This window comes from Ruegeria sp. BC1, assembly GCF_056539305.1.
Map to the genome: position 1 here is coordinate 56527 of NZ_JBQFUT010000002.1, position 56207 is coordinate 112733.

The window sequence follows — 56207 nt, forward strand, 5'->3', positions numbered from 1 at the left end:
GAAGGACAGGATCAGCCACAGCACCGAGTGCACGGGCTGGCGGCTGATCACCGTGAACAGCCCTCCGGTGATGGCGCTGATGGCAAACAGATAGAAGGCAAAGACGGTCATTGATCCTCATCCTCGTTATCGCCCATGACCTCTTGCGCCAGATCCAGAGCGCGGGTCATGGCCGGGATGCCGGCAAAGACCGACATCTGACCGATCGTTTCCACGATCTCTTGTTTTTTGGCGCCAGCCTCCAGTGCGTGACGCACAGTCTGGCGCACCGCCGCATCCGCCTGAGCACCCTGACAGGTCAGCCCCGCCAGCGTCAGCAGAAGGCGCGTCTTGGCATCCAGCCCGTCCTTGTTGACGGTGTTGCCGAACATCATCTCCATGACCTCTTTGGGCATGGTCGGCCACAATGCCTCGAACCCCTTGGGCGAGAAGTTTTCCATCGCCGGGTTCATCGCCTTGGCCATGTCCTGAGCCTGCTTCATCATCAGCTCAAACGGATTTTGGGGCGTGTCGTTCATCGGTACGGCGCGTCCATTTCCAGATTGCGGGCGATTTCGGCTTCCCAGCGTTCACCGTTATCCAGCAGTTTTTGCTTGTCGTAGAACAGCTCTTCACGGGTTTCCGTGGCGAATTCAAAGTTCGGGCCTTCGACAATGGCATCAACCGGGCAGGCTTCCTGACAGAAACCGCAATAGATGCACTTGGTCATGTCGATGTCATAACGCGTGGTGCGGCGGCTTCCGTCCTCACGCGGTTCGGCGTCGATGGTGATGGCCTGCGCCGGGCAAATCGCTTCGCACAATTTGCAGGCGATGCAGCGTTCCTCGCCATTCGGGTAACGACGCAGGGCGTGTTCCCCCCGGAACCGCGGGGACAGAGGGCCCTTTTCGTGCGGATAATTCACGGTAGCCTTGGGGGCGAAGAAATACTTCAGCCCCAGCTTCATGCCGACCCAGAAGTCCTGCAGAAGGAAATACTTGGCCGCGCGGGTATAGTCGATGTTTGCCATATCAGCCTCCTACGCTCCAACGGGCGAACGCGCCCCAGAACCAGTCGAATTTTGCCGCAAAGGCCACGAACACCACCCAGGCCAGCGAGAACGGCAGGAAGACTTTCCAGCCCAGACGCATCAACTGGTCATAGCGGTAGCGGGGCGTGATTGCCTTGACCATCGCGAATAGGAAGAAGAAGAACGCCATCTTGGCGACCATCCACAGCACGCCGTCGGGCAGACCCGGGATCGGTGATAGCCAGCCACCGAAGAACAGCAGCGTGGTCAGCGCGCACATTAGGAAGATAGCGATGTATTCGCCCGCCATGAACAGCAGGAAGGGCGTGGCCGAGTATTCCACCTGATAACCGGCAACCAGTTCGGATTCCGCTTCGGGCAGGTCAAACGGTGGGCGGTTGGTCTCGGCCAATGCCGAGATAAAGAACAAGAAGACCATCGGGAAATGCGGCAGCCAGTACCAGTTGAACAAGCCCAGATTGCCGTCTTGTGCGTGCACGATGGCCCCGAAATTCATTGATCCGGTCGAAATGATCACCCCGATGATGATCAGGCCGATGGACACTTCGTAGGAAATCATCTGCGCGGCAGACCGCAGCGAGCCTAGGAACGGGTACTTTGAGTTCGACGCCCAACCGCCCATGATCACGCCATAAACTTCAAGCGAGGAGACCGCGAAAACATAGAGGATGGCGACGTTGATATCCGATAGAACCCAGCCATCATTGAATGGAATGACCGCCCAGGCGATCATTGCCAGAACAAAGGACGTTAACGGTGCCAGGATGAACACAGTCCGATCCGCCCCGGCGGGAATGACCACTTCCTTAACCACATATTTCAGCGCGTCGGCTACCGATTGCAGCAGGCCATAAACGCCAACCACGTTGGGACCGCGGCGCATCTGGACCGCCGCCCAGATCTTGCGGTCGCCATAGACAAGGAACAACAGCGAGATCATCACAAACGCAACAACAGCAAGCACTTGCGCCAGAATGATGATGGCTATTCCGCCTGGGGTGTTAAAGAAATCAGCCATTGGTCCTCACACCGTGGGTATTCCGTTTTCCGCGAGCGCTGCAAAGGCCATGTGCCTGCGCAAACTGCGGCTGGGTCGGCGCGTTGCTGTAAACAGCATACGCTGCCAAAGCGCCACCCTTATTGTTGAGTTTCACGCGCTTTTCCGTGGCGTGCGCGCCACTTGGTGCAATGCGTGCATCACAGAGCGATATGAAACAAGTCTGGTTCATTCGGCCGCAATCTTCTCGGCCTTGCGCGCCTGCGCCTGAGCGGACAGTTCCGCCATCAATTGCGAAGCGCGTGCGATCGGGTTCGTCAGGTAGAAATCCTTAACCGCGTTGCGGAACGTGGCCTGCCCCAGCGCGCCGGCGTCCAGCGGTTGAACCTCGTTCTCGACCACTTCGTCAATACGGGCCAGATGCGGCACCGCCTCGATCAGCGCGGAGCGCAGTTGCGCCAGCGAGTCAAAGGGCAGCGTGGCCCCCAATTCGGCAGACAAAGCGCGCAGGATTGCCCAGTTTTCCTTGGCCTCACCCGGGGCAAACCCGGCACGCATGGCCAGCTGCGGACGGCCTTCGGTATTCACAAACAGACCGTTTTCTTCGGTATAGGCCGCACCCGGCAGGATCACGTCGGCACGATGCGCGCCCCGGTCACCGTGGCTGCCCTGATAGATCACAAAGGCACCTTCACCGATCTCGACCTCATCCCCGCCCAGGTTGTAGATCACGTCAGCGTCGCTGACAGCGTCCATTCCACGGTCATTTGTCGCGTCCACATCCATCGCACCGACGCGCGACGCGGCGGTATGCAAGACAATCAGCCCACTTTCGGTATTGGCAGCAACGGTTTGCGCAGCAGCCAATACCGCAGCGCCATCCGCCTCCTGCAATGCGCCCTGTCCCACAATGACCAGCGAGCGCTTGCCCTTAATCTCATCATCGCCGCCCATGTCCACGACTTTTTGCAGCGCCGAACGGTCGTCGCCCACGTGGTGATAGTCATAGGTCAGATCGATAGCCGGTCCGACCAAAGCCACCTCTGCCCCGTGTGCCCACGCCTTGCGGATACGCGCGTTCAGAACCGGAGCCTCATCACGCGGGTTGGTCCCGATCAGCAGGATGCGCTCGGCAGTGTCGATGTCTTCGACGGGGGCAGTCCCGGCATAGGCACCACGGTTGCCCGCAGGCAGTTTGGCCCCATCGGTTCGGCACTCAACAACGCCGCCCTGCCCTTCGATCATCTGCTTCAGCGCAAAGATCGCTTCGACGGGAGCCAGCTCACCGGCGATACCAGCAGGTTTCTCGGCACCTTTCAGCGCTTCGGCGGCTTTCGTCAGCGCCTCGGGCCAAGTGGCCGGGCGCAGTTTGCCGTTTTCGCGGATGTAAGGCTTGTCCAGACGCTGACGGCGCAGGCCGTCCCAGACAAAGCGGGTCTTGTCGCTGATCCACTCTTCATTCACCCCGTCATGGTTGCGCGGCAGGAAGCGCATCACTTCACGGCCCTTGGTATCCACGCGAATGTTCGAACCCAGAGCGTCCATCACGTCGATGCTCTCGGTCTTGGTCAACTCCCACGGACGGGCGGTAAAGGCATAGGGTTTCGACGTCAGCGCTCCAACCGGGCACAGGTCAATGATATTGCCTTGCATGTTGGAATCGAGCGTCTGGTTCAGGTACGAAGTGATTTCCGCATCCTCACCGCGCCCGGTCTGCCCCATCTGGGCAATTCCGGCCACCTCGGTGGTGAACCGCACACAACGAGTGCAGCTGATGCATCGGGTCATCGCGGTGCCGACCAGCGGGCCAAGATCCAGATCGTCAACCGCGCGTTTGGCTTCCTTAAAACGCGAGCCCGACATGCCATAGGCCATCGCCTGATCCTGCAGGTCGCATTCGCCGCCCTGATCGCAGATCGGGCAGTCCAGCGGGTGATTGATCAGCAGGAACTCCATCACCCCTTCGCGGGCCTTCTTGACCATGGGCGAATTTGTCTTAACCACCGGCGGCTGACCTTCAGGTCCGGGACGCAAATCACGCACCTGCATCGCGCAGGAGGCCGCAGGTTTCGGCGGACCGCCGACAACCTCAACCAGACACATCCGGCAGTTCCCGGCGATCGACAAACGCTCGTGATAACAGAAGCGCGGCACCTCGACCCCGGCTTGCTCACAAGCCTGAATCAGGGTCATCGCGCCATCGACTTCGATTTCCTGCCCGTCGATATTGATCTTGCGGAGGTCAGACATGGTCTAGTTCGCCCTCAAATACACGCCGATGGCGCTGTTTCTTTCGATCTCTGCCCGCCCAAGCGTGCAGAAGGAATTGGGATTTTCGTAAGAGACACCATGCTGGGACAGATATGCCTCGCCCTTGGCGCGCATCCGGTCCTTTTCGGCATCAGATTCCACGTACGAGCGGATTTCACTGTCCGAATACCCCAGTTTATTCGCTTTGGACCGCAGCCCCCACATCACACCGATCGCCTTCATTCGCCGCCCGCTGATCGACGGGCAATATTCCGAAATCTCGTTTGCGATGGCGATGTAGTAGAGTTCGTTGTCGATCTCTTTGACATCCCTCAAGGGTGGTTTCGCCTCAGCAACCGCAGGGACTGTCAGCACCGACAACAAAGCAAGCGTTTTCACACCAGACATCATCATTCCTTTCGTCTTGGGAAACCCAAGACGAGCGGCGGTCGGGGCGTTATGCAATAACATCCCGATTGCCCTGCCGTGATATGCGAAAACCCGCGTCATGGTCTCTGGCAGGTTCCGGCAAAAGTCAGTTTATCATCGCTGATGCGCAGATTCTGCGGCTCAGTATCTGGGCCAACCTTCCAGGCAATTTTCGACGAGCCGAAATTTGAGATGCAAAACTTAGTTCCCTCGTATCGCCCGGCTTCGCGCGCCCCGTCCAGAGAAGCGGACACCCCGTTCACAACCACGGTAAACTCGGCCGGGGCCTTTTTCTTGTCGACAGGCTTTGCCTTGGCGCGGAAGTACTGACCATCAAAAACCACGCGGTCAGCCGAAGGCTGTACGATGCCGCAGGCCGAGACAAAAACGGCTGCAGCCAACGCGCCCAAAAATGCGCTGCGCGTGCCCGCACGACGGAAACCGACGCTGAAGTTCTCTATGCGCAGTAACATTAGAAAGCTGCCACCAGCGCCATAAGGCCCATCACGAACATGCAGGCCCAACCGGCAACATAAAGAACCGATCGTAAACCGCTGTGGGGCTTGCCAATTCCACGAATATGGACAAGCAGCATCGCCAGTCGCGAGACCAACACAACCGATGCAAGCAGGTTCACCCAGAACGGACTGACACCCATCAGGATCGCGGCGATAACGACCGCAGCAAAGGCCGGCAACGTCTCGGTCCCATTCAGATAGGCCCGGTTCAGCCGATACGCCTTGTCGGAATAGTCCTGCTCGGGCGTCGCGCCCGGAGCCAACCCCTTACCTGCCTTAGCAAGTGCCGAAAATGGTGCCAGGAACAGGATAATCAGTGTGAAAACCATCAACGAGGCTATTGCGTGACCGTATTCTGCAAACACATCCATCAGATTTACTCCGCTGCCATCGCACCCATACGGCCCGATTTCTGAGCCTTGATGCGGTCTTCGATCTCTTCCCGGAAGTTGCGGATAAGGCCCTGGATCGGCCAGGCCGCAGCATCGCCAAGCGCGCAGATTGTGTGGCCTTCGACCTGCTTGGTCACATCGAACAGCATGTCGATCTCTTCCAATTCGGCCTCGCCCCGCACCAGCCGGTCCATCACACGCATCATCCATCCCGTGCCTTCGCGGCAGGGCGTGCACTGACCGCAGCTTTCATGCTTGTAGAACTTCGACAGGCGCCAGATGGCTTTGATGATGTCCGTGGACTTGTCCATCACGATCACAGCCGCCGTCCCCAGACCCGAGCCCAGATCGTTGCGCAGATGATCAAAGTCCATGATAGCATCGCGCATGTGCTCGCCCCGCACACACGGTACAGATGAGCCGCCGGGGATAACTGCCAACAGATTGTCCCAACCGCCGCGAATGCCGCCGCAATGGGTTTCAATGAGTTCCTCGAACCCGATCGACATCGCCTCTTCGACGACGCAGGGGTTGTTCACATGACCCGAAATCGCAAACAGTTTGGTACCAGCGTTGTTTTGGCGGCCAAAGCCCGCAAACCAATCCGCGCCACGGCGCAGGATGGTCGGTACAACTGCAATGGATTCTACGTTGTTCACCGTGGTCGGGCAGCCATAAAGACCCGCACCCGCCGGGAAAGGTGGCTTCATCCGCGGCATGCCCTTCTTGCCCTCAAGGCTTTCGATCAGAGCGGTTTCTTCCCCGCAGATATAGGCCCCTGCCCCATGATGCAGGAACAAATCAAAATCCCAACCCGACCCGGCTGCGTTCTTGCCCAGAAGGCCCGCTTCATACGCCTCGTCAATTGCGGCCTGCAGCGCTTCACGCTCGCGGATGTACTCACCGCGCAGGTAGATATAGCAGGTATGTGCGTTCATCGCGAAAGACGCGATCAGGCAGCCTTCGATCAGCGTATGCGGATCATGGCGCATGATCTCACGGTCCTTACAGGTGCCGGGTTCGGATTCATCCGCGTTTACCACCAAATAGGCCGGGCGACCATCGCTTTCCTTTGGCATGAACGACCATTTTAAACCGGTCGGGAACCCCGCGCCACCACGGCCACGCAGTCCCGAGTCCTTCATGGTTTGGATGATCCAGTCACGCCCCTTTTCGATCAGGCCAGCTGTGCCGTCCCAATGCCCGCGGGCTTGTGCGCCTTTCAGCGTACGCTCATGCATCCCGTAGATGTTGGTAAAGATCCGGTCCTGATCCTTCAGCATCGTGTGTTACCTTCAGCTGTCCTGACGCATGCGCCAGAGTTGAAAAATGTTGACGCCCGCATAGATGAACCCTGCCAAAGCGGCAAAATCAAACAGCAGCGCATAGCGCCCCGGCAATCCCAGCGCGGGGCCGATAAACAGTGTCATGGCAAGCCAAATCACCATCGTCACAGCGATGACGATGCCGATATGTCGGCCCTTGCGGGCTATGGCCTGTTCCTTGTCCTTATCCATCTCACCCAGATGCCCCGGACGGGCACCTTCAATTAATCTTCGTAAGTTCCGTCTTCCTTGGCACGTTTGGCGAATTCGGTTTCCTCACCCGCCGCGAGTTTGGACGCCTGTTCGATCCAGCCATCACGCTCGATCCGGCCTTTGAACTTCAGCCGGGCATCCACCCAAGCCACCTGCTCAGGCGTCCACTTTGCGATCTGGTCGTAGTGATAGAAGCCAAGCTCATTCAACGTCTGTTCCAGCTTTGGGCCGACGCCTTTCAGCATCTTCAGGTCATCCGCTTTGCCATCCCGAGCTGCGGTCAGCGTTTCAGGTTGATCTTCCTTGGCGGCCTTCGCCTCCGCGGCCTGCTTCACAGCCGGTTTGGCCGGTGCCGGAGCTTTCGGAGGTTTCGGAGCCGCCTTTGTCGCCGCCGCCTTGCCATCCTTACCCAGCCAAGGGGTCAGGATCGGAACTTCGGTGCCGTCGATCCGCTTGACCGTGTCGCCAATATCCTTCGCCAACTCGACGCTGGCATTGTACTGCGGCTTGCCTGCCTCATGCTCTGTCAGGCTGCTGAGCCCTTTCAACGGCTCAGCGGCATAGCGCCCGTTCTGCGGACCCGGAGTCGGCACTTTGCCAGCGGCCAGATCGTCGATGATCTTCCCAAAACTCGCGGCGGTCAGATCCTCATAGTAGTCCTTGCCGATCTGAGCCATCGGCGCGTTGGTGCAGGATCCCAGGCATTCGACCTCTTCCCAGCTCAACTTGCCGTCAACCGACAGTTCATGCGGTTTCGTCGCGATCTTTTCCTTGCAGACCGCGATCAGATCCTCAGCCCCACAAATCATACAAGAGGTCGTGCCGCAGACCTGAATGTGCGCCACCGAGCCAACCGGTTGCAGCTGGAACATGAAGTAAAAGGACGCAACCTCGAGCACGCGGATATAGGCCATACCTAGCATATCGGCGACAGATTCAATCGCCGGGCGGCTCAACCAGCCCTCTTGTTCTTGCGCACGCCATAGCAGCGGGATTACCGCGCTGGCCTGACGGCCTTCGGGATATTTGGTGATCTGCGCTTCGGCCCATTGCTGGTTGGCAGCGGTGAAGGCAAAGCTTTCGGGTTGTTCGGGGTGGAGGCGGCGGAGCATTAGCGGTCAATCTCTCCAAATACGACATCCATGGTGCCGATGATGGCCGCAACATCGGCCAGTTGGTGGCCTCCGGCGACGTGGTCCATGGCTTGTAGGTGCAGGAACCCGGGCGCGCGCAGTTTGGCGCGGTAGGGTTTGTTGGTGCCGTCGGCGACGAGATAGACACCGAATTCACCCTTGGGGGCCTCGACGGCGGCATAAACCTCGCCTGCTGGCACGTGGAACCCTTCGGTGTACAGCTTGAAGTGATGAATCAGGCTTTCCATCGAGGTCTTCATGTCCGACCGCTTCGGCGGGGTGATCTTGCCCCGCGCCAGAACGTCCCCGGGACACTCGCGGATTTTTTCGATCGCCTGACGGATGATCAGCAGCGACTGGCGCATCTCTTCCATGCGGACGAGGTAGCGGTCATAGCAGTCGCCGTTCTTACCAACGGGGATCTGGAATTCGAACTCGTCATAGCATTCATAGGGCTGCGCGCGGCGTAGATCCCATGCAAGGCCAGAGCCGCGCACCATCACGCCCGAAAAGCCGTATTTCTGAATGTCTTCTTCGGTCACAACACCGATGTCGGCATTACGCTGTTTGAAGATGCGGTTTTCGGTCAGCAGCCCGTCAATGTCGTCCAGAACGGCGGGGAACTCGTGGCTCCACGCCTCGATATCGTCCAGCAGTTCCGGCGGCAGGTCCTGATGGACACCACCAGGGCGGAAATAGGCAGCGTGCAGGCGCGCACCGCAGGCACGCTCATAGAACACCATCAGCTTTTCGCGTTCCTCGAACCCCCACAGAGGCGGCGTCAGCGCACCGACGTCCATCGCCTGCGTGGTCACGTTCAGCAAGTGGTTCAGGATGCGCCCGATCTCGGAATACAGCACACGGATCAAAGAGCCGCGGCGCGGCACTTCAACACCGGTCAGTTTTTCGATGGCCAGACACCAGGCATGTTCCTGATTCATCGGCGCCACGTAATCCAGGCGGTCGAAATACGGCAGGTTTTGCAGATACGTCCGGCTTTCCATCAGCTTTTCGGTGCCACGGTGCAGCAGGCCGATATGCGGGTCGCAGCGCTCGACGATCTCGCCATCGAGCTCAAGCACCAGACGCAAAACCCCGTGCGCCGCAGGGTGTTGCGGGCCGAAGTTAATGTTAAAGTTGCGGATCTTCTGTTCTCCGCTCAGCGCGTCCGTGCTGCCGTCATCGTATCTTGAGCCGTCCATCAACGCCCTCGTTTCTTCTTCGCTTCGGCCCGAACCCGGACCTTTTCCGCCTCAGCCGCTTTGGCCGCGGCCCCTGCCAGCAGGACCCCCAGCACACCAAGTGCGATCAGTTCCCCCAGCATCATCATCTCAGCGGCGCTCCAGTTCCTGTAACTTGAGGCCAACCCACCACAGCAACGCGATCGTGCCAAAGGGGACCAAGCAGAGAAGGCACCAATATTTGTTAATCCCGAAAAACGGCAGAATCTTCACCATCGGTATGATGGTCAGCGCAGACAGGATCAGCCACCAGATGCCTCCCATTATTCAGCCTCCTGTTTCTCATCCCCCGGCAGAATGTAATTCGCGCCTTCCCACGGGGACATGAAATCAAACTGACGGTATTCCTGCACCAAACTGACGGGTTCGTAGACCACGCGCTTTTGCGCTTCGTCATAACGGACTTCGGTGTAGCCCGTGGTTGGGAAATCCTTGCGCAACGGGTGCCCACGGAATCCATAATCCGTCAGAATACGCCGCAGGTCCGGGTGGCCCGAGAACAGGATGCCGAACATGTCGAACACCTCACGCTCGAACCAGTTGGCCGACGGGTGGACGTCAACAATCGATGGGACCATGTCCTCCTCGCGGACCGAAACCCGCAGACGAATGCGGTGGTTCTGGTACATCGACAGGAAGTGATAAACCACGTCGAACCGCTTGGCGCGTTCAGGGTAGTCAACGCCGGTGATATCCACCAATGTCGAGAATTTGCAATTTTGGTCGGACTTCAGGAATTCGACAAATTCCACCAGGTTCGACGGCGCCACATCGACATTCAGCTCACCGTGGGTGACGTCCCAGGACAGAACGCAATCCGCCCGTTTCAGTTCCAACTGGGCGCCGAGTTCCTTGAGTGTTTCGCTCATCAGATCTTTCCTCAGCGTACGATGGTGCCGGTGCGGCGGATTTTACGTTGCAGCTGCATCAGACCGTACAGCAGCGCCTCTGCCGTTGGCGGACAGCCGGGAACATAGATGTCCACGGGAACGATCCGGTCGCATCCGCGCACGACGGAATAGGAATAGTGATAATAACCGCCGCCATTCGCACAAGAACCCATCGAGATCACATAGCGCGGCTCGGGCATCTGGTCGTAAACCTTGCGCAATGCCGGGGCCATCTTGTTGGTCAGCGTACCGGCCACGATCATCACGTCGGATTGGCGCGGGGACGCACGGGGCGCAATGCCGAACCGTTCGGCATCGTAACGCGGCATTGAGGTGTGCATCATCTCAACCGCGCAGCAAGCCAGACCAAAGGTCATCCAGTGCAGCGAACCGGTGCGAGCCCAGTTGATGATGTCTTCGGTCGAGGTCAGCAGGAAACCCTTGTCCTGCAGCTCGGCATTCAGGGCCTGGGTGGCGACTTCCTTGTCGACGCCGGCAGTGTTTGCACCCGTCATCACTCCCATTCCAGGGCCCCTTTCTTCCATTCATAGGCAAAGCCGATGGTCAGCACTGCCAGGAACACCATCATGGACCAGAAACCCACATCGCTGATGTCCTTGAAACCCACGGCCCAAGGGAACAGGAAGGCAATTTCCAGATCGAAGATGATGAAGAGAATCGAAACCAGATAGAATCGGACGTCGAATTTCATCCGCGCATCGTCGAAGGCATTGAACCCACACTCATATGCGCTGACCTTTTCGGGGTCGGGATTGCGGACGGCCAGAACCACAGCGGCCAGAATCAGGACGATTCCAAGGCCCACAGCAACGGCCAGAAACACCAGGATCGGGAGATATTCCCGCAACAGGTCTTCCACGAATAGCTCCTTTCCTGCGCATACCCCAAGAGGGAGCGCCGTCAATTGGCGTGTTGACTGGACATTCTCTATCTCTGCGGGGTCAGAGGGTCAACCGAACACAATCGCGCAGGGGCCTAATAATCCACTTGCTATTAAAACGTGGAATTCAAAGGCAAAGCGAATCTGCCGATACACCGTCTCGAGCTAAACATGACGATTCCATGCAGGTTTGCGCTTGTCGAAGAAGGCGCTGATCCCCTCGCGCGCCTCGTCCGTTTCCCACCGTTCGACCAGCGCCCGGATGGTCTGGTCGATCACCGCATCGTCAATCTTCGGCCCCAGTTCCCGGACCAGTTCCTTGGCCGAGGCAACCGCACCCGGTGCACAGGACAGATAGGGTAGAACCTCGGCCTCAACGGCATCGGCAAGATCCGCTGCGGGAACGCGTTTCGCCAGCAAGCCAAGCTCCACCGCTTCTGCCGCATCAAATACCCGGGCCGACATGAACACGCGCCGGGCCCGAGCTGCTCCCATTCGGGCAATGACATAGGGTCCAATCGTGGCCGGGATCAGACCCAACCGCGTTTCGGTCAGTCCCATTTTTAGCGTGTCAGCGCCGACGGCTACATCGCAAACTGCCGCCAATCCTACCCCGCCGCCGAATGCGTTACCCTGCAACGCTCCGATCAGCGGCTTTTGCATCGTGTTCAGCGCTTGCAACATCTCGGCCAGTTTTCGGGCCTCGGAAAACCGTGTTTCGGGATCTGCCGCCATCTGGTCCCGCATCCAGCCCAGATCTCCACCAGCGCAAAAACTTTTGCCTGCACCGGTCAGAACCACAACCCGAACCGCGTCATCACTGCTCAATCGTTCCGCCGCGAGGGTCAGTTCGGAGATCATCAACGCTGACATTGCATTGTGCTTTTCGGCACGGCTCAAAGTCAGAGTGGCTACGCCACGCCCATCCGTGACGACAGAAATCGTTTCATACATATCCGTCTCTCACATTTGTCTCATGGCAGAGGCCATCCGCGCCGCTTCTTCCACAATTTCCAGATCAAGCCCAGTATCATACCCAAGCCGTTCCAGATGCGCCGCGACGGTTTCGGTAGCCACATTGCCAGACGCGCCTGGGGCGTAGGGGCACCCGCCCAGACCACCAACCGCAGCGTCAAACGTCCGCACACCCAGCGCCAAGGCCGCATCGATATTTTCGATGGCCCGCCCATTGGTATCGTGGAAATGCCCCGCCAGCCGCGTGACTGGCACCCGTTCACGCACGGCAAGCAGCATATGCGCGATCGTATCTGGTGTTCCCTGCCCGATCGTGTCGCCCAACGAGACCTCATAACAACCCAGCGAAAACAGCTTGTCAGCCACTTCGGCCACTTTCTCGGGCGGCGTCGGACCGTCATAGGGGCAGTCGGTCGCACAGGACACATACCCGCGCACCGGCAGATCAATGTGGCGCGCGGCCTCAAGGATCGGAGTGAACCGTTCAATGGATTCCTCAATCGTGGCGTTGATATTGGCCTTCGAAAACCCTTCAGATGCCGAGGCAAACACAGCGATTTCATCGGCCCCTGCCGCAAGCGCATCGTCGTAGCCACGCATATTCGGCGTCAGCGCGGCATAGCGCACACCCTCAGCCCGCGTAATCCCGGCCAGCACCTCCGCACTGCCTGCCATCTGTGGCACCCACTTAGGAGAAACAAAGCTGGCTACTTCGATCCGGTTGAACCCGGCGCGGCTGAGGCAATCAACCAGAGCCACTTTGTCGGCCACCGGGATCTCATGCTGTTCGTTTTGCAGGCCGTCGCGCGGACCTACTTCAAAGATTTCGACCCGCTCGCCCATTACAGCGTTCCTCCCGGCGTCTTCTCATTTAACAATCGGATGATCTGACTGTGCCACGCAATGCGTCGCACGAACAGGTTACACCTCTTCCAACCGAACCAGTGCAGCGCCTGCCTCGACCTGAGCACCCTCATCCGTCAGTACTTCGGCCACCACCCCGTCACGCGCGGCCAACAGGGAATGCTCCATCTTCATCGCTTCGAGCACTGCCAACCGGTCACCTTCCTGCACCGCCTGCCCGACCTGCGCAAAGACCGCCTTGACCAGACCGGGCATCGGCGCCTCTATGATATTGGTATCGCCGGTGGCGCTGGCATCGCGATCCAGCGGATCAATCATGTCAAACGCCTGCCCGTAATTCTCGAACACGGTAATCCGGTTATCTGCCACGACGACACGCGGCATGGCGGCACCGCCTATAGACCACCCTCCGGCCAAACGCTCGGCGAGGATGGTTTCCCGCCCGACCTGCCAAATCTGGCGTTCCGGGCCTTGCACCTGAACATCCAGATCAATGACGTCCCCGGCCTGCAACTGAACCGCCCGATGCAGAGGAGCCCAAAGGGAAAACCCAGTGACGTCGCCGGTTTCGACTAGACCAAGGGCTGACATCGCGGCAGCCACACAAACCGCGGCCGAGACCGGCCCCTCATGTGTCAGCGCATCCAGATTTCTCCCGATTTGCCCGGTATCTACATCGCCATTGACGAAGCCCCCATGTCTGGTGAGCGCGCCTAAAAACGCAAGATTGGTAACGGTGCCAGCGACTTCGGTGTTTTGCAGGGCGCGATGCAACTGCTCCAAAGCAACAGCTCGGTTTGGACCATGAACAATAATCTTGGCGATCATTGGGTCATACCAGGGGCTGATCGTATCGCCGGCCCTCACGCCACTGTCGGCCCGACAACTGGACGGGAATTGCAGATGGGTCAGAGTGCCTGTTGCAGGCAGGAACCCTTTAGGAACGTCCTCAGCGTAAAGGCGGGCCTCAAACGCATGACCGTTGATCGAAAGCTGGTCCTGGGTTTTCGGCAGAGCCTCGCCCGCCGCGACACGCAATTGCCATTCGACCAGATCGACGCCAGTAATTGCCTCGGTCACCGGGTGTTCCACCTGAAGGCGCGTGTTCATTTCCATAAACCAGAACCGGTCAGGGCGCAGCCCGTCCGTGGCATCCACAATGAACTCGACCGTGCCTGCGCCCTTGTAGCCAATGGCCTCAGCCGCGCGCACACCCGCCTGCCCCATCGCCTCGCGCATCTCAGACGTCATGCCGGGGGCCGGGGCTTCTTCGATCACTTTCTGATGGCGGCGTTGCAAAGAACAGTCGCGTTCGAACAAATGCACCGCGTGGGTACCGTCCCCAAAGACCTGCACTTCGATGTGGCGGGGTTTGGCCACGAATTTCTCAACCAGAACCGCGTCATTGCCAAAGGCAGTCCGAGCCTCGCTGCGCGCACTGTCTAGCGAAGATGAGAAATCCTCGGGCCGCTCAACCAACCGCATTCCTTTGCCGCCACCGCCCGCGACCGCCTTGATCAGAACCGGATAGCCGATGGCTTCAGCGGCTCCGGCCAAGTGCTCAGGGTCCTGATTGTCGCCGTGATACCCCGGCACCACGGGAACGCCTGCCTGTTCCATCAGCACCTTGGCCGCGTCTTTGAGACCCATCTTACGGATGGCATCCGCCGAGGGGCCGATGAAGATCAGGCCAGCCGTCTCAACCGCATCCACGAAATCCGGGTTTTCGGACAAAAACCCATAGCCCGGATGGATCGCCTGCGCGCCCGTGTCCAGCGCTGCCTGAATGATCACATCGCCCTTCAGATAGCTTTCAGCGGGAGCCGCACCCCCAATATGCACTGCCTCATCGGCCATCTGCACATGCTTTGCCGTTGCGTCCGCATCGGAATAAACCGCAACGCAGGAAACGCCCATTTTCTGAGCGGTTTCCATCACCCGGCAGGCGATCTCGCCCCGGTTTGCGATCAGGATTTTGTTAAACATTGTCCCGGCTCCATTTTCGGATCGCGTTGTTAAGATGCCGTTCTGTACGCGCATCAAGAGCCACAAGCATCACCTCAAGAGAGCTTTTGGCAACTGAAGCCACCGCAATTTCAGCGGCTTGATCATGTGGGAAACCATACGCCCCGGTTGAAATCGCGGGGAAGGCAATACTCTGGCAGCTATGTTCCTCCGCCAAACGCAGACAATTCGCATAACAGCGCTGCAACAGCTCAGCTTCGTTTGCTTCACCATTTCGCCAAATAGGACCAACCGTATGGATCACTATACGCGAAGGAAGGTTATAGGCGTTAGAGACCTTAGCAGCTCCGGTTTCGCATCCTCCGAGCCCGCGACATTCCTCAAGCAATTTTGGACCTGCGGCGCGGTGAATTGCGCCATCCACTCCCCCACCGCCCAGCAACGAGCGGTTTGCTGCATTAACAATGGCATCCACCTGCAATTGGGTAATGTCGGATTTAACGATCTCAAATCCCATGATCACATCCTGAACACGCCGAAACGTGTTTCTTCTATGGGCGCGTTCAGTGCTGCGCTCAGCGATAGGGCCAACACATCGCGGCTTTTACGAGGGTCGATGATGCCGTCATCCCAAAGACGCGCCGAGGCATAGAGCGGGTGGGATTGTTCCTCGAACATCTCAAGCGTCGGGCGCTTGAAATCAGCTTCCTCCTCGGCCGACCAAGTACCGCCTTGCCGCTCGATCCCGTCGCGTTTGACAGTGGCCAGAACGCCCGCCGCCTGCTCTCCGCCCATCACCGAAATGCGTGAGTTCGGCCAGGTCCACAGAAATCGCGGCTGGTAGGCGCGACCGGCCATTCCGTAGTTTCCGGCTCCGAAGGACCCCCCAACCAGCATGGTGATCTTCGGTACATTCGTCGTGGCCACCGCCGTTACCATCTTGGCCCCGTGCCGCGCGATGCCCTCATTCTCGTATTTGCGACCGACCATGAAACCGGTGATGTTCTGCAGAAAAACCAGCGGAATGCGACGCTGCGAACACAACTCAACGAAATGCGCGCCTTTCTGGGCGGCGTCCGAAAACAGCACCCCATTGTTGGCGATGATCCCGATCGGACAGCCTTTGAGATGCGCGAACCCGGTCACCAGTGTTTCCCCAAAGCGCGGTTTGAATTCGTCGAAGCGCGAGCCATCGACCAGCCGCGCAATCACTTCTCGGATATCGTAAGGCGTACGCAGGTCGGCGGGGACGACGCCCAGTATTTCTTCGGGATCGTAAGTCGGGTCTTCGGGGCTGGCCCAATCCACTGTCTGCGGTTTGCGCAGGTTCAGCGATCCAACCGCCCGGCGCGCCAGCGCCAGCGCGTGGGCGTCATCCTCAGCCAGATAGTCGGCCACGCCGGACAGGCGGGTGTGGACGTCGCCGCCGCCCAGATCCTCAGCACTTACAACCTCACCTGTCGCGGCTTTGACCAGAGGCGGCCCGGCCAGAAAAATCGTACCCTGATCGCGCACAATAATGGTCACATCCGACATCGCGGGCACATAGGCCCCGCCTGCGGTGCACGACCCCATCACCACTGCGATTTGAGCGATGCCCTTCGCGCTCATCCGCGCCTGATTGTAGAAGATGCGGCCAAAGTGATCGCGGTCGGGGAAAACCTCGTCCTGATTGGGCAAATTGGCTCCGCCGCTATCGACCAGATAGATGCAGGGCAAATGGTTTTCTTCGGCAATCTCCTGCGCGCGGAGGTGTTTTTTGACCGACATCGGGTAATAGGTGCCGCCCTTCACGGTAGCGTCGTTGCATACCACCATGACCTCGCGCCCCTGCACCCGGCCAATACCTGCGATGACCCCTGCACAGGGCGCGGCGTCTCCATACATCCCATGCGCCGCCGTCGCGCCGATTTCGAGGAACGGAGACCCAGGGTCCAGCAAGTTAGCCACCCGTCGCCGAGGCAACATCTTGCCCCGGGATTCATGCCGCGCGCGAGACTTCTCGCCGCCGCCCATGCGGGCTGCTTCGGCGGCGACAGAGATTTGCTCCAACGCTTCAAGATGAGCAGTACGGTTGGCCTTGAAGCCCTCAGAGGCGGGCATGGCCTTGGATGTGAGTTTCATTGAGCTTCCCCCTGTGCAAGCCTTTGCAGGTGTCGCCATTCCACCCAATCTCCTGCGTTCAAGTACATTTTACACCATGTATCTGGAGGAATTTCTGTGCGAGGGGATGCATCGCATACATCAAAAACTCCTTCGACCAATTGGAGGTACTTTCGCTCGTAGCTACGTGCCGCTCTACCCGCCTCTCCGATACTCTGGGGCACAGTGGTTTTGATTTCAGTCGAAAGTGCATCGACATGCTCAGAGAGTTCTACAAGACATTGCACTCGTTCTTCGGCCAAGCGGCCTATTGTGCAATAGTCGACAGCGATACTGATACAGTTGGTATCCATGATCATACCATTGTTTGGCTGGGTTAAGAGCGCGCAACCGTCAAACCATTCCAATACACCAATCGAATTATCCGAATTTTCTACCTGCGCCGCGCAAACTTCTGCCAAGATTAGAGAAAGGACAAACACCAAGCGCTTCATTCACTGGACTCCCCCGCCGCACGCATCTTCAATTCCTTGCGGATCACCTTCCCCGTCACTGTCATCGGCAGTTCCTCCAGAAACGCCACCTCGCGCGGGTAGGAATACTGCGCCAGACGGTCCTTGACCCACTCTTGCAACTCTTGCTCAGCAGCTTCAGCGCCGGGTTTCAGCACCACATAGGCCTTGACGATCTCGGTTCGCAGCGGGTCGGGTTTGCCTACCACACCCACCGTCGCCACTGCAGGGTGGGTTAACAGGCAATCCTCGATCTCGGCGGGGCCGATGCGGTAGCCGGCCGAGGTGATTACGTCATCCTCGCGGCCGACAAATCGCAGATAGTCACCCTCCCACACACCACGGTCGCCAGTGATCAGCCAGTCGTCCCGGAACTTCTCAGCCGTTGCCTCTGGCCGGTTCCAGTATTCCAGCAACATCGAGGCTGAACCGCGCCGGATGGCAACATCGCCCTCTTCGTCAGTCGGCTGGCCGTTTTCGTCAATCACCGCAACCTCATGCCCCGGCACCGGTTTGCCGATGCATCCCGGACGCACTGGAAAATCTTCAGCGCAAGAGGATACAATCATGTTGCACTCGGTCTGGCCGTAGAACTCGTTGATCGTCAGGCCAAATGCCTGCTGCCCCCACGCCAACATCTCGGCCCCCAGAGGCTCACCGCCAGAAGCAACCGAACGAAGACCAGGGATTTTCTGATCTGCCGCCTTGAGCATCCGCAAGGCGGTCGGCGGGAAAAACACGTTCCGCACGCCACCCTGCACGATAACATCGGCGCAGGCCTCAGGCGTGAATTTTTGCAATCGTGCTGCAACGACCGGAATGCCCAGCGCCAAACCAGGCATCAGCACGTCAAACAGCCCCCCGATCCAGGCCCAGTCGGCGGGCGTCCACAGGCAGTCCCCCTCGCGCAGATAGTTGTGGCTGATCGAGACCCCTGGCAGATGGCCCGTTAACACACGATGCCCGTGCAATGCGCCTTTTGGGCTGCCAGTGGTGCCCGACGTGTAGATCAATACAACCGGATCCTCGGGCCCTGTGTCCGCATAAGATACAGGGTCACCATCGATGCCGACCTCAGCCGCCAACAGGGGCGACGCGAGATCGCCCAGAAGGTCGGCCCCCTCGGGGTCGGTCAGAACCACCTGCACCCCGGAATCCCCAACCCGCGAGCGCAGCGCGTCCCGCTTGAACAGTTTGAAAAGCGGCACCGAAACGGCACCAATCTTCCAGATCGCCAGATGCGCCGCCGCGCACCAAGGAGATTGGCCCAGCAACACCCCGACCCGATCACCACGCTGCACAGAGCGCGACAGCGCGCGGGCTATCCCATCAACCTTCTGCGCCAGTTGCCCATAGGTGACGTGACGCACAGATGATCCAGTCAGGTCGATCAAAGCCGTTTGGTCAACCGGATGCTTCAGGCACTGCGCGGCCATGTTCAGCCGCTCTGGCACTTCCCAGCCGCCCAACGGGTGCAAACCCGGTATGCGCCTAGCGTCTACCACGTTGACTTCCCCTTATTTTCCTAACGCTTTCACGCGCCCTCCACCCCCGAGAACTGACACGAATTTGATACAGATCAGAGTTTGCCCCCCGCGCCCCTGCCAATTCAGGGGCATCAACCAAACCAAAGGCAAACCAATGAACAAGACACTCGCCGCTTTGACCTTTACGACCGCTCTGGCTGCACTGGCCGCACCCGCAGTTGCGCAAACGCAGGGTGACTGGACCGTGGGTATCGGTGTCGGTTATCTGGACCCGAAATCCGACAACGGAACTCTGGCTGGCGCGGACGCAACGGTGGATTCCGACACCCAGGCGATCTTTACAGTCGAGTATTTCGTCCGTGACAATCTGGGCATCGAACTGCTGGCCGCAACCCCGTTCAGCCACGACATCGCGCTGGGTGGTGTTGACGCCGCAAGCACCAAGCAATTGCCGCCCACATTGTCGCTGAACTATCACATCCCGACCAACAGCGCGTGGAAACCCTACGTGGGTGCCGGTCTGAACTACACCATCTTCTACGATGAGAAATCGCCGCTGGGTGACATTGATATCGACGACTCGTTCGGCGTCTCGCTGCAGGCTGGTCTGGACTACATGGTCTCCGATAATGGGGCCGTGCGTCTGAACGTGCGCTGGTTCGACATCGACTCGGACGTCACGCTGGACGGAGCCGACATCGGCAAAGCCGAGATCGATCCGTGGCTGATCGGCGTTTCCTACGTCCATCGCTTCTGATCCCTCAAGACGCCCCGCCTTATGATGGCGGGGCGATTTTTCAGAGCATTTCACTCATCAGTTCCCGACCAATAAGCATCCGGCGGATTTCGCTGGTACCCGCACCGATCTCCATCAGTTTGGCATCACGGAAAATGCGGCTGACCGCTGAGTCTGCAAGGAACCCGGCTCCGCCCATTGCCTGCACTGCCTGATGCGCCTGCGTCATCGCTGCCTCGGATGCGTACAGACAGCAGGCAGCAGCATCCTGACGGGTCACGTCACCCCGATCACACGCCTTGGCGACCTCATAGACATAGGCCCGCGCGGAGTTCATCGCGGTATACATATCCGCTATCTTGCCCTGCATCAGTTGAAAGCTGCCAATGGGTTTGCCGAACTGTTTGCGCTCGGCCAGGTAGGGCATGATCTCATCCAGACAGGCCGCCATTATGCCTGTACCGATTCCGGCCAGAACCACCCGTTCGTAGTCTAGACCCGACATCAGAACGGCGACGCCTTTGCCTTCTTCGCCCAAAACGTTTTCGAACGGCACTTCGACATCTTCGAATATCAGTTCAGCCGTATTCGACCCGCGCATCCCCAATTTGTCGAAATGAGGTGAGGTCGAAAAACCCGTCATCTCTTTCTCGACCAAAAAGGCGGTAATCCCCTTTGATCCAGCTTCCGGATCGGTCTTGGCGTAGACGACCAGAGTGTCGGCATCCGGGCCGTTGGTGATCCAATACTTGGTTCCGTTCAGCCGGTAGTGATCGTTGCGCTTCTGTGCCCGCAGCTTCATCGACACCACGTCAGAACCTGCCGATGCCTCAGACATCGCTAGCGCACCGATGTGTTCACCCGACACCAGACGCGGCAGGTATTTCGCCTTTTGTTCATCGGTCCCGTTCAGCTTGATCTGGTTAACGCAAAGGTTGGAATGCGCCCCGTAGGACAGAGACACCGAGGCTGAAGCCCGCGCGACCTCCTCTACCGCGACCGTGTGGGCAAGATAGGACATACCTGCCCCGCCAAATTCCTCGGGCACCGTGATGCCGAGCATGCCCAGATCACCCATCTCTTTCCACAGCTCGTTGGGAAATGCGTTCGAACTATCGACATCGGCGGCTATCGGCTTGACCCGATCCTGAGCCCAACGGTGAACCATCTCGCGCAGGGCGTTCACATCCTCACCCAGATCGAATTGCATAGTGGCCGTGAACATCCGCACCTCCCATTAATGAACGGTTGTTCAAATAATCTGCCATGCCCCGGCCAAAGGGTCAAGCGCGGACAGAAATGCATTTGTTGCAATGCGACTTGAAAAAGCCGCAATCGTTAATCAAATGCACACCCAACTGCTTGACAATAAAACAGCTTTCACTTTGTGGAGTTTTTTATGCCCCCTACAAATGTCATTCTCAATGGTACATTCGACAACGGCAATGCCAACTGGAGCGGCACGGATCTCGAGACCAATTACAGCGAAAATGCCTATCTGGGTAATGGCTCGTCCAATCGCGTAGCCGAGATGGATGGCCATTCCGGCCAGACCACTGTAATGGAGCAAACCTTCACACTTGACGATCCCCATACGGGGGAGTTGAGCCTTGATACCGCGCTGCGGACGGCGTCGAACGGACAGGCCGGGCAAGAGGGGTTCACCGTCGAAGTGCTGGATGACAACGGTGCCGTGATTGCGTCCATGACGGTTCTGCCGACGCAAAACAGTTTCACCACAGTTACGATGCAGGTCGATTTTCCTGCGGCGGGCGATTACACACTGCGGTTCACCGAGCTGGGGCCAGACAACAGCCTTGGGGCGATTGTCGACAATATCTCTCTCATGGTCTGTTTCTGCAAAGGCACGCTGATCGAAACGGAATTCGGGGAGCGACCGGTCGAGGCGCTGCGAACAGGTGATCGCATTCTGACCCGTTCGGGCCTGAAACCTGTTCGCTGGATTGGGCAGCGGCACGTGTCTGCGACCGATTTGGCAATTCGACCGAAACTGCGCCCAGTCCGAATCTCAAAAGGCGCTATGGGGAGCGGCCTACCCCAACAGGACTTGTCCGTCTCACGCCAGCATCGGATGCAAATCTCCTCCGCTGTGGCGCTGCGCATGTTTGGCACACCCGATGTACTGGTATCAGCTATCAAACTGACCGAACTTCCGGGGATTGAGGTCGATCTGACGGCCAATGAGGTGGTGTATTATCACCTTCTGTTCGACACGCACGAGATCGTCTTTGCGAACGGAGCGCCGAGCGAAAGCCTGTTACTGACCGACACCTCGCTTGCATCGGTCTCGCCGAAGGCCCAAGCCGAAATCCGCTTGATCTTTCCCGATCTCGCGACCGAAAGCATAGCCCGACCGTCCTCTACCATCCCCGAAAGCCGGAAACAGAAACGACTGATTGAACGGCTGCGCAAGAACCGCAAACCCTTGCTGGAACCCCAGTATTCCTGATCAGGATTGATAGACTGCGCCGACCTCACACCGGATGATACGGGCAATCAGGTGGCAATCTTCCAACGAAAAGGTTAGCGGCACGCGCATGTCCATGATCCCGGCAAGGATACGGTCACTGCTAGGCAACGGTACACTGTCGGCGTAGCGCCAGCTGTCATAGCGCGAGGTAAACCCGGTCGGCTCGGCCCCACCGAACCACTTGATTTCAACCCCGCGCGCGGCGCAGCGGCGGATCACTTCGGCGATACGCTCGGGCGACCAGTCCAACAGTAGAAACTGAATGGATGACCCGACATAGGTTTCCTGTTCGGGGCGCTCGACAATGGTCAGACCCGGCGTGTCACGCAGGCCAGCCTCGATCGCGTCGTAACGCTCGTTCCAGCGCTGCACCTGATGATCCAGATCACGCAACTGCGGGCGCAGAATGGCCGCACGCAGGTTGTCCATTCGACCTGAGACATTCGGGGTTGTGTATTTGATCTTCTCGAACACCTCCGGCCCAGGCGCGGCAAGATGGCGTTCATACAGCATATACGACCCCGACAGCATTGTAGCCTTGGCCGCAAGTTCTTCGTCATCGGTGATCAGCAGACCGCCCTCGCCGGAATTGACGTGTTTATAGGTCTGGCAGGAATAACAGCCGATGGCCCCTTGCCGCCCCGATAACTGACCGCGCCACGCTGCCCCCATTGTGTGTGCACAATCCTCGATCACAGTCACACCAGCGGCATCACACATCTGCATCAGCCGATCCATGTCACACAGATGCCCGCGCATATGGCTGAGCATCAAAACCCCTGCCTGATCCAGTTTCGTTTCCAGATCATCCAGATCAATTGTCAGGTCTTTGGTCACTCCCACAAACACCGGCTTTGCCCCGACCGAAGCAATCGCCCCCGGCACCGGCGCCAGCGTGAATGCATTGGTCAGCACCGGATCGCCCGGCTGTACGCCCACCGCCCGCAATGCGGTCGCCAGCGCATACCCGCCGGACGAAACGGCCAGACAGTACTTTGCCCTCATCTGAGCCGCGAACTCCTGCTCGAGCAATGCGGTTTCCCCCAACTCTCCGGGGGCGACGTTGTAACGGTGCAATCGCCCATGGCGCAAAACGGCCATTGCCGCGTCGATCGCCTCTTCCGGGATGGGTTCCTGCTGGGTAAAACTGCCAGTAAATGTCTCGGTCATGGGTTTGTTCTGAATTCACAAATGCCTGGGGTCAAGATTTTATACTGTGGCTCCGATCAATCCGGCCACAACATCGAGAAGATCATCGAAATGGTGCAGCAGGGCTTCGGGTTCCAGCGCAGCCATGTCTTCCCCCGAGGGGCCGAAGGTGACCAAAACCGATGGCACCCCTGCCGCACGCGCCGTATTGCGGTCGGTGTCTGAATCTCCGATCAGCACACAAAGGTCCGGGTGCCCACCCGCACGACGCGCCGCCTCGCGCAGCGGTTCCGGGTCAGGTTTGCGAACCGGCAAGGTGTCAGCCCCGACCAGCGAGGCAAACTGGTCCCGCACCCCCATCTGTGTCAGCAACTGATGGGCCAGAGCCTCGGGTTTGTTGGTGCAGATTCCCACGCCGTAACCGGCGGTCCTCAACCCTTCGACGGCCTCCAGCGCACCGGGGTAGAACCGCGTGTGGGTATCAATGTCCTGCGAGTAGGCTTCGAGAAGAGTTGGGTAATAAGCGTGAACGGTGTCCTCGTCATAGGCCCCAACCCGTTTGAGCCCATGAGTCAGCATCATGCGCCCACCGCGCAATGCGACCGCGGCATCCTGCTCGTGAACAAGCACATCCCCGTGCCCCATCTGGCGAAAACAGTGGTTGGCCGCCGCCAGTAGATCGCCCGACGTATCGGCCAGAGTTCCGTCCAGATCAAAGATGACCGTGCGCATTTTGCCTCCTCGCTCGGCAGGTTCCCGCCACAAGTTATTGCAAACGGCAATCTAGTTTGATGCCTGAACCGCTTGCGCCTTTGACCTCAGCGGATAAAACGGACGGCAACAAAACACAAAGAGAAATCGTTTTCATGAGCATTGCCCTTGTCATCCTTGCCGCCGGAAAAGGCACCAGGATGCATTCGGATATCCCCAAAGTCCTACATCCCATCGCCCAGGTTCCGATGCTGGTGCACGCCATGCGCGCCGGAGCTGCGCTGTCGCCCGAGCGCACTGTGATTGTTACAGGCCACGGTGCGGAAGCCGTGGCCAAGGTCGCCTCTGCCGAAGACGACGCGGCACAGATCGCTGTGCAGGCGGAACAGCTGGGTACCGCACACGCTGTCGCGCAGGCCCGGCAAGCGCTGGACAAGTTCACAGGCGACGTAGTCGTTCTGTATGGCGATACCCCGTTTCTGCAATCCGACACGCTGGAGCGCATGATTGCCGCGCGGGCCAAAAACGATATGGTCATTCTGGGCTTTGAAGCCGCTGACCCCGCGCGTTACGGGCGGCTTGTGATGAATGGCGACACGCTGGAGCGGATCGTCGAGTTCAAAGACGCAAAGGATGAAGAACGTGCTATAAGCTTTTGCAACTCTGGACTTTTGGCGTGTGATTCAGAGACGCTATTTAGCCTGATCGACGCGGTTGGTAACGACAACGCGTCTGGTGAGTTCTACCTGACCGATGTCGTGGAAATCGCCCGCGATCGCGGCCTGCGGGTGACCGCTGTCGCCTGTGATGAGGCGCAAACTCTGGGCGTCAACTCTCGTGCGGATCTGGCTGCGGCCGATGCGGTGTTTCAGGCCAATGCTCGTGCTGAGTTGCTTGATCTGGGCGTCACACTGATGGCCCCTGAAACCGTATATCTGGCAGCTGATACAATCATCGGCCGTGATACGGTTATCGAGCCCAATGTGGTTTTCGGCCCAGGCGTCACCGTCGAAAGCGGCGCGACAATCCGTGCGTTTTCGCATCTGGAAGGATGTCATGTCAGCCGTGGGGCGGTTGTCGGACCCTATGCCCGCCTGCGCCCCGGAGCTGAGCTGGCAGAAAACACGCGGATCGGCAATTTTGTCGAAATCAAGAATGCCGAGATCGCCGAAGGGGCCAAGGTCAATCACCTCAGCTATATCGGTGACGCGACGGTTGGTGCGGCCTCAAACATCGGTGCCGGCACGATCACCTGTAACTACGATGGCGTAATGAAGCATCGCACGAAAATCGGTGACAATGTTTTTGTCGGATCGAACACTATGCTGGTGGCACCGGTTTCTCTGGGTGACGGAGCAATGACCGCGACTGGCACCGTGGTAACGCGTGACGTCGAACCCGATGCGCTGGCTGTGGCCCGGGCCAAACAAGACAACAAACCGGGTTATGCGCGCAAACTTTTTGATATGTTGAAGGCGAAGAAGGCTCGCCGCGACAAAGGAGCCTGATCCATGTGTGGAATTGTAGGTGTTCTGGGACAGCACGAAGCGGCCCCAATTCTGGTCGAAGCCCTGAAACGGCTGGAATATCGGGGATATGACAGTGCGGGCATCGCCACAGTCAACAATGGCGCGCTGGGACGGCGGCGCGCGGTGGGCAAACTGGTCAACCTCAGCGATTTGCTGGTTCACGATCCGCTGCCCGGCAAATCGGGCATTGGCCACACGCGCTGGGCCACCCATGGCGCGCCCACGGTCACAAACGCGCACCCCCACCGGGCCGGACCTGTGGCGGTTGTGCATAACGGTATTGTCGAAAACTACCGTGAACTGCGGGCCGAGCTGGCCGAACACGGCGTCGATTTCACGACCGAAACCGATACTGAAACCGTGGCTCTGATGGCCGAGCACTACCTGAACACCGGTCTTTCCCCGGTAGAATCCGCCTTCAAAACCATTGACCGGCTCGAAGGTGCCTTTGCGCTGGCTTTCCTGTTCGATGGTCAGGATGACTTGATTGTGGCGGCACGTAAGGGCTCGCCGCTGGCTATCGGGCATGGGGATAGCGAGATGTTCGTGGGCTCTGACGCAATTGCGCTTGCCCCGCTGACGAACCGCATCACCTATTTGGAAGAAGGCGACCGGGCTGTTTTGACTCGCACCTCGCTGGAAATCCGCAACGAAGCCGGTGAGCTGGCCAACCGCGAAACCCGCACGATCAAACTGGATCAGGCGCGGGCCGACAAAGGTGGGCACAAGCATTTCATGGCCAAGGAAATTGCCGAACAACCCATAGTGGTTGCCGAGGCGATCCGATCCTACCTGCCCACCGGCGGTGACGACGTCGTTTTGCCCGGTGATCTGGATTTCACCAAACTGGACCGTCTGACCATGGTCGCCTGCGGTACGGCCTTCTACGCCTGCCTGACTGCGAAATACTGGTTCGAACAGCTGGCCAAACTACCCGTCGAGGTCGATATCGCCAGTGAATTCCGTTATCGCGAACCGCCGATCCCCAACCGGACCGCGGCATTGTTTGTCAGCCAGTCCGGCGAAACCGCGGACACGCTTGCGGCGCTTCGCTATTGCGAGGGGAAAGCGGACAAGATCGTCTCGGTCGTCAACGTCCCCGAAAGCTCGATCGCGCGGGAAAGCGATATTGTGCTGCCAATCCACGCTGGGGTCGAGATTGGAGTGGCCTCGACCAAGGCGTTCACCTGTCAGCTTAGCGTTCTGTTGATGCTGGCGCTCAAAGCGGCGGCGGACCGGGGCACGATGAGCGAAGAGGAAATAGCGGATCACGCCGCAGCCCTGCGCGGGTTGCCCTCGGTGCTGAATACGGCACTGGATCAGAACCGGGCCATCCGCAAATCCGCCCAGCGCCTGGCCGAAGCACGTGACGTGCTGTTCCTGGGCCGCAGCCTGATGTACCCGCTGGCGATGGAAGGCGCGCTAAAACTCAAGGAAATCAGCTACATACACGCCGAAGGCTATGCCTCAGGAGAGCTGAAACACGGCCCCATCGCCCTGATCGACAAGCACATGCCGGTAGTCGTGATGGCCCCGCGCGATGCGGTGTTCGACAAGACGGTTTCGAACATGCAAGAGGTAATGGCGCGCAAGGGGAAAGTCATTTTGGTTTCGGATGACGATGGCATCGCCGAGGCCGAGGACGGTGTCTGGAGCACTATCCGAATGCCCTATATCCATCCCAATCTTGCACCGATCCTGTATTCAGTTCCCGCGCAACTGCTGGCCTACCACACGGCGGTGGCCAAGGGCACGGATGTGGATCAGCCGCGAAATCTGGCGAAATCAGTCACGGTGGAGTGAGACATGGCCAAGCAATTCCCGGAACTGGACGATGCACAGCGTAAGTTTGTCGAAGACCAGCACATCTTTTTCGTCGGCACTGCGGGACCTGACGGGCGGGTGAATATCTCGCCCAAGGGGATGGATTCGTTGCGTGTATTGGGGCCGAACCGGGTTGTTTGGATGAACCTGACCGGCACTGGCAACGAAACCGCAGGTCATCTGCTGGAGGTTAACCGCATGACGCTGATGTGGTGTTCCTTCACCACGCGGCCGATGATCTTGCGAACCTACGGAACTGCGAAAACGCTGCATGTGGGGGATGACGGCTGGGATGAACTGGCCGAGTTGTTTCCTGATCACCGCAGTGCTCGGCAGATTTACGATCTGGTTATCGATCTGGTCCAGACCTCGTGCGGTTATGCGGTTCCGTTCATGGAGTACCAGTCCGACCGGGATACGATGCAGAAATGGGTCGATGGCAAGTCTGACGACGATATTCGCGCCTATTGGGTGGAAAAGAACCAACAGACGATCGACGGTAAACCTACGCGGACCACAAACTGAACATCCATGCCGGACACTTATCTGGAACAGATCAAGGCTCATGCCGACCCCGAGCGCGCCGAACAGATGGCGGCCTATCACAAGGCCGACCGCCCCTATCTGGGTGTCGCGAACCCCGTTCTGAACCACCTAACGAAGGCATGGCGGCAAGAACTGGACGTTTCAGCACGAGTGGACCTGGCGGATTCTCTTTGGAAATCAAATATCCACGAAGGCCGCCTTGCCGCAGCCAAGCTGCTGACCCAAGCACGCATCCGGCCCGATGACGCGGTTTGGGATCTGCTGCAAAGCTGGTTACCGGATTTTGATGCCTGGGCCGTTGCCGATCATGCCTGCATGGCGATGCAGAAACGCCTTTCTGCCGATCCGGTACGGCTAAACCATGTCGAGAACTGGACAACCTCAGACCACATGTGGACCCGGCGCGCGGCGCTTGTGGCCACCCTGCCCTGGACCAAGCAGAACCACCCCAAACCGGATGATCTAGCCCGCCGGGATCGCATCCTCGGCTGGGCAGCAGGCTATGTGCCTGACCGAGACTGGTTCATCCAAAAAGCCATCGCATGGTGGTTGCGCGAGCTGTCCAAACACGACCCGGCCCGCGTGATTGCATTTCTGAAGGCACATGGCGACGCGATGAAGCCCTTTGCCCGCCGTGAGGCCGGGAAGTATCTGAAAAATCAGTTGGAATAGACCTCAAGCTCAACCAACTCGTCAAACGGTAGTAAAAGCGCCCGCATTGCGTCTAGTGACAGGCGACTGCCACCGCTTTCAGGCCCCGAAGCAGGAACCAGAGTGATATAGGCCTGCGCCCCGGTGCGCGGCACGACGACCCGGCCCGTAAACTCGGTATCGACCAGCGGAGTTTCCAGCCAGCGGCCCGGTGTTGTCGGATCCCCCAACCCGGCAATGGTTGTCTTTGCCCCAGTCCAACCTGTCGCCGCAACGGGGACAGGTTCCGGCTCGACTGATTCTTCCACGGTAGGAGGCTCTGCTTCGTCAGGTGCCGGGTCATCACCGAACACGCGATCGGTTGTTGACCGAATGGTCTCGCAACCTGCCGTAAAAACAAACAATGCAACAATCACATATCTCATACCGCAAACCTACAATCCTGCGCCTATCTGCACCAGAACAAAGCGCAGTTCGCCCTTGTCGCGGGGCGGCTGCAGCTTTACCTATGTCGCATGACTGCTCCGCTTATCGATCCGTTTGCACGTGCCATCACCTATCTCCGCGTCTCTGTCACGGACCGGTGCGATTTCCGCTGTGTCTACTGCATGTCCGAGGACATGAAGTTTCTGCCAAAAAAAGACCTTCTGACGCTGGAAGAGCTGGACCGCATGTGTTCGACCTTTGTGAAGTTGGGTGTTGAAAAGCTGCGCATTACCGGTGGCGAGCCGCTGGTGCGCCGCAACATCATGACCTTCTTCAACGCAATGACACGGCATTTGGACAGCGGCGCGCTGAAAGAGCTGACGCTGACCACGAACGGCTCGCAATTGCATCGCTTTGCCGATGACCTGTATGCGGCGGGCGTGCGCCGGGTGAATGTGTCCCTAGACACGCTGGATGACGACAAATTCAGCCAGATCACCCGCTGGGGCCGACTGAAACAGGTGCTAAACGGCATCGACGCTGCGCAAAGGGCCGGGCTGCGGATCAAAATCAACACCGTGGCGCTGAAAGGCTTTAACGAAGCTGAACTGCCCACGATTACCGAATGGTGCGCGGAACGCGACATGGATTTGACCTGGATTGAGGTCATGCCCATGGGTGATATTGGCAACGAAGATCGGCTTGATCAGTACTGGTCCCTCAAAGACGTGCGCAAGGAATACGAAAACCATTATTCGGTTACGGATCTTGCCGAACGTACCGGTGGCCCCGCGCGCTATGTGCGTCTTGAAGAAACTGGCCAGAAAATCGGGTTTATCACCCCGCTTTCCCATAATTTCTGCGAAAGCTGCAACCGCGTGCGCCTGACCTGCACCGGTGAGATGTTCATGTGTCTTGGTCAGGAGGACATGGCCGACCTGCGTGGTGCGCTGCGCGATCACCCGGATACCGAGCAACCGCTTGAGGATGCAATCCGAGCTGCGATCAACCTCAAACCCAAGGGCCACGATTTCGACTATTCCCGTCAGGCGGTGGACGGCAAAATGAGCCGTCACATGAGCCATACGGGCGGCTGACATGCCGAACCAATCCGGTCCGACGTTACTGTATCGTTTGTATTGCGGTCTGATGACGCTTGCCTCGCCGCTTGTTTGGCGCACGGTACGTAAAAAGCTGCAAGCCGCGGACGTCCCCGAAGCCCGGCAGCAAGAGCGTCTGGGCCACGCCAGTTTGCCCCGCCCAGAAGGCCGCTTGATCTGGTTTCACGCAGCCAGCGTCGGCGAAACCCTCTCGGTTATCAGCCTGATCAAACGGCTGGGTGAACGCCTGCCGGATGCGGAATTTCTCATCACTTCAGGAACGCCCACTTCGGCCGCACTGATCGAAAAACGCATGCCGCCCCGTGCGCGTCACCAGTATCCGCCGCTGGATACCACCGGAGCGGTTCGCCGCTTTCTGGAACACTGGCGGCCTGACGCCGGAATTTTCGTCGAAAGCGAATTATGGCCGCAACTGATCGTCGAAAGCGGCTCTCGCGACATTCCCCTGGCGCTACTCAACGCACGGCTGTCAGCCAAATCTGTAGATGGCTGGAAAAAACGCCCCCACACGGCGCGTTTCATCCTGGACCATTTCCAACTATTCCTGACGCAGAACGACAAAACCGCCCAGAACTTGATCGATATGGGGGCTCGTGCCGACCGGGTTCAACCTGGCACGAACCTCAAGGCCATGTCGGACCCATTGCCCGTCGATCAGGCGACGCTCTCTGACATTCAGGCGCAAGTCGGCGACCGCCCGGTCTGGATCGCCAGCTCCACCCATGCAGGTGAAGAGGAAACAGTTCTGTCGGCCCACGCCGAATTACTCAAACGCTGGCCAGACTTGCTTCTGTTGCTGATCCCCCGCCACCCCGAACGCCGCACCGAGGTTGCAGCGCTTGTGGCGCAGGCCGGGCTAACCGTAGCTATCCGCTCAGCCGGCGAAAAAATTATTCCTGATACGCAAGTCTACATGGCCGACACACTGGGTGAGACTGGCACTTGGTACGCTCTGTGCCCGATTGTTTTTCTGGCTGGCTCATTGAAGGAAATCGGCGGTCACAATCCGTTCGAACCCGCGCAAGCCGGCGCGGCCGTCATCACTGGCCCGGGCTACTTCAACTTCGCCGAAACCTTTGCCCCACTGATCGAAACAGGTGGCGCGACCGAGGTATCATCGGCCCCTGACCTCACTGAAGCAGTCGCCAAATGGTTGACGGACCGGGATGCTCTGAACACAGCGCGAGAGGCTGCAAGGTCCTGTGTCAACACACAAAAAACAGCTCTGGGCAACATCGTCGAAACACTTTGCGCCCAGCTTAATCTGAAAGACCAGGATTCAGCTTCATCTGGCTAAAATACTCCGGGAGTGCGGGGGCAAATCCCCCGCCCTTTCCGTCAAGCAGCCGGCATCCGTTGCTCGACAATCTCTGCCCACCAGCTGCACCCGGCAGGAATGGCTTCGTCGTTGAAATTGTACTCAGGATGGTGCACCGCCGCCGTATCGCCGTTGCCTACCAGAATATAGGCCCCCGGACGCTCTTCCAGCATAAAGGCAAAATCCTCGCCCCCCATGATCAAGGGCGCTTCATCGCAATTCCCCGCAACGGACCGAGCTACGTCCGCTGCAAAATCCGTCTGCTCGTCGCTGTTCACCATCACCGGGTACCCCAAGTAATAGTTGATATCAGCGGAACCGCCGAAGGTCGCGGCAACGCCACTGCAAATTTCTTTGACGCGCCTCTCTGCCATTTCCCGCATACCCTTGCTCATCGTACGCACTGTACCCCTGAGCCTTACCGTCTGCGGGATCACGTTAAAGGCCGTAGAGGACGTTTCAAATGACGTGACCGAGATCACAACCTGATCGACCGGATCCGCATTGCGCGCGGCAATGGTCTGCAGGGCCAAAACCGCCTGAGCCGCCATTACGGTGGTATCCACCGTTTCATGCGGTTTGGCTGCATGCCCTCCCTTGCCTTCGAATGTGATGTCGAACTGATCTGTGGCTGCGAAGAACGCACCGGGGCGGATGGCGAAACTGCCCACCGGACGCCCCGGCCAGTTGTGCATTCCGTAAACTTCCTGAATGCCCCAACGCTCCATCATTCCGTCTTCGCACATTTCGCGCCCACCGCCACCGCCTTCTTCGGCCGGCTGAAAAATCACGATGGCCGTACCGTCGAAATTGCGTGTTTCGGCCAGATATTTCGCAGCCCCTAGCAACATTGCTGTGTGTCCATCATGGCCGCAAGCATGCATTGCGCCGTCGGTTTTGGAGGCATAGTCCAACCCCGTCGCCTCGTGGATCGGCAAAGCGTCCATATCGGCCCGCAATCCGATCACCTTGCCACCTGTATCGACCTTGCCTTTGATCACGCCGACGACCCCTGTACGACCGACCCCTGTCACGACTTCATCGCAACCAAATTCCTTCAATTTCTCGGCGACCAGCGCACTGGTGCGGTGCGTATCGAACAGAATCTCGGGGTTCTCGTGAATGTCACGGCGCCATTCGGTGATTTCGCCCTGCAACTCGGCGAAACGGTTTTTGATCGGCATGGTCTTCTCCCATCTCGTTGTCCAGGCCAGAGAATCACCTCTGGTACCCAGCCGCCTGATCTGGCGGTTATTTTCAGTCCGCATCGGCGGGACGTAGCGCGCCGGAAAGCAAAGCAATCAGAACGGCCAATGGCAGCAAAGCCAGGAACGCCAATTGTAATGTAAGCATCTCGGCCAGAATCCCAATAAGTGGCGGGCCAATCAGCAACCCACCGTACCCCAGGGTCGCCACGCTGGCGATGGCCTGGCCCGGCGGCACTTGCGGATCATTGGCCGCCCGGCTGAATGCCAGCGGCATGATCACAGCGTAACCGACCCCCATCAGGGCAAATCCTGACAACGCCAGCCCAGACCCGGCAGAGCCGACAACAATTGCTACACCCAAAGCCGCAAAGATACCGCCAAAACGTGCCGTTGCAACAGGTCCAAAGCGCGCGATAACAAATCCACCCAACAGGCGGAATGCCACCATTGTCACCGAGAAAACCGCATATCCCAGCGCTGCGATGCTTTCGGTAGCTCCGGTTGCGTCGCGCAGATAAATCGCACTCCAGTCTGCCACGGCGCCTTCCCCCAGTGCGCCGCACAAAGCGGCAAAGCCAACCAAAACCAGCGCGCCAGACGGTAAAGCAAAGATCGCGCCACGTTGAGCAATTGCCCTGCGCGAGGTCCACCGCACCCACGACAAGGAAAGAGCCAACCCCACAACAATCCCACCAGCCAGCAGGAAATGTTGCATTACCGACAAACCTATCTGCACAGCCCCGTATCCACTGAGTGCTCCCAATCCGGCTCCGAGGCTCCACATTGCGTGAAATGAAGACATGACCGGTTTGTCATAAGCCTGCTCGACCTCAGCCGCCCAGGCATTCATGGCAACGTCCATTGAGCCGTGGAAAGCCCCAAAGATGAACAGGAATGCCGCCAGCATCCAGAACCCGCCAGCAACGGCCAGCAGGACCAACGACAGAGTATACAAAACGGCGATGACCCGTGTCAGAACCACGGCACCAAACCGGTCCGTCAGGCGCCCCGTCACCGGAAAGGAGCACACAGCCCCTGCGGCCATGAACAACAAGCCGTAACCCAGAGCTTCATGCGACAGCTCCAGATGATCGCGCACAGCAGGGATGCGGGATGCCCAGATGCCAAAAAGCGCACCGTTCAGAATGAACATGGCGGCGACGGCCCGCCACGCGGCCATAAGTCCGATCACAAGAAACCCTTCGCGAAAAGCGTCAAACGCACCTGTTCTACAGGCTCAGGGTTGTTAGGCAAATGCCGATCATTCCAACCGTTTGCGAATTTGCCGAACCGCTTGCCAAACTGCGACCACGACCGGAATTGTAATCACAGCAGTCAGCATCCCCTTGCTGATCCCGGCCTTGGTCAACGGATACAGAAGGTAGCTGACCAACGAGACCGCATAATAACTGATGGCAACAACAGAAAGCCCTTCGACCGTATGTTGCAATCGCAGGGCCAAGTCGGCACGTCGGTCCATGCTTTCCAGCAGAGCCTGGTTCTGCGCGCTACGTTCAACATCGACGCGCGTTCTCAGCAACTCTCCGGCCCGAATAGCCCGATCAGACAGCGCCTGAAGACGACGTTCCGTGGCTTTCACGGTACGTATCGCAGGATCGTAACGGCGCATCATAAAGTCGGCAAAGTTCTGGCCACCGTGAAACCGCTCTTCGCGCAACACTTCAATCCGCTGATTGACGATGGCCTCGTAGGCGCCGGTTGCTCCAAACCGGAATGAACACTGAGCGGAAAGGGTTTCAAGCTCGATGGAAGTCGACAGAAGGTCTTCCAACAACTCATCGGGCTGCGCAGAATTGTCCGTCATTTGCCCCATCAACCGGGTCAGTTTTTCGTCCAACTCACCAATGCGCGGCATCAGCTGTTTCACACGGGCAAAGCCCAGCATGGACATCGCCTTGTAGGTTTCGATCTCACACAGGCGCTGGATGATCCGCCCAGTCCGTCGCTGCTCGGACCCTATTGTTGCGAACAACGCAAACCGCATATGCCCAGCCGGATCGATCCGGAAATCACTGGCGCAGATCGCGTCGTCGTCCAGCACACGGGCAACAGCCAAGCTTTCCGGTTCAAACCAGTCGGCCAGAGAAACCTTAACCATGTCATCTTCCAGACGATCGACGACCCGGATCATCACCGAAGTCACCCTTTGGCCGGGGCTGGCCATCAGCCAGTCGGGTGGGAAAACTTCGAAGTCAGCCGGATTGAACGGGCGGTCGCTGACATTCTGAGTGATCGCAGTATAGGTCACGAATTCTGTGTGCTGCTCCCATTTCAACCAATGTCGGCCGATCTGGCCTGCATAGTGGGTCGCATCAGGCTGCGGGTGCTGCGCACCGTGGCGGTCCAGCAGTTTGATTAGGTGTGCAATATCCTCACCACGATCTCGCGCAGCGGCAGCCTCCGGCTTTTTAATGGCCAGAAAGATCACTGTGCACGGCGTCGATGCCACCGGGAACGGCCGCGCATGCAGTTCGTTGGCCAGCGCATAGCGCAGCGGATGGTCATCAATCGGCGTCATTTCGTGCTCCGTTTAATTCGCAGCACTATACGCCACCGCTCAAATACATCAATTCTCTTTTTATTTCATATACTTACATGGATACAAAGGTATACAACCCGGGCTATCTCATTGATTTGGTTCCCAGAGTTCGATGGGATTTCCCTCGGGGTCGTGAATGCGAGCGAACTTTCCCACTTCACTGTCCCACTCGGCGCGGGTTTCAACTGTAATCCCAGCGGCCTTAAGCTGCGCGATCAAGGCTGCCAGATCATCGACGCGGAAATTGATCATCCATTGCTGCGCGTCACGCCCGAAATAACCAGTATCCTCTGGGAAAGGCGCAAACACCGTGTACCCTTCGCGCTGCTTCCAGGGCAGCGGGTTGAGTTGGTTTACACCCAAATGCGACTCGTACCATGCGCTCAGCGCCTCAGGGTCGCGGGCGCGAAAGAACACACCGCCAATGCCGTTCACTTTCTGCATTACAACCCTCCCCCGGTCGTGCACCTTGGCACACCCTACCACACCCGCCCGCCTCATCTGGCCTTAAATATCCCGGGGGGTCTGGGGGCAAAGCCCCCCTGCATCAAAACAAGAAAAGGGCGCCCGCTGGCGCCCTTTTCATTTTTCCTTAAGCCTGTGATCAGTCGATCATGGGCAGGAGTTTGTCGAGTGACTCTTTCGCATCGCCATAGAACATGCGCGTGTTCTCTTTGAAGAACAGCGGGTTTTCGATGCCCGAATACCCGGTGCCCTGACCACGTTTCGAGACGAACACCTGCTTGGCCGTCCAGCATTCCAGAACCGGCATCCCCGCGATGGGGCTGTTGGGGTCTTCCTGTGCTGCAGGGTTCACGATGTCGTTCGAGCCGATGACGATGGCGACGTCCGTGTCCGGGAAATCGTCGTTGATCTCGTCCATTTCCAGAACGATGTCATACGGCACCTTCGCCTCGGCCAGCAGGACGTTCATGTGGCCAGGCAAGCGGCCCGCGACCGGGTGGATCGCAAAGCGCACATTCTTGCCCTTGGCGCGCAGCTTGCGGACCAGTTCGCTGACCGACTGCTGCGCCTGCGCCACAGCCATGCCATAGCCGGGGATGATGATAACGCTGTCGGCGTCGTTCAACGCAGCCGCCACACCATCGGCTTCAATAGCGATCTGTTCGCCCTCGACTTCCATCTGAGGGCCGGAAGTGCCACCAAAACCACCCAGGATCACGCTGACAAAGTGACGGTTCATCGCCTTACACATGATGTAGGACAGGATCGCACCAGACGAGCCCACCAGCGCACCAACTACGATCAGCAGGTCGTTGCCCAGTGAGAAACCGATCGCCGCGGCCGCCCAACCCGAGTAGCTGTTCAGCATCGACACAACCACCGGCATGTCGGCACCACCGATACCCATGATCAGGTGATATCCGATGAACAGCGCCGCCAGCGTCATCAAGATCAGCGGCAGCAAGCCACCCGAAGCGGTGTACCAGACCAGACAGATCAGCGACAAACCGGCCGCTGCCGCGTTCAGCGCATGACCGCCGGGCAGTTTGGTCGCCGCCGAGGTCACTTTGCCTGCCAGTTTTCCATAAGCCACAACCGAACCGGTAAATGTGATCGCACCGATGAAGATACCCAGGAACAACTCGACATGCAGGATTGCCAGCTCAGCCGAAGTCTTTTTGGCAATCAGCTTGGCGAACGCGCCCAGATTGGACAGGTCCGCTTCTTTCGCGCTATCCGCGATGGCCATGACCTGCGCCACGTTGCCAATCTCAAAATGCGCGTTGAAGCCAACGAACACCGCCGCCAGACCAACCAAGGAGTGCATCGCGGCCACAAGCTGCGGCATCTCGGTCATTTGGACGCGCTGCGCCACATATTGACCGATCAGACCGCCACCCGCGATCAGCAGCAGCGACAACAGCCACAGGCCGGAACCGGGGCCGACCAGCGTGGCAAAGACCGCCAGCGCCATACCGACGATGCCATACCAGACTGCGCGCTTGGCGCTTTCCTGGTTCGACAGACCGCCGAGTGAAAGGATGAACAGAACAGCCGCAACGACGTAGGCGGCAGTAGTGAAGCCAAATTCCATGTGCCCGGCCTCCTTAAGATTTCTGGAACATGGCGAGCATGCGCCGGGTTACGAGGAAGCCGCCGAAGATGTTGATCCCGGCCATGAAGACCGACAACGCCGCCAGCAGAATAACCAGGAACGACCCCGATCCGATCTGCATAAGCGCCCCGACGATGATAATCGACGAGATCGCGTTGGTGATCGCCATCAGTGGTGTGTGCAGCGAATGCGCGACACCCCAGATCACCTGGAAGCCGACAAAAATGGCCAGCACAAAGACGATGAAATGCTGCATAAAGCTGGCCGGAGCGATCAGACCCACCAACAGCATCAGCGCACCACCCACGCCCAGCAGAGTAAACTGCTGTTTGGTCTGCGCCTTGAAGGCCGCAATTTCCTGTGCTTTCTTCTCTTCCGGAGTCAGTTCCTTGACCTCGGGCTTTTTCTGCGCCGCGATCGCCTGCACCTTGGGCGGTGGCGGCGGGAAGGTGATCTCACCCTCATGGGTCACGGTCGCGCCGCGGATCACGTCATCTTCCATGTCATGATTGATCTGACCGTCCTTTTCAGGCGTCAGGTCTGTCATCATGTGACGGATGTTGGTGGCATACAAAGACGAGGATTGCGCGGCCATCCGGCTGGGGAAATCGGTATAGCCGATGATAGTCACGCCATTGTCGGTCACGACCTTCTCGTCCATGACTGTGCCTTCGACGTTGCCGCCGCGCTCAGCTGCAAGATCGACGATGACCGAGCCGGGCTTCATCGACTTGACCATGTCCTCAAGCCACAGCTTTGGTGCAGGGCGGTTGGGGATCAGGGCAGTCGTGATGACGATGTCCATCTCGGGGGCCAGCTCGCGGAACTTGGCCAGCTGCGCATTGCGGAATTCTTCCGACTGGACCGAGGCATAACCGCCGGTGGCCGCGCCATCCTGCTGGTCTTCTTCGAAATCCAGATAGACAAACTCGGCTCCCATCGATTCGACCTGCTCGGCCACTTCGGGGCGCACGTCGAACGCATAGGTGATCGCACCCAGCGAGGTCGAGGTCCCGATGGCTGCCAGACCGGCGACACCGGCACCAACGATCAGCACCTTGGCGGGGGGCACTTTACCGGCAGCGGTCACTTGACCGGTGAAAAAGCGTCCAAAGTTATTCCCAGCCTCAATCACCGCACGGTAACCCGCGATATTTGCCATCGAAGACAACGCGTCCATCTTCTGAGCACGTGAAATACGCGGCACCATTTCCATGGCGATCACATTGGCGCCCTTGGATTTGGCCAGCTCCATTCCCTCTTCATTCCCAGCTGGGTTGAAGAACGAAATCAGAGTCTTACCCTTTGTCAGCCGCTTCAATTCTGTTTCGGTCGGGATACGTACTTTCGCGACAATATCAGCGGTTTTCCACAACGATGCAGCGGTCTTGACGATCTCGACGCCCACAGCTTCGTAAGCCGCATCAGAAAAACCCGCCGCTTGACCGGCACCTTTCTCTATGGCGCAATCATAACCCAGTTTCTGCAACTGCACAGCTGAATCCGGTGTCATCGCGACCCGGTTTTCACCATCCAGTATCTCTTTTGGTGTGCCTATTTTCACTGGCAGTCCCCCTATTTCTTAATCGGCCTGAGCGGGTGTTCGGTCATGTTTGTTTGGCAAACATGTATCTTGCGCAACATTATTTCGCAAGCGCAGCAAATTTGACGTTGTTTAATTCCCACAGTCACCCTAAATCCACCTGCGGGTCTTCTGTTCATAGCGGGCAAAATCAGCTCGGAATGTACGGCGCAAACGGTCCTCTTCCGGCAGAATGAACCGACGCTCCAGAACCCATGCGAATACGGGTATCAAAATCAACGACAGTACGGCGTCGAACCGCAAAACCAGACCGGCCAGTATCAAAACATCTCCGACATAGATCGGGTTTCGGCTGCGCTTGTAGATACCTGATTGCACCAGCGCGGACGGGGTCTCATGCGGAATGACTGTCGTTTTGTTTCGGCGAAATTCGACAATTGCCAATACCGCGATCAGAATTCCACCTCCGATCAAGAGACCGCTCAGCAAGTCGGTCACACCACTTTCCAGCGATAGTCCCAGAGGAAATTGGCGTACCTGCATCCATGCCAGCAGTGCAAACCCGACCAGCCAGACGGGCGGTATGTCGATCCGGTGCATATGCTTTCCCGAAGTTGACGACACGTGCGAGCGCGTCGTTTCTGAGCGATGTCCTACCGTTTTCTGACCGCCTTGGCAAAAGCGCAGATGTCGCAGCAACGGACAGGAGTGCATACACGGCGACCCCTTAGGTCCCGGTTGAAAGAACCACCGCCACCAGCTGGCGTTTTACCTAACTTCCACCCCCGCGCCGATCAGAGCAGCGATCTGTGCGACCTGCCGCTCATACACTTCGGCGCCAGCACCGACCAGCTTCAGCCCTTTAAGCGTTGCGGTAATCGTCCGACCGGTTTCTGCCGCGTCGGCCAACAGACGAACCCGTCCCGCTTGTTCCTGCTGCGTCAGCCAATCCGCGTACAGGCCAGCCAACATGGCCTCTCCTTCCGAGACATAATCCGAAGCCATAGACTTGGTGGTATCCAGTATCTCAAGCCCATGAGGCGAAGCCAAAATAGCCGCAATCCCATCGGTTTGCGCCCGTATTGCGCGGGTCAGAACCTCGGAAACAGAGCCAGGCGCCGCCAGCGCCTCGGCCACGGCTACGCTTTTTTCGGCGTAGTACATCTCGGTCAGTTTGATGACGATCGCCTCTTTGTTCTTGAAATGCTGGTACACGGCAGGCCGGGACATTCCCGCCCCGCGCGCTATGTCGTCCATCGAGGTTTTGCGAAAACCATACGCAGCAAAGGCCCTAAAAGCCGAGTTCAGGATCGCTTGTTGCCGTGAATTTTCGGTTGTGATCGTCATATCGGAACCTGTGACATTATTTGTATATTTTGTCAATTGACACTCTGACACTTTTCGCTATTTATGTCACAAACAGCCACAGCTACGAGAGGTGCGCCATGGCGACCGCCCTAAAGATCAACGGCAAGCAACATCAGGTTGATCTGCCTGATGACGTCCCCCTGCTTTGGGTTCTGCGGGATGAGGTAGGTCTGACTGGAACCAAATTCGGCTGTGGCGTGGCCGCTTGCGGGGCCTGCACCGTGCATATTGATGGCGAGGCTGTACGCTCGTGCCAGGTGGCATTGTCGGATGTCTGGGGCGATGTGACCACGATCGAAGGGATCGGCACCCCAGATTCGATGACCGCCATCCAACAGGCCTGGGTTGATCATCAGGTGGCGCAATGCGGATACTGCCAATCGGGACAGATCATGCAGGCCGCCGCGCTGTTGGCAGAGAACCCTGCCCCGACAGACGCAGACATTGACGATGCCATGCAAGGCAACCTTTGCCGCTGCGGCACCTACCCCCGTATCCGTGCAGCGATCCATGACGCCGCCGGCAAACTGAAAGAGGCGTAAGAGATGTCCCGCACCGGTAAAATCCTCCGCCGTACCTTTCTGATCGGGTCCGCTGCAATTGTGGGCGGTGTAGCCTTTGGCGCGTATTACGTCAGCCGACCCGCCCCGAATCCGCTGAAACCCGGTGAAGGCGAGGCGGCGCTAAATCCTTTTGTCCTGATTGACCAGAACGGTGTTACCTTGTTTGCCCCCCGTGCCGAAATGGGTCAGGGCGTCAAAACCACCTGGGCCGCACTGATAGCCGAGGAACTGGACGTCGACCTGGATCAGGTCACTGTTCTGCACGGGCCTGCCGCTGCGGCGTATTACAACTCGGCCCTGTTGGGGGAAGGCTTGCCCAACAAAGGTTATGACATCTCGGATTTCCAGCACAGCCTTGGTGAAGCGCTGGCCGTTTTTGGTAAAGTCTTCAGCCTGCAGATCACCGGTGGCTCGTCTTCGATGCGCGACGGGTTCGAGCGCATGCGCGAGGCCGGCGCCTCGGCCCGTGAAACGCTGAAGCAGGCTGCTGCCGACCGGCTGAGTGTAGATCGCGCGCAGCTGAAAACTGTGTCTGGCCACGTGATTACGCCCAATGGTGACAAGATCCCTTATACGGAACTGGCTGTGGATGCCGCCGGGATCGAACCGATAGAAGCCCCGCTGCGCGATCCGTCCCAGTGGCGCTATCTGGGCCGGAACCAGCCGCGGCTGGATATGGTCGGCAAGGCCACCGGCACCGCTGAATTTGCCATTGACGTGCGCCGGCCGGGGATGAAATTCGCCAGCATTCGGATGAACCCGAAGTTAGGCGGCCAGATGAACGGCTTTGACGACAGCGCGGCGGCCGCGATGCCCGGCGTTGAGAAGATCGTCGATCTGGGTGATGGTGTCGCAGTGATCGCCAACAACACGTGGCTGGCCATTCAAGCTGTAGAAGCCATTGACGTGGATTGGGGTGATGCGCCCTACCCGCCCGAAACCAATGAAATCTTTACTGAAATCGCCACTGCATTTGACGCCGGACCGAACTCGACCATGCGCGACGATGGCGATGTGTCCACGCCGCCCGAAGGGGCGACCGAGGTTACGGCTGAATACACCGTACCCTATCTGGCCCACGCCACGATGGAGCCGATGACCGCGACGGCAATCTATTCCGGCGACCACCTGGAGTTTTGGGGCGGCAATCAGGCTCCGACCTTCATGCAAGCGAAAATCGCCGCTGCCGCCAATCTGGAAACTGAGGCGGTGGATGTTCACACCACATATCTGGGCGGCGGCTTCGGGCGGCGGCTGGAATACGACTTTGGCGTGATCGCGACCAAGGTTGCGATGGCGATGCCCGGCACGCCCGTCCAAACCACCTGGAGCCGCGAAGAAGACATGCGCCACGGCTTCTACCGCCCAGGTGCAATGGCACGGATGCGCGGGGCCGTCAAAGATGGCAAGGCGGTTCTGATGGATGCCCGTGTCGCTTCGCAATCAGTCGTGCAACAACAGGTTAAGCGTCTGACCGGGTTCAGTGCTGCAGGCCCCGACAAAGTTCTGGTCGAAGGTCTGTTCAATCAGCCTTACGCCATTCCGAACTATCAGGTCAGCGGTTACATTGCGGACCTGGCCGTGCCGGTCGGTTCGTGGCGTTCGGTCGGCAACAGCCATAACGGGTTCTTCCACGAAACCTTTATGGATGAGATGGCGCACGCCGCCGGTCGCGACCCGTTGGAATTCCGGTTGGAATTGATGAAAGACGAGCATAAGCCCTCGGCTGGCTGTCTTGAGGCGGTGCGTGAGATGTCCGGTTGGACCGGGCAGACGCCTGATGGTGTTGGGCGCGGCGTCGCCTTCACCTACAGTTTCGGCACGCCGGTCGCTCAGGTGATCGAGGTGGTCGACGAAGACGGCTCCATCCGCATCAACAGGGCGTGGATCGCCTGCGACATGGGCATCGCGCTGGACCCCGAAACCGTCAAGGCGCAGATGTTCGGAGGTCTCATCTACGGTCTGTCCGCGGCGTGCTATGGCGAAATCACGTTCTCTGACGGTGAAGTCGAGCAGTACAACTTTCCCGACTATGACATGATCCGTATGCACACATCACCGCAGGTCGAAGTGCGTATTCTGGAAACCAACCGCCACATGGGCGGCGCAGGAGAGCCCGGAACACCCCCTTCGATGCCCGCTCTCGGGAATGCACTGTTTGATCTAACTGGCACGCGCGCGCGGACATTGCCGCTGATCAATCAGTTTGATCTTTTGATTTGATTGCTATGCACCGTTCCGGCCGCTTCGTTCGGGCCGGTGCAAAATCACGCCGTTTGTTGAAACGCTCCGGCGTCCGAACCGGTTGCCCAAGCCCGCACCGCTTGACCAAAGGCTTCGAACAACGGCCGCGAGACCGGATCGTTCACCGCGTCCCATTCCGGGTGCCATTGTACCGACAGGGTGAAGCCCGGCGCGTCTTTGACATAGATCGCCTCTGGCGTACCATCTGGGGCGTGACCGTCGATGACAATCCTCTGCCCCACCGTCTTGATCCCCTGTCCGTGCAGCGTGTTCGTCATTACTTCGGTCGATCCCATCAACCGGTGAAACACGCCGCCTTGGGTCAGGACTACCACGTGGCGCAGCGCGAATTTCTCTTCCAGAGTACCATCGGGCGGCATGCGGTGGTTCATGCGCCCTGGCAGATCCCGGATTTCAGGGTATAGCGTGCCGCCCATGGCCACGTTGACCTCCTGAAAACCGCGGCAGATACCGAGAAAGGGTTGGCCACGTTTTACGCAAGCCCTCACCAGTGGCAGAGTGATCGCATCACGCGCCCGATCAAACTCGCCATGGGCCTCGGTCTCGGGTTCGCCGTATTCTTCTGGATGCACATTTGGGCGCCCGCCTGTCAGCAGAAAGCCATCGCAAACTTTCAGCAATTCCTCGACACTCACATAGCGCGGGTCAGCGGGGATCAGCAGAGGCAAACAGCCTGAGACGTTGGCAACCGCGTCTGAGTTCATCGTCCCACCGGCATGGGTCGGGTATTGATCGTTCATCAAGTACGAATTGCCGATGATACCGACGACGGGTCGAGACATTCTGATTTCCTTAACCGTTACTTGCGCTTTCCAAAAAGGCTATCGGCAGTATCTCAAGCGCGCAATAGCACAAGCCCTGCGTGTCAGCGCAAGTTCTTGTTCAACACTGCACAGTATAAGGAATTATCAGAAATTGCAGCCCATCGGTGGCCGCTGCCCAATTCGGCAGCGGCGCATGTATGCCTGATCGGATCAGATCTCGCCAGTCAGTCCGGCATTTTCAATCCCGGCCATGGCCGCGATGGCGTCATTGTCCGAGGTGTCGCCCGTCACGCCGACGGCACCGATGACAGCACCCTTTTTGTCGCGTAGCAGCACACCACCCGGCACAGGAACAACCTGACCACCGTAAACTCCGTTCACGGCGGCCATGAAATAGGCCTGGGCCTCGGCCCGCTGCATTTGCGCGGTGCCAGCCATGCCCAACATCACCGAGCCGTAGGCCTTGCCGTGGGCGATCGCAAAACGGCCCGGCGAGGCACCATCCTCACGCTCGAACGCAATGACATGGCCGCCAGCGTCCAGAACCACAACCGAAAGGGGTTTCAACTCCAACTCGCGGCCCTTTTCCAGGGCTTTGCGGATGATTGTGCGGGCTTTGCGAAGTGAAACTGCCATGTCGTGTCCTATCGTTTGGTACTTGTTAGGTTAGTGGCGCGCCTTATGCTCTAGGCGGCGGGAATGAAGCACCGGCTCGGTGTATCCCGATGGCTGCACGCGGCCCTTAAAGACCAGATCGCAGGCCGCCTGAAAAGCAATTCCGTCAAACCCGGGTGCCATCGGGCGATAGGCCGCATCCCCCGCGTTTTGGCGATCCACCACCGCAGCCATCTTTTTCATCGCGCCCATAACCTGTTCTTCCGAGATCACATCGTGGTGCAACCAGTTTGCCAGTGCCTGAGAGGAAATCCGGCAGGTCGCACGATCCTCCATCAGACCGACATCGTTCAGGTCCGGTACTTTCGAGCACCCGATGCCCTGGTCGACCCAACGCACCACATAGCCCAGAATGCCCTGCGCGTTATTTTCAATCTCGCGTGTGATTTCTTCGTCATTCATGTTGCGACCACCCAACAGCGGGATGGTCAGCAAATCACCCAGTGTACCGCGCGAACCACCTGCTGCCAGTTCGTCCTGACGCGCCAGCACATCGACCTTGTGGTAATGCGTCGCGTGCAACGTTGCAGCCGTGGGTGACGGCACCCAGGCGCATGTTGCGCCGGATTGCGGATGGCCGATCTTGACCTCGAGCATTTCACCCATACGGTCGGGCATCGCCCACATACCTTTGCCGATCTGCGCTTTGCCTTTCAGACCACAGGCCAGACCGATATCGACATTGCGATCCTCGTAAGACGCAATCCACGGAGTATTCTTGATGTCGCCCTTGGGCAGCATTGGCCCGGCCTCCATCGACGTGTGGATCTCATCCCCCGTGCGATCCAGAAACCCGGTGTTGATGAAGGCAACACGTGATTTCGCCGCGCGGATACACTCTTTGAGGTTGGCCGACGTGCGGCGTTCCTCATCCATGATTCCCAACTTTACGGTGTTGCGCGGCAGGCCAAGAATATCCTCGACCATGTCAAAGGTTTCGACTGAGAAGGCCACCTCTTCCGGCCCGTGCATCTTGGGCTTTACAACATAGACCGATCCGGTGACCGAGTTACCGCCTTCGCGTTTCAGGTCGTGCATGGCGATCAAAGTGGTGCACAAGGCATCCATCAACCCTTCGCAGATTTCGTTTCCGTCCCGATCCAGCACGGCGGGGTTGGTCATCAGATGGCCGACATTGCGCACCAGCATAAGCGACCGGCCCTTCAGGCTGCGCTTAGTGCCGTCAGGTGCAATAAAGTCGACGTCACCCGCCAATTTACGGGTAAAGGTGGTGCCACCCTTCGAGACATCTTCGGTCAGGTTGCCCTTCATCAGGCCCAGCCAGTTACCATAAGCCACGACCTTGTCGGCTGCATCCACGCAGGCCACCGAATCTTCGCAATCCATGATCGTGGACAGCGCAGCTTCCAGATGGACATCAGATATACCAGCAGGATCGGTCGCACCAATTTTACTGGACGGGTCAATCACAATCTTGATGTGCAGGCCATTATTCTTCAGCAGCACAAAATCGGGCTTATCGGCAGCACCCCCGTAACCGACAAAATGCACTGAATTGGCAAGTACCGGCGTCAAAACCCCGGCATCAACACGCAAATCGGTTGCATCTGACCAAGACCCACCAGCCAGCGGAACGGCCTTATCCAAAAACGCCTTCGCCCATGCAATCACCTGCGCGCCGCGGGTCTCATCATACCCACCGGCAGCAGGCAATTCGCCCATCGCATCTGTACCATAAAGCGCATCATACAAGCTGCCCCAGCGCGCATTGGCAGCGTTCAATGCGAAGCGGGCGTTCGTGATCGGAACAACCAGCTGTGGTCCGGGTGTCAGAGCGATTTCGGGGTCAACATCGGCAGTTTCGATCTGGAAGTCTGCGCCTTCGTCGACCAGGTATCCGATTTCTTGCAGGAACGCCTGGTATGCCGAAGCGTCGTGTGCCTGCCCCATATGAGCCAAATGCCATCCATCGATACGTTCTTGCAGTTCCGCGCGTCTGGCCAGCAGTGATCTGTTCCTTGGCCCAAGGTCATCAACCATTCGGGACAGACCCGACCAGAAATCCTCAGCGGAAATGCCGGTCCCGGGCAGCGCCTGATTCTCGATGAAATCCGCCAGCTCAACGGCAATCTGCAAACCGTTTCGGCTTTCTCTGCTGCTCATTTTCGACACTCCCCGCATTGTACGCCACTGTATGCAACCTCCAATTAGGACGGAAGTTTCCGATAGGCAACAGGTCACGGGCGGTTTCGGGGCAATCCGTCGGGTCAATTCAAACTTGCCGCGAAATCGGCGGACGAATGGAGAAGCCACCTGGCACCGCTTGCAGGCCAACGCTGCAACCCATAACGTCCAGCCAACCACAACCGATGCGAGGCCCCCGATGCGCGACGCTGCCCCCACTACAATCTATCTGAAAGACTACACACCCTTTGGCTATCTGGTAGATAACGTGCATCTGACTTTTGATCTTTCCGATCACGCGACCCGCGTCACAACGCGTATCGCTTTCCGTCCGAACCCGGACGCCACGGACCGTACGTTTTTCCTGCATGGCGAAGACCTGACCCTGATCCGCGCCGTCATTGACGGGGTCGAGATCACGCCGGACGTCACTGACAAAGGCCTGACAGCCACTGTTCCCGACGCGCCTTTCATCTGGGAGTCCGTTGTCGAGATAGATCCAGGCAACAACACTGCGCTTGAGGGGCTTTATATGTCGAACGGCATGTACTGCACTCAGTGCGAGGCCGAAGGGTTCCGCAAGATTACCTTTTACCCCGACCGGCCGGACGTGATGTCCACCTTCACTGTGCGGATCAATGGCGACCTTCCAGTTTTGTTGTCTAACGGCAATCCATCCGGCAAGGGTGAAGGTTGGGCCGAATGGACCGACCCTTGGCCCAAGCCCGCCTACCTGTTTGCTTTGGTCGCGGGCGACCTGATCGCACATCCCGGCCAGTTCGCCACCGCGTCGGGACGCAATGTCGAACTGAACCTCTGGGTCCGCCCCGGAGACGAAGGCAAATGCGCCTTTGGCATGGAGGCGCTGAAAAAGTCGATGAAGTGGGACGAGGACGTCTATGGCCGCGAATACGACCTGGACGTGTTCAACATAGTGGCCGTCGATGATTTCAACATGGGCGCGATGGAGAACAAGGGGTTGAACATCTTCAATTCGTCCGCCGTGTTGGCAAGCCCGGAAACTTCGACCGACGCCAATTTCGAACGGATCGAAGCAATTATCGCTCATGAATATTTCCACAATTGGACCGGCAACCGCATTACCTGTCGTGATTGGTTCCAGCTATGCCTAAAGGAGGGGCTGACTGTGTTTCGCGATGCACAGTTTACGTCCGACATGCGCTCAGCCCCGGTCAAGCGCATCCATGATGCCATCGACCTGCGCGCACGCCAATTCCCCGAGGATAATGGGCCACTGTCGCACCCCGTTCGGCCCGAGAGTTTTCAGGAAATCAACAACTTCTACACAGCGACTGTCTACGAGAAAGGCGCCGAGGTGATCGGCATGTTGAAACGTCTGGTCGGTGACGAGGCCTATTCCAAAGCGCTGGACCTGTATTTTGACCGACATGACGGGCAGGCCTGCACCATTGAAGACTGGATCAAGGTGTTCGAGGACACCACAGGCCGAGACCTGAACCAGTTCAAGCGATGGTACAGTCAATCCGGCACGCCGCGTGTCTCGGTGGCTGAAGATTGGGATGACGGCACCTATACATTGACCTTGTCGCAACATACCGAACCGACACCCGGCCAATCCGAAAAGCTGCCGCAAGTGATCCCGGTGGCCGTGGGCCTGCTGGGCCCGAACGGAGACGAGGTTAGGCCGACCGAGGTTCTGGAACTGACTGAGGCCAAGCAGAGTTTCCAGTTCTCCGGTTTGCCATCCAAGCCCGTGGCTTCGATCCTGCGGGATTTCTCGGCCCCGGTCATACTGGACCACGATCACACAGATGCCGAGCGCGCCTTTCTTTTGGCTCACGACACCGACCCGTTCAACCGCTGGCAAGCGGGCCGATCGCTGGCGCAAGACACGCTGCTGCGCATGATCCGGAACGATACGGCACCCAGTGCTGATTATCTTGAAGGCATACTTGCTGTACTGCGCGACGGTGACCTTGACCCGGCGTATCGCTCGCTGATGCTGGGCTTGCCGACACAGTCCGAACTGGCCGCTGCCTTGTTTGAAAGTGGTGAAACGCCCGACCCGATGGTGATCTGGACGGCGGTGGAAACCCTGCGGCAGGCAACGGCGCAGCATGTGCAGGACCTGCTGCCAAGGCTGCACAGCGAAACCCTGATCGACGCCCCCTTTAGCCCCGATGCCGATCAGGCGGGCAAACGGGCGCTTGGCGGCGCGGCACTGTCCCTGACCTCGCGCCTGGACGGAGGTGCCAAGGCGGCTGAGGAATACGCCGCGGCAGATAATATGACCCTTCAGCTGACTGCTTTGTCTTGCCTGCTGCGGGCCGGCAAAGGCCACGATGAGTTGGCCACGTTCTACACCCAATGGCAATATGACCGACTGGTGATGGATAAATGGTTCGGCCTGCAAGTTTCGACCGCATCGCCCGAGGCCACGGCGGATATCGCGCGGGCCCTGACAGAGCATTCCGACTTCAACTGGAAAAACCCCAACCGCTTCCGTGCGGTCATGGGTGCGCTGGCGATGAACCATGCAGGATTCCATCGGGCTGATGGCGCGGGATATGCGCTGTTGGCTGACTGGTTGATCCGGCTGGACCCGGTGAACCCCCAGACCACGGCGCGGATGTGTTCAGCCTTTCAGACCTGGAAACGCTATGACGCCGACCGACAGGACCTGATGTGCGCGCATCTGACCCGTATTGCCGACACGCCGAACTTGTCGCGTGACACTACGGAAATGGTCTCTCGTATTCTCGGCGCATGACACCGTTCACCTTCACACGGCACAACCGGTCACCACGCACCGTAGCCATCCTGATCTTAGTTTATGCGGCGCTGATCATGTTGGTGATCCTGTTTAATGCAGCATGGTGGCTGGTTGGGCTGTTGGGCCTGACCACTTTGCCCGCCCTTTGGGATATTGCGCGGAACACACGAGCGGGGCTGACACTGGATCAGCACCGTATCCAGTGGTTTTCAGGCACACGCGAAGCCAAAGTTGATCTGGTCGATATTGACCATGTCAGGTTCGACACGCGCTGGGACTTTTCTGTTCGCGTTTCATTGGTCCTCAAGACGGACAAGCGGATTCGGCTGCCGGACGAGTCGACTCCACCTCATAAGGAATTCGAGCCCATCCTTCAGCAGGCCGGTTTGAAAGTAGAGCGGCATCATTTTGTTATTTTCTGAGACAATACCCCCGCAATGAGCCAATTGATCCTGAAATTTGGACCAATGCGGCGCTCTAAGCTTGAATTAAAAGCAATTGTCGGCAAACATTACTTGTCTGCTTAACAGTTTTTTCGGTTCCGAGTTTTACCATGTTTCGGTTGTTCAGGGCACCCAAGGCCCAATCTTCATTCTCCTCCCCTCAAAACACATCGGAATTACGCGCGTCTGATTGCGCTTTGCCGGAAGGGTTGCCGGATCACGGACATCTGAACATTCCATTGGCACCGACCCGTGAAGAAGACCTGGTCAGCCGGGACACAATCAGACTGGGGCGCACACTGGCCAGACAGGACCGCTGGTCAGAACTATCCAGACAGATGCGTAGGGCAGACGAAGGCCGCAAGGCCGCGCCAGATGGCACCCCGATCGCGGATTTACTGGCTTTTGGCGCTCGGTCTGACGTTGTTCTGGCGGTCGAACATGCTTTGTCTGACTACAAAGCCCTGACCGAATATGACCTATTGGGCGGCATTTCAGAACTAGAAGATGAAATGCGCGAACACTCCAACGACCCGATGATTAAAGTGATTGTCGCCTTAGCGCATATTGATCTGGCCTGGGCCTGGCGCGGGACGGCGTCCGACGCGGCTCTGCCGCCGCTGCACCAATCGCGTTGTGCCGCTCATTTCGACCGGGCTGCGGCACTGTTGCCCGCATGCCGCACGGCTGCGCCCGAAAGCCCTTTGGTCGCGGCCACAGCTTGCGCCCTCATGGCGGGTCAGCGGAAATCCAGCATTCGCGTCGCAGACGAATATGAACGGCTCATCACAATGGACCCCAACAACCATCGCCATATGCGGGCGATGGGTGCCCATCTGCTGCCACGTTGGTTTGGCAGCTACGAAGAGCTTGAAGTTCAGGCCCTGCGCAATGCCGCCCGTACTCATGATATCTGGGGGGCTGGAGGATATACTTGGGTCCAGTTCGACGCCATTGCTATGGATGACGAAGCCTGCGCACGGTTGGATGTCGAATACTTTCTGGAGGGTTTGCACGACATCTTGCGCCACCGTCAGGATCAGCAAACCGTCAACATGCTGTCCGCCTATTGCGCCATCACCATCCAGAACGGCCATGGCCTGAATGCGCAGGCCGATCTGGTACGCACGCAGATTCACGACGCTGCCAACTGGCTGATCCGTGATCATCTGACCGAGCTGCACCCGCTGATCTGGGCGCATGCAGCAAACGGGTTCAACAATTCTGTTCGCATCAACTCTCCCGAACGGTTCGCGGCGCGTGGTCATCGCGATGCACTGCGCGCCATTGCCGATCTGTTTCGTGAAGAATTGCGCAACGGCATGGATGTGACCTTCACCCCTGCAGGTCTGCGCCTGTCTCAGCACTGATTCCCCCTTGCCCCTAGGCCGTGCCACGCCTAATACGCAGGCTTAGACTTCTGCGGAAATGAGGCGCGCCATGCTCGACCTGACATACGAAATGCCCAAACCCAAAACCATTGCCGGGGCCAAACACGATTGGGAACTGGTGATCGGGATGGAGGTGCATGCGCAGGTCTCGTCCAATGCCAAACTGTTCTCGGGCGCATCGACCCAATTCGGGGCCGAGCCGAATGCCAATGTGGCCTTTGTCGACGCGGCCATGCCGGGCATGTTGCCGGTAATCAACGAATACTGCGTGGAACAGGCCGTTCGCACCGGGCTGGGCCTAAAGGCGGATATCAATCTTAAGTCGGCCTTTGACCGCAAAAACTATTTCTACCCGGACCTGCCGCAAGGCTATCAGATTTCTCAGCTGTACCACCCTATCGTAGGCGAAGGCGAAGTGCTGGTTGAAATGGGTGACGGTACCGCACGCACAGTGCGCATCGAACGCATCCACATGGAGCAGGACGCGGGCAAATCGATCCACGACATGGACCCGCATATGTCCTTTGTCGATCTGAACCGCACGGGCGTCTGCCTGATGGAAATCGTGTCGCGCCCCGACATTCGTGGCCCCGAAGAGGCCGCGGCGTATATCGCCAAGCTGCGCCAGATCATGCGCTATCTGGGCACCTGTGACGGCAACATGCAGAACGGCAACCTGCGGGCGGACGTGAACGTCTCGATCTGCTTGCCTGGTGCTTATGAGAAGTATCAGGAAACGCAGGACTTCTCGCATTTGGGTACGCGTTGCGAGATCAAGAACATGAACTCGATGCGGTTCATCCAGCAGGCTATCGAAGTTGAGGCCCGCCGCCAGATCGCCATCGTTGAAGGTGGTGGCAAGGTTGATCAGGAAACGCGCCTGTACGATCCGGACAAGGGCGAGACCCGCTCGATGCGGTCCAAGGAAGAAGCGCACGACTATCGCTATTTCCCCGACCCTGACCTGCTGCCGCTGGAGATTGAACAAGCTTGGGTGGACGATATCGCCGCCAAGCTGCCCGAACTGCCCGACGACAAGAAAGCGCGCTTTATCGCCGAATTTGGCCTGACCGACTACGACGCTTCGGTTCTGACCGCCGAGGTGGAATCGGCCTCCTATTTCGAAGAGGTCGCCAAAGGCCGCAACGGCAAACTGGCCGCCAACTGGGTCATTAACGAGCTGTTCGGTCGTCTTAAAAAAGAAGATCACGATATCACCGAATCTCCGGTATCTCCGGCGCAGTTGGGTGGCATCATCGACTTGATCGCGTCCGACGCGATTTCGGGCAAGATCGCCAAAGACCTGTTCGAAATCGTCTATACCGAAGGCGGCGACCCGGCGCAGATCGTCGAGGAACGCGGCATGAAGCAGGTCACCGATACCGGCGCGATCGAAACCGCGCTGGACGAGATCATTGCCGCCAATCCCGCGCAAGTCGAAAAAGCCAAGGTGAACCCGAAGCTGGCTGGTTGGTTTGTCGGTCAGGTGATGAAGGCGACCGGTGGCAAGGCAAACCCAAAGGCTGTCAACGAATTGGTCAGCAAAAAACTGGGGTCGTAAGCCTTTCTGATTACACAACGATAGCGGCAGGGAGAACACACATCCCTGCCGTTTTTCTTTTGTCCACGCAATCTACGCGCGGAATGCAGCCAACAATACAAGCGAATTTTGTCTGACGCTCGATGATGACTTTCCCAAAACCAACAACATGTTAGATTGCCCGGAACCGGCAACCAGGAAGATTTGATGCAGCGCTACGAATACAAAGTTGTCCCCGCCCCACAGAAAGGCACCAAAGCCAAGGGGGTAAAAACCGCTGAAGGCCGATTTGCTGCATCTGTCGAACAGGTGCTGAACCAGATGGGAGAAGACGGCTGGGAATACCAGCGCGCCGAGTTGCTGCCCAGCGAGGAACGCACGGGTCTGACCGGATCGACGGTAAACTGGCGCAACGTGCTGGTATTTCGCCGCGAGGTCGAGATGGAATTTGTTTCAACGCGTAGCCCTGCGGATTCTCCCGAAGAGGTTGCACAGGCGCGATCTATTCCCGGACCGAACTCTGTAAGGGCCCCGGCACCGATCTCAGAAAAGGCCGAAGAGCCTCCACTGTCCTTGAAAGGGTCAGAGGCTGAAAGTGAACCTCAGGACAAAACCTAAGCGCAGGTGTAGGAACACGGCCTGAGTGGGCCTGTTGCTTTCTGATTGCTTATGTCAGGTGCAGCAGGTTTTTCCCTCTTGTATCGGGGGACATGGCACCGTGGCAAAAGAACAAAAGACGCAGCAATCCCCCTTAAGCGGCTTCAATACCTGATGGCATGACTTGCACTCATAGAACCACTGGCACGCATCCGTTGGCATTCTTTCGGTTTCCCTGTGCCCGCACAACGGGCATGTCAGCGTGGTTTCCAGCACAGCTCCGGTCATTTTCTCAACCTCTGTTTCCCCCGAACCGTCTCGCCACCTTGAAGAACAGCCAATGAAACTCAGCGTATGGGTGGGGAATCAAGCCCCGATATCCAGCGCAAGTGCATGAATACGCGGCACGATATCGCCCAGCGCCTTGTGCACTGCGCGGTGTTGGGCCACTCGGGATTGGCCCTGAAATGCTGCAGCGCGAATACGGACGTTAAAATGGCTTTCACCGCCGTCCTGATAACCTGCGTGACCACGATGGCTTTCGCTGTCATCTACAACATCCAGCTCATGGGGATCAAAAGCGGCCTGCAGGCGGGTTCGGATCTCATCTGTCACGGTCATTTTACGCTCATCGGCAAAAAATTTTGCCGCTCCCCTCTTCTACTTTCGGCTGCTTAGATTAAACTGCTGCCTCCGAGTCGAAAAGATGCGTTCGTAAGGATCACAGCATGGTTAAATCAGACCCCTTCGGATTTGATATGTCCGTTTCCAGCGCCAAGAAAAAGAACCCGCGCGGGCGTCGGGGAATGTCGGGCGCGTCTGAAACCTCGACGCGTATCTGCGATCACGAGGGTTGCAACGAACCCGGCAAGTTCCGTGCACCAAAAGCCCCCGACGTACTGGATGACTTCTTCTGGTTCTGCCAGCAGCACGTCCGCGAATACAACAACAAGTGGAACTTCTTTGACGGCACGACCGAGGCCGAGCTGAACGCACAACGCTCGAAGGACAAAGTGTGGGAGCGCGAGACCAAACCGATGGGCGACCCCGAGGCCCGCGCCTGGGCGCGCCTGGGCATTGAGGATCCGCATCAGGTTCTGGGCGCAAACAGCACCCAGAACAAAGGTCGCACTTCGGGTGGCGGTGGGCGTCGCCTGCCCCCGACCGAACGCCGTGCCATCGAAATCCTGGAGGCCAATGACAGCTGGACCAAGGCTGAGGTGCGCAAAGCCTATAAGAAACTGATCAAGGTGCTGCACCCGGATATGAATGGCGGTGACCGGTCTCAGGAAGAACAGCTGCAAGAGGTTGTTTGGGCCTGGGATCAGATCAAGGACAGCCGGAACTTCAAATAAGCTATATTAGTGGCGGAACGTGCTCTTGAGCACGGCCGCTTCGGGACGCTTCAGGCAACGCAATCTTGTCTGCTGCACAGGCCTTTCATCGCGTAACTCAGGGAATAATGCGCGTAGTTCCTCGACGTCTTCGCGATGAAAGGACTTCAGGGCTCTGCCTCCGAGGAACAGGCTTTCACTGCGCAGCCCTTGCGATTTCAGAATAGCGTGCTGCTCGCAGGCAATGTGGTAGTACACAACTGGCTCATCTGGCAGCACCTGTCTGATGGTGCCGTCATTTACCAGATGAATGGCTGCGGTAAAAACCATCGGCTCGCCGAAAAGCAACTCTGCCCTCCAACCCTCAACTACAATCCGGTGCTGTGGGGATACAAACAGTTCACGGTCTGGCACGCCAACCCCGAACGCGCTACGCTGAATGCGAACCGGGCGAAACTTGGGCTGAAGCCGTAAGGTTTCTACGCTCAGCTCCCGTTTACCGATCCAGACAATGGGCAGAAGCTGGCCGCCCGGCACACAGACCCTGTCGCCAACAGTCAGGTCCTCGACTGGGCGCGGACCCAAATCCGTTTCAATCAGTGTTCCCGCGACAAAGCATGGTGGGTTGGAGGAGTCGAGATCACCCACGGTGATTTTCCAATTACCCGTGGTCATCGGGCCCGTTGGATTATTGGTGTTCCACGCATAAATTTGCGTACCGACCTGAATAAACTCGCCGGATTCACCCCCCCCTCTGTAATCACCTTCGCCGAGGTAGGTGTAGTTTTGATAAGTAACACCTCCATCAAACGAGACCGTCTGACCGTTAATAATCGCTGGCATTGTAGTGTTTTGAACGATCAGGTCACCCTGGCCAGTAGAATTGACTGTATGGAGAAGAACGTTAAACGACATCACACACGCCTCGCTCCTTGTTAACGGTCAATATTGGCGAGCCAATGAATGGACGTTGGCCAGGAGCACTTCCCCCACCTGTACTCTTTATTCATTTCCCCCTCACTCAAACTCTTACAAACGCAACAATAAGGCTCAGTATAAAGAAGCCTAAATTAACCCAAATTAAACATGCTGATGTGTGCAAGTGAGTGCGGGGAGCTTTTCTTTGCTGGTACCTTGGCAGGTCTAGACAGCATACTCTGTTAACCCTTGGCACATCCGATAAGGCCAGTTTCAAATAAACATTTGCCTAAGCTCAGGCCCACGCTCCTTTTCCTTGCCCTTCCCTGCA

General features: G+C 58.2%; 58 protein-coding genes (1 of these 58 running past the window's edge). 16 read left to right on the plus strand and 42 right to left on the minus strand.

Annotation, left to right across the window (positions count from 1 at the left end; all coding sequences use genetic code 11):
* The 24 genes from ACR0IY_RS05965 to ACR0IY_RS06080 all read right to left on the minus strand — a co-directional run.
* A protein-coding gene (locus tag ACR0IY_RS05965; protein WP_480671266.1) for an NADH-quinone oxidoreductase subunit J crosses the window boundary here: on the minus strand, positions 1–111 show its start. The gene continues 492 nt to the left of window position 1, outside the view; only the first 111 of its 603 coding nucleotides appear in the window; the start codon lies at positions 109–111; its stop codon lies off the left edge, out of view.
* Entirely contained in the window at positions 108–518 is a 411-nt protein-coding gene (locus ACR0IY_RS05970) for a carboxymuconolactone decarboxylase family protein (protein ID WP_480671268.1), read from the minus strand. Before ACR0IY_RS05970 ends, ACR0IY_RS05965 begins: the two co-directional genes overlap by 4 nt.
* The gene (gene nuoI, locus ACR0IY_RS05975) at positions 515–1009 is read right to left on the minus strand and encodes an NADH-quinone oxidoreductase subunit NuoI (protein ID WP_480671270.1); all 495 of its coding nucleotides are present in this window, start codon (positions 1007–1009) and stop codon (positions 515–517) included. Before nuoI ends, ACR0IY_RS05970 begins: the two co-directional genes overlap by 4 nt.
* A 1-nt stretch (position 1010) precedes the next feature.
* Positions 1011–2048 (minus strand): NADH-quinone oxidoreductase subunit NuoH, encoded by a 1038-nt coding sequence (gene nuoH / locus ACR0IY_RS05980; RefSeq protein ID WP_480671272.1) that lies wholly within the window; start codon positions 2046–2048, stop codon positions 1011–1013.
* Between the two features lie 207 nt (positions 2049–2255).
* Entirely contained in the window at positions 2256–4277 is a 2022-nt protein-coding gene (nuoG, locus tag ACR0IY_RS05985; RefSeq protein ID WP_480671274.1) for an NADH-quinone oxidoreductase subunit NuoG, read from the minus strand.
* Between the two features lie 3 nt (positions 4278–4280).
* Entirely contained in the window at positions 4281–4748 is a 468-nt protein-coding gene (locus ACR0IY_RS05990; protein ID WP_480671276.1) for a DUF5333 domain-containing protein, read from the minus strand.
* A gap of 35 nt (positions 4749–4783) precedes the next feature.
* Positions 4784–5179, minus strand: a complete 396-nt coding sequence (locus ACR0IY_RS05995) for a hypothetical protein (protein WP_480671278.1) — start codon at positions 5177–5179, stop codon at positions 4784–4786.
* A complete protein-coding gene (locus tag ACR0IY_RS06000; RefSeq protein WP_480671280.1) occupies positions 5179–5595 on the minus strand; it encodes an MAPEG family protein in 417 nt (138 codons plus the stop codon). The genes ACR0IY_RS05995 and ACR0IY_RS06000 overlap by 1 nt, the downstream gene beginning before the upstream one ends.
* Positions 5596–5600: 5 nt before the next feature.
* On the minus strand, positions 5601–6899 hold the full coding sequence (gene nuoF, locus ACR0IY_RS06005; RefSeq protein ID WP_480671282.1) for an NADH-quinone oxidoreductase subunit NuoF: 1299 nt from the start codon (positions 6897–6899) through the stop codon (positions 5601–5603).
* Positions 6900–6911: 12 nt separating this feature from the next.
* Positions 6912–7133 carry a DUF5337 domain-containing protein gene (locus ACR0IY_RS06010; RefSeq protein WP_480671284.1) on the minus strand — a complete coding sequence of 74 codons (222 nt, stop codon included), beginning with the start codon at positions 7131–7133 and terminating at the stop codon, positions 6912–6914.
* A gap of 32 nt (positions 7134–7165) precedes the next feature.
* Positions 7166–8266: an NADH-quinone oxidoreductase subunit NuoE gene (gene nuoE, locus ACR0IY_RS06015; RefSeq protein WP_480671286.1), complete on the minus strand. Its 1101-nt coding sequence runs from the start codon at positions 8264–8266 to the stop codon at positions 7166–7168.
* Positions 8266–9489 (minus strand): NADH-quinone oxidoreductase subunit D, encoded by a 1224-nt coding sequence (locus ACR0IY_RS06020; protein ID WP_480671288.1) that lies wholly within the window; start codon positions 9487–9489, stop codon positions 8266–8268. Before ACR0IY_RS06020 ends, nuoE begins: the two co-directional genes overlap by 1 nt.
* Positions 9489–9617, minus strand: coding sequence for a hypothetical protein (locus ACR0IY_RS06025; RefSeq protein ID WP_480671290.1), 129 nt, complete (start codon positions 9615–9617; stop codon positions 9489–9491). Before ACR0IY_RS06025 ends, ACR0IY_RS06020 begins: the two co-directional genes overlap by 1 nt.
* A 1-nt stretch (position 9618) precedes the next feature.
* The gene (locus ACR0IY_RS06030) at positions 9619–9792 is read right to left on the minus strand and encodes a hypothetical protein (protein WP_010442775.1); all 174 of its coding nucleotides are present in this window, start codon (positions 9790–9792) and stop codon (positions 9619–9621) included.
* On the minus strand, positions 9792–10397 hold the full coding sequence (locus tag ACR0IY_RS06035) for an NADH-quinone oxidoreductase subunit C (RefSeq protein WP_480671292.1): 606 nt from the start codon (positions 10395–10397) through the stop codon (positions 9792–9794). The genes ACR0IY_RS06030 and ACR0IY_RS06035 overlap by 1 nt, the downstream gene beginning before the upstream one ends.
* Positions 10398–10408: 11 nt before the next feature.
* Complete coding sequence (locus ACR0IY_RS06040; RefSeq protein WP_037307875.1) at positions 10409–10942, minus strand: NuoB/complex I 20 kDa subunit family protein; 534 nt, start codon at positions 10940–10942, stop codon at positions 10409–10411.
* Positions 10933–11298, minus strand: a complete 366-nt coding sequence (locus ACR0IY_RS06045; RefSeq protein WP_170325678.1) for an NADH-quinone oxidoreductase subunit A — start codon at positions 11296–11298, stop codon at positions 10933–10935. The genes ACR0IY_RS06040 and ACR0IY_RS06045 overlap by 10 nt, the downstream gene beginning before the upstream one ends.
* Before the next feature lie 186 nt (positions 11299–11484).
* Positions 11485–12273, minus strand: a complete 789-nt coding sequence (locus tag ACR0IY_RS06050) for a crotonase/enoyl-CoA hydratase family protein (RefSeq protein ID WP_480671294.1) — start codon at positions 12271–12273, stop codon at positions 11485–11487.
* A gap of 9 nt (positions 12274–12282) precedes the next feature.
* A complete protein-coding gene (locus tag ACR0IY_RS06055; protein WP_480671296.1) occupies positions 12283–13137 on the minus strand; it encodes a hydroxymethylglutaryl-CoA lyase in 855 nt (284 codons plus the stop codon).
* Positions 13138–13215: 78 nt separating this feature from the next.
* Entirely contained in the window at positions 13216–15144 is a 1929-nt protein-coding gene (locus ACR0IY_RS06060) for an acetyl/propionyl/methylcrotonyl-CoA carboxylase subunit alpha (RefSeq protein WP_480671297.1), read from the minus strand.
* Positions 15137–15640, minus strand: coding sequence for an O-acetyl-ADP-ribose deacetylase (locus tag ACR0IY_RS06065; protein WP_480671298.1), 504 nt, complete (start codon positions 15638–15640; stop codon positions 15137–15139). Before ACR0IY_RS06065 ends, ACR0IY_RS06060 begins: the two co-directional genes overlap by 8 nt.
* Positions 15641–15642: 2 nt before the next feature.
* Positions 15643–17247, minus strand: coding sequence for a carboxyl transferase domain-containing protein (locus tag ACR0IY_RS06070; protein WP_480671300.1), 1605 nt, complete (start codon positions 17245–17247; stop codon positions 15643–15645).
* Complete coding sequence (locus ACR0IY_RS06075) at positions 17244–17720, minus strand: hypothetical protein (protein WP_480671302.1); 477 nt, start codon at positions 17718–17720, stop codon at positions 17244–17246. The genes ACR0IY_RS06070 and ACR0IY_RS06075 overlap by 4 nt, the downstream gene beginning before the upstream one ends.
* The gene (locus ACR0IY_RS06080; protein ID WP_480671304.1) at positions 17717–19243 is read right to left on the minus strand and encodes an AMP-binding protein; all 1527 of its coding nucleotides are present in this window, start codon (positions 19241–19243) and stop codon (positions 17717–17719) included. Before ACR0IY_RS06080 ends, ACR0IY_RS06075 begins: the two co-directional genes overlap by 4 nt.
* Before the next feature lie 136 nt (positions 19244–19379).
* Here ACR0IY_RS06080 and ACR0IY_RS06085 point away from each other — a divergent pair, with 136 nt between their 5' ends.
* Complete coding sequence (locus ACR0IY_RS06085) at positions 19380–19982, plus strand: OmpW/AlkL family protein (RefSeq protein ID WP_480671306.1); 603 nt, start codon at positions 19380–19382, stop codon at positions 19980–19982.
* 40 nt (positions 19983–20022) lie between these two features.
* Here ACR0IY_RS06085 and ACR0IY_RS06090 read toward each other — a convergent pair whose 3' ends face one another.
* Complete coding sequence (locus tag ACR0IY_RS06090; RefSeq protein WP_480671308.1) at positions 20023–21186, minus strand: isovaleryl-CoA dehydrogenase; 1164 nt, start codon at positions 21184–21186, stop codon at positions 20023–20025.
* A gap of 174 nt (positions 21187–21360) precedes the next feature.
* On the opposite strand from ACR0IY_RS06090, the gene ACR0IY_RS06095 reads away from it, so the two are divergent.
* Positions 21361–22431 (plus strand): Hint domain-containing protein, encoded by a 1071-nt coding sequence (locus ACR0IY_RS06095; RefSeq protein WP_480671310.1) that lies wholly within the window; start codon positions 21361–21363, stop codon positions 22429–22431.
* Here the strand turns inward: ACR0IY_RS06095 and ACR0IY_RS06100 are convergent, their stop codons facing one another.
* A complete protein-coding gene (locus ACR0IY_RS06100) occupies positions 22432–23622 on the minus strand; it encodes a DegT/DnrJ/EryC1/StrS family aminotransferase (protein WP_480671312.1) in 1191 nt (396 codons plus the stop codon).
* Positions 23623–23661: 39 nt separating this feature from the next.
* The gene (locus ACR0IY_RS06105; RefSeq protein WP_480671314.1) at positions 23662–24333 is read right to left on the minus strand and encodes an HAD-IA family hydrolase; all 672 of its coding nucleotides are present in this window, start codon (positions 24331–24333) and stop codon (positions 23662–23664) included.
* 134 nt (positions 24334–24467) lie between these two features.
* Here ACR0IY_RS06105 and glmU point away from each other — a divergent pair, with 134 nt between their 5' ends.
* Genes glmU through ACR0IY_RS06125 form a run of 4 tightly spaced genes read left to right on the plus strand, consistent with a single transcriptional unit; the run spans position 24468 to position 28883 of the window.
* Positions 24468–25820 (plus strand): bifunctional UDP-N-acetylglucosamine diphosphorylase/glucosamine-1-phosphate N-acetyltransferase GlmU, encoded by a 1353-nt coding sequence (gene glmU / locus ACR0IY_RS06110; protein WP_480671316.1) that lies wholly within the window; start codon positions 24468–24470, stop codon positions 25818–25820.
* A 3-nt stretch (positions 25821–25823) separates the two neighbouring features.
* A complete protein-coding gene (gene glmS, locus ACR0IY_RS06115) occupies positions 25824–27644 on the plus strand; it encodes a glutamine--fructose-6-phosphate transaminase (isomerizing) (protein WP_480671318.1) in 1821 nt (606 codons plus the stop codon).
* Between the two features lie 3 nt (positions 27645–27647).
* Positions 27648–28190 (plus strand): pyridoxamine 5'-phosphate oxidase family protein, encoded by a 543-nt coding sequence (locus ACR0IY_RS06120; protein WP_480671320.1) that lies wholly within the window; start codon positions 27648–27650, stop codon positions 28188–28190.
* Between the two features lie 6 nt (positions 28191–28196).
* Positions 28197–28883, plus strand: a complete 687-nt coding sequence (locus ACR0IY_RS06125; protein ID WP_480671322.1) for a DNA alkylation repair protein — start codon at positions 28197–28199, stop codon at positions 28881–28883.
* Here ACR0IY_RS06125 and ACR0IY_RS06130 read toward each other — a convergent pair.
* Positions 28871–29287, minus strand: a complete 417-nt coding sequence (locus ACR0IY_RS06130) for a hypothetical protein (RefSeq protein ID WP_480671323.1) — start codon at positions 29285–29287, stop codon at positions 28871–28873. The two genes, ACR0IY_RS06125 and ACR0IY_RS06130, sit on opposite strands and share 13 nt — an antisense overlap.
* A 90-nt stretch (positions 29288–29377) precedes the next feature.
* Between ACR0IY_RS06130 and moaA the strand changes: the two genes are divergently transcribed.
* Both moaA and ACR0IY_RS06140 read left to right on the plus strand, forming a co-directional pair.
* Complete coding sequence (moaA, locus tag ACR0IY_RS06135; protein ID WP_480671325.1) at positions 29378–30385, plus strand: GTP 3',8-cyclase MoaA; 1008 nt, start codon at positions 29378–29380, stop codon at positions 30383–30385.
* A 1-nt stretch (position 30386) separates the two neighbouring features.
* Positions 30387–31706 carry a 3-deoxy-D-manno-octulosonic acid transferase gene (locus ACR0IY_RS06140; RefSeq protein ID WP_480671327.1) on the plus strand — a complete coding sequence of 440 codons (1320 nt, stop codon included), beginning with the start codon at positions 30387–30389 and terminating at the stop codon, positions 31704–31706.
* 41 nt (positions 31707–31747) lie between these two features.
* Here the strand turns inward: ACR0IY_RS06140 and ACR0IY_RS06145 are convergent, their stop codons facing one another.
* From ACR0IY_RS06145 to ACR0IY_RS06180, 8 genes are all read right to left on the minus strand, one after another.
* On the minus strand, positions 31748–32911 hold the full coding sequence (locus ACR0IY_RS06145; protein ID WP_480671329.1) for a M20 aminoacylase family protein: 1164 nt from the start codon (positions 32909–32911) through the stop codon (positions 31748–31750).
* Positions 32912–32984: 73 nt separating this feature from the next.
* On the minus strand, positions 32985–34127 hold the full coding sequence (locus tag ACR0IY_RS06150) for an MFS transporter (RefSeq protein WP_480671331.1): 1143 nt from the start codon (positions 34125–34127) through the stop codon (positions 32985–32987).
* 69 nt (positions 34128–34196) lie between these two features.
* Positions 34197–35474, minus strand: a complete 1278-nt coding sequence (locus ACR0IY_RS06155; RefSeq protein WP_480671332.1) for a DUF3422 family protein — start codon at positions 35472–35474, stop codon at positions 34197–34199.
* A 108-nt stretch (positions 35475–35582) separates the two neighbouring features.
* Positions 35583–35939 carry a VOC family protein gene (locus ACR0IY_RS06160; RefSeq protein ID WP_480671335.1) on the minus strand — a complete coding sequence of 119 codons (357 nt, stop codon included), beginning with the start codon at positions 35937–35939 and terminating at the stop codon, positions 35583–35585.
* 160 nt (positions 35940–36099) lie between these two features.
* Positions 36100–37554, minus strand: a complete 1455-nt coding sequence (locus tag ACR0IY_RS06165; RefSeq protein ID WP_480671337.1) for an NAD(P)(+) transhydrogenase (Re/Si-specific) subunit beta — start codon at positions 37552–37554, stop codon at positions 36100–36102.
* A gap of 13 nt (positions 37555–37567) precedes the next feature.
* Complete coding sequence (locus tag ACR0IY_RS06170; RefSeq protein WP_480671338.1) at positions 37568–39139, minus strand: Re/Si-specific NAD(P)(+) transhydrogenase subunit alpha; 1572 nt, start codon at positions 39137–39139, stop codon at positions 37568–37570.
* Positions 39140–39268: 129 nt separating this feature from the next.
* Entirely contained in the window at positions 39269–39718 is a 450-nt protein-coding gene (locus ACR0IY_RS06175) for a methyltransferase family protein (RefSeq protein WP_480671340.1), read from the minus strand.
* A 168-nt stretch (positions 39719–39886) separates the two neighbouring features.
* Positions 39887–40465, minus strand: a complete 579-nt coding sequence (locus ACR0IY_RS06180; RefSeq protein WP_480671342.1) for a TetR/AcrR family transcriptional regulator — start codon at positions 40463–40465, stop codon at positions 39887–39889.
* 98 nt (positions 40466–40563) lie between these two features.
* On the opposite strand from ACR0IY_RS06180, the gene ACR0IY_RS06185 reads away from it, so the two are divergent.
* Positions 40564–41028, plus strand: coding sequence for a (2Fe-2S)-binding protein (locus ACR0IY_RS06185; RefSeq protein ID WP_480671344.1), 465 nt, complete (start codon positions 40564–40566; stop codon positions 41026–41028).
* 3 nt (positions 41029–41031) lie between these two features.
* Positions 41032–43272: a xanthine dehydrogenase family protein molybdopterin-binding subunit gene (locus ACR0IY_RS06190; RefSeq protein ID WP_480671346.1), complete on the plus strand. Its 2241-nt coding sequence runs from the start codon at positions 41032–41034 to the stop codon at positions 43270–43272.
* 44 nt (positions 43273–43316) lie between these two features.
* Here the strand turns inward: ACR0IY_RS06190 and ACR0IY_RS06195 are convergent, their stop codons facing one another.
* From ACR0IY_RS06195 to ACR0IY_RS06205, 3 genes are all read right to left on the minus strand, one after another.
* The gene (locus ACR0IY_RS06195) at positions 43317–44096 is read right to left on the minus strand and encodes a gamma-glutamyl-gamma-aminobutyrate hydrolase family protein (protein WP_480671348.1); all 780 of its coding nucleotides are present in this window, start codon (positions 44094–44096) and stop codon (positions 43317–43319) included.
* 192 nt (positions 44097–44288) lie between these two features.
* A complete protein-coding gene (locus tag ACR0IY_RS06200; protein ID WP_480671350.1) occupies positions 44289–44714 on the minus strand; it encodes a GlcG/HbpS family heme-binding protein in 426 nt (141 codons plus the stop codon).
* A 30-nt stretch (positions 44715–44744) separates the two neighbouring features.
* On the minus strand, positions 44745–46877 hold the full coding sequence (locus ACR0IY_RS06205) for a malate synthase G (RefSeq protein ID WP_480671353.1): 2133 nt from the start codon (positions 46875–46877) through the stop codon (positions 44745–44747).
* Positions 46878–47097: 220 nt separating this feature from the next.
* Between ACR0IY_RS06205 and pepN the strand changes: the two genes are divergently transcribed.
* The 5 genes from pepN to ACR0IY_RS06230 all read left to right on the plus strand — a co-directional run bounded on the left by pepN (position 47098) and on the right by ACR0IY_RS06230 (position 53645).
* Positions 47098–49650: an aminopeptidase N gene (gene pepN / locus ACR0IY_RS06210; protein WP_480671355.1), complete on the plus strand. Its 2553-nt coding sequence runs from the start codon at positions 47098–47100 to the stop codon at positions 49648–49650.
* Positions 49647–50075: a hypothetical protein gene (locus tag ACR0IY_RS06215; protein WP_480671356.1), complete on the plus strand. Its 429-nt coding sequence runs from the start codon at positions 49647–49649 to the stop codon at positions 50073–50075. Before pepN ends, ACR0IY_RS06215 begins: the two co-directional genes overlap by 4 nt.
* A gap of 218 nt (positions 50076–50293) precedes the next feature.
* Positions 50294–51466 (plus strand): hypothetical protein, encoded by a 1173-nt coding sequence (locus tag ACR0IY_RS06220; protein WP_480671358.1) that lies wholly within the window; start codon positions 50294–50296, stop codon positions 51464–51466.
* A gap of 70 nt (positions 51467–51536) precedes the next feature.
* Positions 51537–53048, plus strand: a complete 1512-nt coding sequence (gatB, locus tag ACR0IY_RS06225) for an Asp-tRNA(Asn)/Glu-tRNA(Gln) amidotransferase subunit GatB (protein WP_480671360.1) — start codon at positions 51537–51539, stop codon at positions 53046–53048.
* Between the two features lie 186 nt (positions 53049–53234).
* Positions 53235–53645 carry a DUF4177 domain-containing protein gene (locus ACR0IY_RS06230; RefSeq protein WP_480671362.1) on the plus strand — a complete coding sequence of 137 codons (411 nt, stop codon included), beginning with the start codon at positions 53235–53237 and terminating at the stop codon, positions 53643–53645.
* Between the two features lie 54 nt (positions 53646–53699).
* On the opposite strand, the gene ACR0IY_RS06235 is transcribed toward ACR0IY_RS06230, so the two are convergent.
* Entirely contained in the window at positions 53700–53912 is a 213-nt protein-coding gene (locus tag ACR0IY_RS06235; protein ID WP_480671364.1) for a GDCCVxC domain-containing (seleno)protein, read from the minus strand.
* Between the two features lie 78 nt (positions 53913–53990).
* The gene (locus ACR0IY_RS06240; RefSeq protein ID WP_480671366.1) at positions 53991–54245 is read right to left on the minus strand and encodes a BolA family protein; all 255 of its coding nucleotides are present in this window, start codon (positions 54243–54245) and stop codon (positions 53991–53993) included.
* A 107-nt stretch (positions 54246–54352) separates the two neighbouring features.
* On the opposite strand from ACR0IY_RS06240, the gene ACR0IY_RS06245 reads away from it, so the two are divergent.
* Positions 54353–54979: a J domain-containing protein gene (locus ACR0IY_RS06245; protein WP_480671368.1), complete on the plus strand. Its 627-nt coding sequence runs from the start codon at positions 54353–54355 to the stop codon at positions 54977–54979.
* A gap of 6 nt (positions 54980–54985) precedes the next feature.
* On the opposite strand, the gene ACR0IY_RS06250 is transcribed toward ACR0IY_RS06245, so the two are convergent.
* Positions 54986–55873 (minus strand): Hint domain-containing protein, encoded by an 888-nt coding sequence (locus ACR0IY_RS06250; RefSeq protein WP_480671370.1) that lies wholly within the window; start codon positions 55871–55873, stop codon positions 54986–54988.
* Between the last annotated feature and the right edge of the window lie 334 nt (positions 55874–56207).

What these genes read in the sequence shown, in the direction of transcription:
- ACR0IY_RS06240 (WP_480671366.1), bottom strand. Translation starts at nt 54,245, where the DNA reads ATGACCGTGACAGATGAGATCCGAACCCGCCTGCAGGCCGCTTTTGAT.
- ACR0IY_RS06025 (WP_480671290.1), bottom strand. Translation starts at nt 9,617, where the DNA reads ATGATGATGCTGGGGGAACTGATCGCACTTGGTGTGCTGGGGGTCCTG.
- pepN (WP_480671355.1), top strand. Translation starts at nt 47,098, where the DNA reads ATGCGCGACGCTGCCCCCACTACAATCTATCTGAAAGACTACACACCC.
- ACR0IY_RS06195 (WP_480671348.1), bottom strand. Translation starts at nt 44,096, where the DNA reads ATGTCTCGACCCGTCGTCGGTATCATCGGCAATTCGTACTTGATGAAC.
- glmS (WP_480671318.1), top strand. Translation starts at nt 25,824, where the DNA reads ATGTGTGGAATTGTAGGTGTTCTGGGACAGCACGAAGCGGCCCCAATT.
- ACR0IY_RS05995 (WP_480671278.1), bottom strand. Translation starts at nt 5,179, where the DNA reads ATGTTACTGCGCATAGAGAACTTCAGCGTCGGTTTCCGTCGTGCGGGC.
- ACR0IY_RS06160 (WP_480671335.1), bottom strand. Translation starts at nt 35,939, where the DNA reads ATGCAGAAAGTGAACGGCATTGGCGGTGTGTTCTTTCGCGCCCGCGAC.
- ACR0IY_RS06095 (WP_480671310.1), top strand. Translation starts at nt 21,361, where the DNA reads ATGCCCCCTACAAATGTCATTCTCAATGGTACATTCGACAACGGCAAT.
- ACR0IY_RS06125 (WP_480671322.1), top strand. Translation starts at nt 28,197, where the DNA reads ATGCCGGACACTTATCTGGAACAGATCAAGGCTCATGCCGACCCCGAG.
- nuoG (WP_480671274.1), bottom strand. Translation starts at nt 4,277, where the DNA reads ATGTCTGACCTCCGCAAGATCAATATCGACGGGCAGGAAATCGAAGTC.
- ACR0IY_RS06030 (WP_010442775.1), bottom strand. Translation starts at nt 9,792, where the DNA reads ATGGGAGGCATCTGGTGGCTGATCCTGTCTGCGCTGACCATCATACCG.
- ACR0IY_RS06055 (WP_480671296.1), bottom strand. Translation starts at nt 13,137, where the DNA reads ATGGGCGAGCGGGTCGAAATCTTTGAAGTAGGTCCGCGCGACGGCCTG.
- ACR0IY_RS06035 (WP_480671292.1), bottom strand. Translation starts at nt 10,397, where the DNA reads ATGAGCGAAACACTCAAGGAACTCGGCGCCCAGTTGGAACTGAAACGG.
- ACR0IY_RS06180 (WP_480671342.1), bottom strand. Translation starts at nt 40,465, where the DNA reads ATGACGATCACAACCGAAAATTCACGGCAACAAGCGATCCTGAACTCG.
- ACR0IY_RS06090 (WP_480671308.1), bottom strand. Translation starts at nt 21,186, where the DNA reads ATGTTCACGGCCACTATGCAATTCGATCTGGGTGAGGATGTGAACGCC.
- ACR0IY_RS06040 (WP_037307875.1), bottom strand. Translation starts at nt 10,942, where the DNA reads ATGGGAGTGATGACGGGTGCAAACACTGCCGGCGTCGACAAGGAAGTC.
- ACR0IY_RS06205 (WP_480671353.1), bottom strand. Translation starts at nt 46,877, where the DNA reads ATGAGCAGCAGAGAAAGCCGAAACGGTTTGCAGATTGCCGTTGAGCTG.
- glmU (WP_480671316.1), top strand. Translation starts at nt 24,468, where the DNA reads ATGAGCATTGCCCTTGTCATCCTTGCCGCCGGAAAAGGCACCAGGATG.
- ACR0IY_RS06010 (WP_480671284.1), bottom strand. Translation starts at nt 7,133, where the DNA reads ATGGATAAGGACAAGGAACAGGCCATAGCCCGCAAGGGCCGACATATC.
- ACR0IY_RS06185 (WP_480671344.1), top strand. Translation starts at nt 40,564, where the DNA reads ATGGCGACCGCCCTAAAGATCAACGGCAAGCAACATCAGGTTGATCTG.
- ACR0IY_RS06120 (WP_480671320.1), top strand. Translation starts at nt 27,648, where the DNA reads ATGGCCAAGCAATTCCCGGAACTGGACGATGCACAGCGTAAGTTTGTC.
- nuoI (WP_480671270.1), bottom strand. Translation starts at nt 1,009, where the DNA reads ATGGCAAACATCGACTATACCCGCGCGGCCAAGTATTTCCTTCTGCAG.
- ACR0IY_RS06075 (WP_480671302.1), bottom strand. Translation starts at nt 17,720, where the DNA reads ATGAAGCGCTTGGTGTTTGTCCTTTCTCTAATCTTGGCAGAAGTTTGC.
- ACR0IY_RS05990 (WP_480671276.1), bottom strand. Translation starts at nt 4,748, where the DNA reads ATGTTATTGCATAACGCCCCGACCGCCGCTCGTCTTGGGTTTCCCAAG.
- ACR0IY_RS06235 (WP_480671364.1), bottom strand. Translation starts at nt 53,912, where the DNA reads ATGACCGGAGCTGTGCTGGAAACCACGCTGACATGCCCGTTGTGCGGG.
- ACR0IY_RS06050 (WP_480671294.1), bottom strand. Translation starts at nt 12,273, where the DNA reads ATGTATGAAACGATTTCTGTCGTCACGGATGGGCGTGGCGTAGCCACT.
- ACR0IY_RS06155 (WP_480671332.1), bottom strand. Translation starts at nt 35,474, where the DNA reads ATGACGCCGATTGATGACCATCCGCTGCGCTATGCGCTGGCCAACGAA.
- ACR0IY_RS06145 (WP_480671329.1), bottom strand. Translation starts at nt 32,911, where the DNA reads ATGCCGATCAAAAACCGTTTCGCCGAGTTGCAGGGCGAAATCACCGAA.
- ACR0IY_RS06065 (WP_480671298.1), bottom strand. Translation starts at nt 15,640, where the DNA reads ATGGGATTTGAGATCGTTAAATCCGACATTACCCAATTGCAGGTGGAT.
- nuoF (WP_480671282.1), bottom strand. Translation starts at nt 6,899, where the DNA reads ATGCTGAAGGATCAGGACCGGATCTTTACCAACATCTACGGGATGCAT.
- ACR0IY_RS06060 (WP_480671297.1), bottom strand. Translation starts at nt 15,144, where the DNA reads ATGTTTAACAAAATCCTGATCGCAAACCGGGGCGAGATCGCCTGCCGG.
- ACR0IY_RS06175 (WP_480671340.1), bottom strand. Translation starts at nt 39,718, where the DNA reads ATGCACCGGATCGACATACCGCCCGTCTGGCTGGTCGGGTTTGCACTG.
- ACR0IY_RS06250 (WP_480671370.1), bottom strand. Translation starts at nt 55,873, where the DNA reads ATGTCGTTTAACGTTCTTCTCCATACAGTCAATTCTACTGGCCAGGGT.
- ACR0IY_RS06070 (WP_480671300.1), bottom strand. Translation starts at nt 17,247, where the DNA reads ATGAAACTCACATCCAAGGCCATGCCCGCCTCTGAGGGCTTCAAGGCC.
- ACR0IY_RS06200 (WP_480671350.1), bottom strand. Translation starts at nt 44,714, where the DNA reads ATGGCAGTTTCACTTCGCAAAGCCCGCACAATCATCCGCAAAGCCCTG.
- ACR0IY_RS06165 (WP_480671337.1), bottom strand. Translation starts at nt 37,554, where the DNA reads ATGGAATTTGGCTTCACTACTGCCGCCTACGTCGTTGCGGCTGTTCTG.
- ACR0IY_RS06085 (WP_480671306.1), top strand. Translation starts at nt 19,380, where the DNA reads ATGAACAAGACACTCGCCGCTTTGACCTTTACGACCGCTCTGGCTGCA.
- gatB (WP_480671360.1), top strand. Translation starts at nt 51,537, where the DNA reads ATGCTCGACCTGACATACGAAATGCCCAAACCCAAAACCATTGCCGGG.
- ACR0IY_RS06105 (WP_480671314.1), bottom strand. Translation starts at nt 24,333, where the DNA reads ATGCGCACGGTCATCTTTGATCTGGACGGAACTCTGGCCGATACGTCG.
- nuoE (WP_480671286.1), bottom strand. Translation starts at nt 8,266, where the DNA reads ATGCTCCGCCGCCTCCACCCCGAACAACCCGAAAGCTTTGCCTTCACC.
- nuoH (WP_480671272.1), bottom strand. Translation starts at nt 2,048, where the DNA reads ATGGCTGATTTCTTTAACACCCCAGGCGGAATAGCCATCATCATTCTG.
- ACR0IY_RS06100 (WP_480671312.1), bottom strand. Translation starts at nt 23,622, where the DNA reads ATGACCGAGACATTTACTGGCAGTTTTACCCAGCAGGAACCCATCCCG.
- ACR0IY_RS06245 (WP_480671368.1), top strand. Translation starts at nt 54,353, where the DNA reads ATGGTTAAATCAGACCCCTTCGGATTTGATATGTCCGTTTCCAGCGCC.
- ACR0IY_RS06020 (WP_480671288.1), bottom strand. Translation starts at nt 9,489, where the DNA reads ATGGACGGCTCAAGATACGATGACGGCAGCACGGACGCGCTGAGCGGA.
- ACR0IY_RS06215 (WP_480671356.1), top strand. Translation starts at nt 49,647, where the DNA reads ATGACACCGTTCACCTTCACACGGCACAACCGGTCACCACGCACCGTA.
- ACR0IY_RS05970 (WP_480671268.1), bottom strand. Translation starts at nt 518, where the DNA reads ATGAACGACACGCCCCAAAATCCGTTTGAGCTGATGATGAAGCAGGCT.
- ACR0IY_RS06140 (WP_480671327.1), top strand. Translation starts at nt 30,387, where the DNA reads ATGCCGAACCAATCCGGTCCGACGTTACTGTATCGTTTGTATTGCGGT.
- ACR0IY_RS06230 (WP_480671362.1), top strand. Translation starts at nt 53,235, where the DNA reads ATGCAGCGCTACGAATACAAAGTTGTCCCCGCCCCACAGAAAGGCACC.
- moaA (WP_480671325.1), top strand. Translation starts at nt 29,378, where the DNA reads ATGACTGCTCCGCTTATCGATCCGTTTGCACGTGCCATCACCTATCTC.
- ACR0IY_RS06000 (WP_480671280.1), bottom strand. Translation starts at nt 5,595, where the DNA reads ATGGATGTGTTTGCAGAATACGGTCACGCAATAGCCTCGTTGATGGTT.
- ACR0IY_RS06130 (WP_480671323.1), bottom strand. Translation starts at nt 29,287, where the DNA reads ATGAGATATGTGATTGTTGCATTGTTTGTTTTTACGGCAGGTTGCGAG.
- ACR0IY_RS06190 (WP_480671346.1), top strand. Translation starts at nt 41,032, where the DNA reads ATGTCCCGCACCGGTAAAATCCTCCGCCGTACCTTTCTGATCGGGTCC.